The following is a 52,149-nucleotide window of genomic DNA, read 5'->3' as shown; positions in this document are numbered from 1 at the left end:
GGCGGATCTTCCGCAGGTCCCGGTGCAGCCCGAATCGAATGACGTCAATCGCCAAAGCCGTCCTCACCCTGGAGCGGCAACGCTGAAAAGGCTCAATCACTGCCGGATCCGCGGCTTGTGTCCTTCGGGATGCAGATCCGGCGTCTTCGAGAAGAGCGCGGCTACAGCCTGGAGCAGCTCGCTGAACGCAGTGGATTGAGCTTTCGCGGACTGATTTACATCGAACACGGTCGGCGCAATCCGAGTGTGCTGACCATCCTGAGCATCGCGTCCGGCCTGAACGTCGCGCCAGCCCAGTTGTTCGAGGATGGGTTTGAGGCGCCCGACGAGACGAAGAGCGGAGAGTGAACGGCTCCTGCTACGTGGAACCGTCCGCAAGTTACATCCGGCTCTCGTCAACGGCCGACGGCTGTTCGTGGAGTGCCCGTCGTGGTGCACGGAGGTTTGGTTGACGCCACGTTCGGATGGTCCCGGTCGGCGTATGCCCAGGTGATTGCGGACGCCTACGGGAACGGAGAGGTACGTCGGCCTCAGGTGATGGTGGACATCGAGGTGCCCCGTCTTTGTCGATCTGGCTTCTGTTTCAGATGATCTGGTCTGATTGGTCTGTGGTCTCAGGTGACCTGGTTCGCCTGCGTGTCGTGGCTTCTCAGCTGCCCGATCCGCTGGACGAGCTCGCCCGACGCCTCCTCGCGCGGCTCCGCGGGCACACCACCATCGGCACCTGGGCATCTACTCCCGTCCGGACCGGACCTCTCCGCCTTGATGGGGCTCTCCAACCAGCTGCCGGCCGCGGTCCTCATGGATCTGCTGGGGATCAGCCCCGAGACCGCCGCCGCCTGGACTCAGTCCGGAGGCAACTGGGCCCGATACGCGACCGAACTCTCAGGTCCGAACGCACCCCGGGGACAAGCGCCGAAATCCAGGTTTGGCTGTTGTCTCAACAGCCCTATGGTCCACTCCATGCATGCCGAACAGCTCAAGGCCTCGTCGCAGAAGTGGATGACCGCGGCACTCACGGCGTTCGCGGAGGGGCCCGAGTCATACGACTTCGCGGTTCACCACGCTGGGATCGCCGCCGAACACCTCCTCAAGGCCTTCCTCGCAGGCCTCCACCCGGCCCTGATAGTCGAGGCCCGGGACTTCGATTCGCTCCTCCACCCCACCGGCCACGGCGCGCACGCCTCAGCCCCCGCGAGTCGGGCGAAGACGATCGGGCTGGTGGAAGCCCATGCCCGAGTCCACAAGATCCTTCGGAATCAGATCCCGATCAACAAGCAGGCACTGGAGCCCGTCGTGAACGCCCGCAACGGCGTTGCTCACAGCGGCGTTCATGACGTCGCGGAGGTCCAGACGGTCTTCACCACATGCCTGCGGCTGATCGACCCGTTGCTCGCAGAGCTGAAGATCGCTCCGGACGACTATTGGGGCAGCTACGTCCCTCTGCACGACAGGCTGATCTTGGAACGTGTTCAGGCCGCCCGCATCCGCCTGGAAGGCAAACTGGCCAAGGCGCGGGCCATCTTCGAGCAGCGTTACGGGCACTTGGCGTCTAAGGAGCGGGAGATCGTGCTCGCCACGATCACACAATATTCACCCCGCTACATGGAACACGACGTAGAGACGACTTGCCCTGCCTGTGGCTCACAAGGGTGGCTCATGGGCGACACCCACATCGAGGAGACGAACAGCCCCGTCGTGGTCTTCACTCCCTACGTCTTCGCCTGCTCCGCATGCGACCTCGACGTCGAGAACGAGGAGTTCTGGCAGCTGGGAGACCTCGGTGACGAAGTTGAACTCTCCGACTCGCCGGAAGACTTCTACGGGAACTGGCAGCCAGATCCCAAGTTCATCCCGGACGGCCCGGAGGACCCCACGATCGATGCGAACTGGGAGCCGGACGAAGACATCTATCGAGACAGATAACCCACCTCCGGCATCGCATTGCTCAAGTTCTGTTATCCGGAGTTACCAATATTCGAAACAGCGGAGCCGGACCAGATCAACCGAGACAACGTCAGGCAACCACCCGATCGGAACCACATCACCTGAGATTCCCGGCATCTCCACGTCTCAGGTGAGCTAGTCGCCGCAGGCCACGGGCCCGGCTCAAAGCCAGATCTTTGAGGCGGGACACGAAGAGATCACCGGGATTTACTCGGGCGCGGAGAGTGCGGAGAAGTTCACGGACGGCCTGGTGGAGCCTGCGAAGGAAGTACGGATGCTGGCACGTACGGCCTACAGCGAGTAGACGTGGCACTCCGACACAGCGAAAACAGCCGGACGAATCCCCGTCCGGCTGTTTTCGCTGGGCAGCCCCGGTGGTTGAAACGGCTGGGGAGTTGCGCTGCTGAGAAAACTGTGGAAGTCCCACTGTTTACAGGGCCAAAGGCGTCGACGGCTACGAGGACAGGGACAAGGGCGGTGGGCACTCACAGGGCTTCCACACCTCGCTCCTGCAAGGCTTGACCGTACTGCTGCAACACCCACACTTCGTTCTGCACGGCGGTCGAATGGGATGTTCTGATCGCTCTCGCGAGCCAGGACGGCCAGGAGGTCCCGCATCCGCCGGTCAACGGAGCGCCGCCTTACGGTGACGAGTTGGTCACCTGCGTAGGCTTCGTCAACGTTCCTGCGCATGATCGGCTCGGTAGCCAGCTCGGTAATCAGGGCACGGACAGCGTCGTCCGGAGCGGCTTCGCGGACCAAGGACAAGTACTCCCGCAGATCCTGAACACCATACTCTGCGCCGCCCGCGTCCTTGATCGTGCGGCGCACAGCTGCATAGGGCGGAGCGGTGAACTCCTCGATCCCATAGGCATCGAAGGCCGGGGAAACCAAGTCGGGCCGCTGCAGGGCGATCTTGAGTAGCTCGCGCTCCGTTGCATACACCGCGTTACGAAGATTGATCACGGGCTTGGGTGGGGACTCAACGTTCCCGTACGAGGGCGGGCGCTCCACAGCGGAGTGCAGGCCGGCCCTGCCGCGAGCTTCACGAGCCAGGTGCCTGATGTGCCTGACCACGAAGGTCTTGTCCAAGCCGCCGAGCATGCCGGCCAGCCTGAGCGCGACTTCGCGCTGAACCATGCTGTCAGTGATGCGTGCGACAGTCGGAGCGGCCTCTGCCAGGGCAGCATTCTGCCCAACAGCGCTCTCCAAATCGTGTCGAGCGATGATCTGACGCAAGGTGAACTCGAAAAGCGGGGTGCGCGGTTCAGCAAGCTCCGTGACGGCCGCGTCGCCTTTGGCGATGCGCAATGCGCTGGCGCTCATGCCGTCGGGGGCGACGGTGATGTAGGAGCAGGCGGCGAACTCCTGATCGTCCTTGAGTGTGCGCAGCGCAGACTGCTGGGCGTGTCCATCTTGAGTGAAAGCAAAGGTGATCTGGGCGCTTCCGTCGCTTCTGAGGAGGCGCCGCAGGGTCGTGATGTGGTCAGTGCCGAAGGGTGTGCCGCAGGTGGCGACGGCTGTGGGGATACCTGCCAGGTGGCAGGCCATGACGTCGCCGTAGCCCTCGACAACGACGGCACGGTTGGTCTTGGCAATGTTCTTCTTCGCAAGGTCGATGCCAAACAGCACCTGGGATTTCATGTAGATCGGGGTATTGGGGGTGTTGATGTATTTGGGGCCCGTATCGGCCGCGTAGAGCTTGCGGGCGCCGAAGCCGACGACCTCGCCACCGATGTTGCGGATGGGCCACATCAGGCGGCCGCGGAAGCGGTCGATGGGGCTGCGGCGGCCCTCCTGGGCAAGGCCGGAGAGCAGGAGTTCCTTGTCAGTGAATCCCTTGCCGCGTAGGTAGCGGGTGAGGTGGTCCCAGCCTTGGGGGCTGTAGCCGACGGAGAACTGCGCGGCGGCGGCCTGGTCGATACCGCGTTCAGCGAGGAAGGTGCGGCCGATGGCGGCCTCGGTGGTGGTGTTGAGCTGTGTGAAGTAGAACTGCGCGGCCGCTCTGTGTGCTTCGACCAGGCGGATGCGCTCAACGTGCTGGCGGTCACGGTGGCCCGCGTCAGTGCGCAGCGTGATACCGCCGCGTGAAGCCAGCCGGTCCACGGCTTCGCCGAAGGAGAGGTGTTCCATCCTCATGATGAAGTCCAGTGCGTCGCCGCCGACCTGGCACTCGAAGCAGTGGTAGACACCCATATCGCTGTTCACGCTGAACTGCCCGCTGCTTCCTTCGCAGAAAGGGCAACTTCCCCGGAATTCGCGTCCAGACTTGCGCAGCAGCACGTACTCAGTAATCACATCCTTCAGCGGCACTGCGGCCTTGAGCCCTTCAATGTCCCTTCTGCCTATGACAGGTTGTCCCTCAGCACGGGACGACGCTCGGGCCAGCCCCTTCCGGCCTGCCTGGCTTGACGCTTCGTAATGGACAGTGGCAGCTGGTCTGGCGGGTTTCCACGCGTTCCATGCAAAGAGAGCGCTACTGGCACTGTCGTCTACCCGACGGTTCGGCAGCGGCAGGCCGCCGGCCCGCATCCTCTGGCGTAGGGGTTCATACAGATCTCCGAGCGTCAGGGCCGTCGGCCCGTTCGGAATCCCTTCGCGAACAAGGCTGATGAGCTCACCTGTGAAAGAGGTACAGACGTCGGCCTGTTGCTCAAGGGGTACGACATGCGCGGGACCGTCTGCAGCCGTCCACACATATGTTCCGCGGACATCAGCCGCCAGAGTCAGGCTGTCTGCCTGCGCAGAGAGGGTTTGAACCGCTTTGCCTGAATGACAGCAATCAAGGATCGAAATCTTCACACGTGCTGGACTGTCGATCAGAGCGTCTCGAACGTGTGCGTAGGGCATGGCGGTCAGCTCGACGTGATCGGTGTTGGTTTCACTCAGCGGGAAGAACAGCTCACCACGCTCGGAAAGTGTGCCATGGCCGACGAAGTAGAAGAGAAACATGCCGTCGGTGCGCGCCGCAAGTTCGCGCAGCAGGACTGCAACCTCCGGCACGCGAGCCGCGTTATCGATCACGGTCACGTGCTCAGGAAGCCAGCCGCACAGCTTCGAGTCGGTCAGCAGTTGCCGCATTCCCCGAAGACTATTGGCGGCTGCTGGCACAGGGCGCTGCCTCGTATCGCGATAACTGGACATGCCGAGGAGGACAGCGCGTCGATCGAGCCGACCAGTACCGCCCTTACTGCTCATCGAGCGTCTGCCTGATCAGGCGCAGCAGTTCCGCCTCGTCGACGAGATCTGCTCCATTACGGACAATCTGTACGGACTTCCCGTCGACAGTGACACTGACGGTCTGTTCGGTGCGCCTGCTGCTGAGCCAGGATCCGAGCGACGTGACGAAGGCTGTGGCTATGCCACCAGAACCGACAGCCACACTGATCAGCTCGAATGCACTACCGAGTTCTTCCGCTTGTGTTGGCGGGCGCTGAGCCCTCACGAACCCTTGAAGATCTCGCTCGCGGCGCAGCCACTGGAGGAGCGATGTGAATTCTTCGGCGGGCGCCCCGGCCTCCAGGCGTATCTGAAGTTCCACCCGGCTTAAACCCCCTTGGCTTCTTCCGATCTTCCCTGGGTGAGAGCGGTGTGCATCCTCGACTTCGCGACCACGTTATGCGCTCACTTCCCCAGGGTCACTTTAACGTTGACAGCCGAGGCGGGCGGCAGCAGGAACCGTCAGCCGTGATGCCGCCACGCTGGCTGCTGCGGCATGCACACTCGTGTTTGTGACGTCAAGGGTGCACAGTGCCCGAGGCGAACCAGTCGTGGGCTGTCGACAGGGCGTCGTCAGGAATGTCGGTGAGAAAGACGACCGCGAGGCCACGGCGGGCTCGGGAGCACGAGACGTAGAACAGGTTGCGCGACCGCTCCAGTCGCTTCTCGATGTCCTGGCCAGCGAGCATCTTGCCCATGTTGTACTGGGTCCACGACGCGTCGTCGATGATCACGATGACGTTGTCGAACTCATCACCCTTCACCCCGTGCTGTGTGTGGAACGGGGTGCGCTGCTCGCGGTACTCGATGAAGCGTATGACTTCCGCGTAGGGGACCTTGCGCAGCGCGTTGGAGAAGTCGGCCAGCTTCTGGTCGTAGCCTTCGAGATCCTCCGACGTCCGTCGGCGTTCGAGGTCACTGAGCTTGCGGGGCACGGACAGAAGATGCTGCCGAGCCATGTGGTCGAGTACGTCTGCGATAGTTCCGGTCTCCCGTACTGCGGTCAGTTCTCTGATGTCGGCCGCGATCCGTTGTTTGTCGCGGTGGCTCGTGATGGTTGTCCTTCCGGCCACCAGAAGACCGATGAGCTCTGCGTAGTCGCGCGTGTGGAAGGCGCTGCAGAGAGCTTCGACCCTGCTGAGGTACTCGATATACGGCTCGTCGTTGTCCAGGAGTTTGTCGCGGCCCTGCGAGCCGAGAATCTGGTACTGCTGGAGCAGGGTGCCGTAGGAGAGTGCTCCTGCGATGCCCCGGTGGGTGAGCATCAGGTAGCTGGTGGTGTCGTCCGACCAGCCCAGCCCAGCAAGGTGCCGACGAGCTGCGTCCAGGCGTGTCTGTCCGGCGGGCAGGGCGGAGTTGAGGAAGAGATGCACTTCTCCCCCCGTGTTCTCGCCGACCGCCTCCTGCTGCAGTTTCGGACGGATCTTGTTGAGCACCTCGACCACTGGGCGAGAGCAGCGGTAGTTCTCGTGCTTGGTAATGGGCTCCAGCTTGGGGTGAACGACAGCGCCCTGCCCTGAGGTGAAGATCTTCTGCATGGAGTCGCCGAACAGCCCGACGACGCAGGGCTGGCGGCCGGCTCCGGCAAGGTGGTCGAGAAGGAGCCGGATCGTCTTGGGGGAGGTGTCCTGGTACTCGTCGACGAAGATGACCGGGTAGCAGTCGGCGATCAGGCGTGTGAGTTTGGGATATCGGGTTACCATGCGCAGCGCGAGGTCGATGACCTCGTCGTGGGATATCTCGCCACGGTGCAGACGTCGCCGCCGGTCAACGTACTGGATGGGCGCCGGCGGGCTGGCGAGTTCGCTGAGGTCCTCAGGTGTGCGCAGAGCGTCGTTGTACTCGATGATCTGCTGCCACAACTCGCGGCCGAAGCCTTTGATGACCTCCCAGAGAAATTCGTGGATGGTAGCGACGGTCACGAGCGGGTTGTCGTGGATCCGCTCGGTGATCTTGCGTTTGGCGACGTTGGTGAAGGTGATGCAGGCGATTCGGCGGCCCTTGCCGGCCAGCTCTGCTCCGTGGTTCTGGAGGCTGTGTTCCAGAGCTTCGACCAAGGTTGTCGTCTTGCCCGCGCCAGCACCGGCCTCGACCAGGAAGCTGCGCCCGGCTTCGAGCTCGTCGATGACTCGCTCGATGGTCGTCTTCACGGGAGCGTCAGCCACTGCAGGCCCTCGTCGATGTACCGGGGTACCTTCCAGCCGTCCAGGAGCATGGCGTCGAAGGCGAAGTCTGTCTTGTGGTCACGGAGACTCTCCGCAATCTCGTAGGCGTGCGTCTCGATGACCGCCGCGCCGGGGTCTTCGCCCACCGTGCGCTCGAAGTGCCCCTTCAGAGCGAGGCTGGACAGGTTGTCAGCTAATACCGGGGCGTTGGCAATGATGAAGGCGTCCTCGAAGCTACGGCCGAAAGGCCCGGCCGGATGCTCGGGCACCTGGTAGGCAACCCGGACCTTCTTGCTGGCCTTGTCCTTGGTTGCCGCGGCGAGCAGGTCGGTGACGGCTTCCTTGGCCGGAAGCCACTTCTTCAGGGTGGAGTTGGAGGTGCAGGCGCCCGGGGTGGCAGGGTGGCAGCTGATGCGCTTCTTCTGGGATGGGTCGACGGAGTCGAGGTCCGTGATGATGAGGGTCTTGACGTTGAGGAACTCCAGCAGGCTGCGGAAGCGGATCGCGTAGGCGTCACCAACCTCGATGACTGAGACGTACTGGCGCTGGAGACGGGCGGCGCAGCGGGCGATCATTTTGGGCAGGAGGAGCCGTTCGGCTGTCCCTTCAATGAGGATGATCTTGTCCGCGAAGAACATGTCGCATCGATGCAGTTCCATGTACTGCTCCAGGAACCGGAGAGTCTCCCTGCCGTCCTTCGTCTTCTTGACGTCGGCCTGGAAGGTGGACAAGTCCTTGATGGAGATGTGGTGTTCCGTGGAGTCGAAGTAGCGGATCTTCGCGAATCCGCTTCTGGCCACCATGTGTGAGGAGTGAGTAGTGATGACGACCTGCACGTTCCGGTCGGTCTTGCTCTTGATGTACTCCTCGATGTTCTTGATGAACGTCTCCTGCATCTGGGGATGCAAGTGGGCCTCGGGTTCCTCGATGAAAAGGATCTGCAGTGCAGGCTGAGGGCTGGCCTGGCTGCAGCTCTCGATGAAGCCTCGGATCTGCAGGATGGTGAAGATGAGCTTGCTGTATCCGAGGCCGTTGTGCCCTTCGGGCAGCGGGTACTGAGAGTCCCCGGAGGGGTACTGGATCCGGGTGCTCCCGCGCAGCACGGCGGCGCCCTCGATCAACGCAACGATCCGGGGCGGATGCAGTGGAGACATCAACTCCAAGCCGAAGGTGCTCAGGTCGTCGAGGAACGGCTCGAAGAGCTCGTCGTAGTTGGCGTCCAGCTCTTTCGACGCCAGTGCAAGCGCATCTTCGATCCGGTCGACGTTCTGCCCTCGCTTGTCGTCGGTGCTTGAGGCCCGGTAGTAGGCCTCGAACGTCTTCGACAGGGTCCGGGCCTTGTCTGCGGGAGTGTCGTCGAACTTGTTCTGCGCGTAGATGAACCGGACTGCGAGTATCGACCGTGCGGCACTCGGCTTGAGCTCGCGCGTGACCGAGTCATCGACGGGACTCACTGCACGGTACGTCGCCGTGAAGTACTCGTTGAACTTCCTGCGCAGCCACTTGTAGCTGTCGAACTGGCTCCCAGCGCGGCGGGCGGCTTCGCCGAAGTCTGCAAGGAGCTTCCCGGGGTCGCCAGCGGCAAGAGTGGCGACGATCCGGACGCTGTGGCAGGTCTCGTCAAGATCGAGGATCGCTGAACTGATGGGAGCGAGGTTGTCCTTCTCGTCGTACTCGATCGTGATCGCGAGACGGATGGCTGGTACGAGCTCTAGCGCTTTGCTTCGCAGTGCCTCGCCGGCCTCGTTGTCGCCGGCCGCTTCCAGCTGCGCTGCGTCAGTGAACTGTCGGCGAGCGTGCTCCAGGTCGGCAATGCGGCTTGTGGTGAAGTCTTCGAGGACGAACTTGACATCGTCGCTCGGACTGAAAAATTTTTCGAACACATTTACGAGAGAAGTCTTCCCGCTGTTGTTCCGACCCACGATCAGTGTCGTCGACCCATCGATCTGGATCTCCGCGTCGCGTAAGGCGCGGAAGTTGGTCACTTTGGCACGGGTGACGTGCATGATGCTCCCGGATCAGCCTGATGGAACCGCCCATTCGCTCGCGTCACACGAATCTGCGACGCGTGAGGCGACAAGTAGTATCTGATGCGAAAGGTGCTGCCGGGAGGCGTTTGGTCGAAACGCAGGGTTGATCTCGCTCGCCGTAGCCTCGGACATGAGTTCACGCCCAACTGCAGGCCTAAGGCCTGCTGCCTGAGTGCCCCGGTGCTCTCTGTCGTCAGCTGGGAGAGTTCGCTGGGGATCCCGATACGAGCGACCTCCAGGTACTGGTCGTCGTCGCATGACGGCCTTCGAAGGGGCGGCATCCCCCCGAACGCGCTGCTCTGCAACACCCCGCAGTGCCGTCCGATGGGCCATAGCGCAGCAGCCGAAGATCTCCAAAGTGCCCCGAGACGGACGGCGCGGGACCCGGGGTGAATGGCGAAGCAACCAGCCACCATGAAGTACGGGAATCCCGATCGCTTCTACTGTGAGGTGGCAGGTCACACGACTTCCATCCCTGACGGTTTGGGGTGAGGCGGGTAGCCCCTTACGCGGAGCCAGGTGTCGACGGCCAGAGCCACGATGTCTCCATGCGGTACGCCGGTGTCGGCGTGACAGCGGCGGATCCGGCGCTGGAGCTGGAGAACCTCGGGAACGGCGTAGTTGAGTTGTCCGCGTTTCGTGTGCCGGTTGCCGATGACCTCCAGAGTGTCCGGGTGCGGCGTAAGCGCGTCGTCGGTTGCTTGGATCTCAGCGTCGAGCGCGTCGGCGATTTCACGCAGTCGGCGGGCGTAGTGGGAGGGATCAGGCACGAGAGCTGCTCCGGTCGGTTTCGATTAGGCGACTAGTTAGCCGCCTAATGGGCTATTGGAATAGTCAGAAGGGGCGGCCGCGTCCCTGCGGAGGCGGCCGCCTGTGCACTGCCGTTGGGTTCAGAACCCGCGGGCGGTGAGCCACTCGTCCAGTGCGACCGAGACGATGTCGCCGATGGGCAGATGGTCGAGTTCGTTGTCCAGCGCGAAGCGCTTGAGTCGCTTCTTCAGCCTCAGTGCGGCGGGGACCGACGAATCAAGGCTCTCCCGCGCAATGATGCGCTGGTTGAGAACGACGGCGGCCTCGGGAATGTCCTTGGGACGGCCGGGACCATGAGGATACGGCGTTCCTTCACTGGGCGGCTCCTGAGATCGCACGTCCTGTTCCCGGTGAGCCCCTGGAGCATTAGTTCTCACTGGGAACGCCGTACCGCCTGCCGCAGGAGGAACTGTCGGGCGAACCGCAACCTCGCCGGCCGGGGCCGCACCAGAAGCCGTGGACGTTGCGTAGCCCAGATCGTGCTGTGCAACAGGTTCGGCTGACCGCACGGGCTGCACCGCAGGTACTGCAGGCAGTGCGGCCGAGATTGCTGACGGCGCCTGCTGCTCTACGGGCTCGCATGAGGCCGGGCGGGCCAGCGCGAACACTGCGCGGAGGCCTGTGGGACGCGCCGGGCTGCCGCAGTCGAGTCGTCATGAGGGCTCCTTGGGCTGGCGGGCGGGGCCATGACGGTGCTGGGGCCGCATGGGTGTACCGGCCTGACGCAGGAGTCGGTAGACGGTGGCGGTAGAGAAGTTGGAGTCCTTGGCCAGCGCGGGCACTGTCGCCCCGCCCTCGTATCGCACCCGCAACCAATGGGCGAGCTTGTGCTGTTTCGCCCGCGACGCCGCGGAACGGATCTGGATCGTCTGCCGGGTAGTGCGCACCTGCCCGCCTGCCTCGATCAGCAGCCGCCGCGCAGCCGGTTTGGACTTGCCCGCGGCCGCTGCGAGGTCGTCGAGGGTGGCGCCATGTTGGTCGTAGAGGGTGCGCAGCCGGGCAGCCAGACGGGCGCGAGCCTCCACGCCCTCACGCATCCGGCGGGTCTGCCACGACGTCCGCATCACCGTTCCGGCCGCACGCAGCCGGTTCAGGACCGTCCCATAAGGCAGGCCGCTGGTGGCCACGAGCTCCTGCACGGTGGCACCGGCCTCGTACTGCTTCCGCAGCGTCTGAGGGCTGGGCGGCTCACCCTTGGGCATTGTCGGGGGTGGTGGGTTCATGCTGCGGACTCCCATTCACGGAGGGCTTGGGCGTGGGCTGCGGCCAACTCGTCGTAGGTGCGCTGGTCGGCTGGACCGATGAGGATCAATCGGCCGTCCGTGGCCACCCGCCACCCCTCGGCGGGCCGGCCGGTGGCTGGGTCGAGGACGCGTCCGTCAGGGGCGTGCCAGGCCGGGGGTATCTCGTCCGCCCGTACCGCGGGCACCAGGACCTGGCGGCCGTCGTGCACGATCACCACGGCACGGCTGCGGTGCTCGGCCAGGTGTTCCAGCGCCTGGCGATAGGCCGCGCGTTGGTCCGCGTGCAGGGCCTTGCGCCGGGCTGCCGTGCCCGCTGTCCCGCTCTGCTGGGCGATCTCGTCCCAGCTCTGGGCGACCCGCAGGCCTGCAGCGGTCTGGGAGGCGGTAGGCGAGTGGCCGATGCCCGGCAACGCGTGGGGGCTGAGGGTCCAGGTCTCGCCGTGGTGCTGAACGAGACCGTGGCGGGCCAGGCGTTGCAGGGTGCGGTAAGTGGTGGCGCGGGAGACCGAGGAACTGGCGATCAGATCTGTGACGGTCTGGCTGGGACGGGCGCACAGAGCACTGATGATCATCAGTGCGGCGCTGCCGAGAGCGTGGTGGGCGAAGGCGTCGTGGCTCATCAGACGGGCCAGGACGGCGGAGTCGATGTCAGCGGTCGCGCCGGTCTCAGGGGTGGGCCACTCCTCAAGTGCCAGCCCGGGGGGGTACTGAGTGGTACGGGAACGGGACAGCACAGCGGTGCCCGCGTGCCGGTGGGGACTGCCCAGGGCCAGGTACCAGGTGGAGCCTTCACGGCCGTGTCCCACCCGCAGGCGCCGCAGCCAGCCCTGGGGCCTGAGGATGGTCTCGTAGACGGCCCGCAGGGTCGTCCGGGAGATCCCGGCCTCCTCGGCGGCTTGCCGCTCGCTGGCGTGGTGCAGCGGGCCGCCGGCGGTCTCGGCGAAGTTCAGATGTGCTCGCAGAACCCGCAGCGCGGTCCTGGCCCGCTCCCCGCACCACGGCGTGGTCTCGATACGGTCCCGCAGGGCTGCCAGCACCTCGTAGGCGTGATCCCGGGAACCGAGCACCATGCTGGTGCTCACGGTCTGCACAGCGCTGGCCCAGACCCTGTGGATGTAGTCCAGCGCACGCGCCTGCCCGGAGCGCAGGGCAATGTGCCGGGCGTGGCGTCCGCCCTCGTGGTCGGGGTGCAGCAGCAGTCGGGTCAGCTGGTCGACGCTTCCGCCGGCGCGGGCCACGTGGCAGGCGATTGCCGCGGTGATCCGGTGACCGTGCTCCGATATGCCCTGGCGGTCGCCGCGCAGGGTCACTGTGCGGCCGTCGGACCTGAGCCTGCTGTAGCGGCCGGTGAGGTCGCCGAGCAGGACCAGGTCGGCGGCGGGCCTGGGGAGGTGGGCGAGTCCCTGCAGCGTGGTGTGGCTGCCTGCGACTGCCTCTGGTGGGGGAAATTCCGGACGTGAAGCCGACAGAGAGTAGTGCGGGTGAGCTGTGGGGTGTGGCATTCTGGGGTCGTCCCAAGGACATGGACGCCACCAAGGCCCGCTAAAACCAGCGGTGGTGTCCGGAACCGACCTCCAATCGGTGCCAGCGAAGCCTCCAGGATTGCCGTCCTGGGGGCTTTCGTGCGCTCTGGCACCGGTCGGAGGCAGGCGTCCCCATCGCGGCTCGACCGGAGACGACCGAGAGGTCTGCCAGAGTCGCCACGCCGGATCCGAACCCGCCAACTCGGGTCATTCAGGTAGCAGTTCGGGAGGCTGATGCCTCTGACTGCCTCTGAGTGACCCGGGTCGAACCGGGGTCGAATCAGAGCGATTTCCTCTGACTGCCTCCGATCGCCTCTGCAACCCGACCTAGCAGGTCACAGCCGATTCGGCCTCAGTAAGCCCAGGTCAGAGGGGTGCGGCGGAATTACCGCTGGTACGAGGACGACCACTACTACGCGGGCGCGATGGCCATGCCCTGGATGTACGCGGGACGCCGCTGGGTCGCCACGCGCGACCTCCAGCTCCTGCGCTACCCGGAGAAGTCCGCCGTCGCCCAGCCGGTGACGGCGGGGTGCTACATCTCCACGTACTGGATCACCGACGGCCGGTACGCCGACCACATGAAGTGGACGGTCGCCATCAACCGGCGGCTGAACCGGGACGCCCGGGTCTACCAGGACCGGACCCATGTCTTCACGGCGTTCCAGGACCACGAGGCGACCGTGTACCGGGACGGGGCCGCCGGGCCGCGCGACTTCCACGCCCTCGACCATCCCTACGCGGGGCTGGTGGTCGAGATCGTCGACAGCGACTCGGCAGAGCAGCGGGCCGAGCTGGTGGAGTGGTTGCGCGGGCGGCACCTGCCGAGGAGGCTGACGGGTTCGCCGACCGCCATGGTGACCGTCTTCCGGCCGACCCCGCTCCCCGGTGACCGGATGACGTACGTGAAACAGGTGGAGGGCGTCGACACCCGGCTGACCCTGCTGTGGTTCCTGGAGACCGACCCGAGGGAATGCTGGGACGCCCACTTCACCGGCCTGGACACGGCGGTGGCGGAGTCCGGACTGGGCGAGGTGCAGTTCGTGGCGCCGTTCATCCCGACGGTGCCCGGAACGGACCGCTACGTGGACAGGCTGAGGTGAGCCCACCGGGTGCCGCGCCCCGGTGGGCCGGCGTTCAGTTCAGTGCGTCACCCGCCAGGGCGAGGTCCTCGATGGCCGCGAGACCGTACAGCGCCGTGGAGTTGGTGCTGACCCAGGTCGCGTCCGTCCCGGCGTTGAGCACGGTGGGGCCGTCGGTCCTCGTGGTCGTCCACGGGGTGCTCGCGGCCGGGTAGCCGTCGCTCGCGGCGAACTTGCTCCAGGCCCGGGTGGCCAGTGCGGCCTCGCCGGTCAGGCTCGCCGCGTACGCGTCCAGGCGGGAGTGGCCCTGGACCAGGCTCACCTTGAAACTCGCGCCGTAGCGGGCCTTCTGCTCGGCCGAGGTGGCGTTGAAGTAGCGGCAGTAGTCCAGCCAGGCAGCCTTGAAGCCCGGGATGTCGCTCTCGCCGAGGGTGTCGGGCAGCTCGGCGGCGAGTTCGGGCAGGCCGAAGCTCGCGGAGAGGTGGGAGACGGCGACGACCGGGGTGGACGCGAGCACCGGCAAGTACGGCGTCAAGGGCATCCTCCCCGGCACGTACACCCTCACCGTCTACAAGGGCGAGCTCGCCGTGCACACCCAGGACGTCACGGTCACCGCCGGCGCCGTCACCACCGTGCACACCATCACCATCACCGGCGACCCGTCCACGGCCAGCGCCGTCTGGCGCATCGGCGACTGGGACGGCACCCCGGCCGGCTTCCGGAACTCCTCCCTCGTCACCTACGCCCACCCCTCCGACTCCCGGGCCGCCGCGTGGACCACCGGCACCTACGTGATAGGCGCCTCGACCGCCTCCGCCTGGCCCGCCTACCAGTTCAAGGAGATCAACCAGGGACTGCTCGTCTCCTTCACCCGCACCGCCGCCCAGGCGGCCGCCGACCGCACTCTGCGCATCGGCATCACCACCGCCAAGGCGAACGGCCGCCCCCAGATCACCGTCAACGACACCTGGACCTCGGCCGTCCCCGCCGCCGTGACCGAGCCCTCCACCCGGACCCTGACCGTCGGCAGTTACCGCGGCAACAACCACGCCTACGCCTACGTCATCCCCGCCGCCCAGTTGCTGACCGGCACCAACACCCTGCGCATCGACGCGGCCAGCGGCTCGGCGGGCGGCGGCGGCTACCTCAGCCCCAGCTACGGTTTCGACGCCCTGGACCTGCTCTGAGGCCGAGTTCGGACATCCGGGGCCGGGACATCGCGCAGTACCCGCCGGGTTTCCACTGCGTGGCGGTGCCGGGGCGGGGCCGTGCCCCCATACAGGAATGACCGACGCAACCGCAGCGACGACGACCGCTCCCGCCGTTCCGGCGCGTGACCGCACCACCTGGGCGGAGCTCTTCTTCGACCTGGTCCTCGCGTTCGGCGTGGGCCAGGTCGCCCACCCGGTGGCCGTGCACCCGAGCTGGCCGGTGCTCGGCACCTGCCTGCTCGTGCTGGTCCCGCTCTGGTGGGCCTGGGTGGACGTGGTCATGGCGATGAACGCCGTGCACGAGACCAACCTGCAGCGGGTGTTCCTGCTGCTGACCGCGCTCGCCGTCTACGGCATGGCCGTGGCCGCCCCGCTCGCCCTGGAGGACCGGGAGGCGGCACTGCTGTACTCCGGAAGCTACCTCGCCCTGCGCCTGCTGATCGGGGAGGCGATCCGCAAGGAGTGCGCCCTCTACACCATCCACCCCTACCGGGCCGGACTCGGCTTCGCCGTGGTCCTGTTCGCCTGCGCGACCGTACCGGCGCCCTGGCGCGAGGTCTGCTGGACCTGCGCCGTCGTCGCGGAGATCGCCGCACCCGTCGTACTCAGCGGCCACCTGCGCCAGTTGGCGTTCGGCGTCAACCATCTGCCCGAGCGGTTCGGCCTGTTCGTGATGATCGCCCTGGGCGAGAACGTCTTCGCCGTCGGCGCCGGCGCCGCCCACGGCTCGCTCGCCCCGGCCGAACTGACCGCCCTCGTCCTGGCCTTCCTGGTCGGCTGCGCCCTGTGGTGGCTCTACTTCCACCTGGTGGCCTCGGCCGTCGCACACGCCCTGCGCACCCATCCGACCCCGTCCGTCGTCGTCCGCGACGTGCTCAGCTACGGCCATCTCGTCCTGGTCGTCGGCCTGTTGCTGGTCTCCGTCGGCGCGACCCGCACCGTCCGCCATCCCCTGGACACCCCGGACGGCCTGAGCGCCGCCCTGCTGCCGTCCGGTGCCGCCCTCTTCATGCTGGCGTTCTGCTACACCCGGCGCCGCATGTTCGGCGCCGCGTCCGCCACCCGGTTCTACGGCGGTCTCGCCCTGCTCGTCCTCGCGCTGCCGGCGTGGCGGCTGCCGGCCGTGGCCACCCTCGCCGCCACCACCGCGCTGCTCCTGCTGGTCAACGCGGTGGAGCACTGGCTGATCAGCTCCGGGCGGCAGGTGCCGCTGATCCTCCGGAACCGGGCGTTCGGCACGGCCTGACGGCGGCCCCGCGACGGCCCATGACGGCCCCGCGACGACCTGACGTAGTAGGCCGACGGACCTGGGGGAGTGCCGCACGGCCTTCCGGGGCGGGCTCGGCGGGACGCGGAGCGTTCCTAGGTTCGCTGTATGGAACTTTCCGGCTCCCGCCTTTCCGGCACCGATGACGAAGAGGAAGAGGAGGTGGCTTGATGCCGTCCCGCAACGCCTTACCCGCCCTGCTCTCCCTGTCGCTCGGCTACTTCAGCCTCGGGACGATCTCGCTGGCGGTCGTCGGCCTGAACGGCCCGATCGGCGACGACCTGCACGTTCAGCCGGCCACGGTGGGCATCCTGGTCACCGTCTTCGCGCTGACGTTCGCGGTCTGCGCGCCCACCGCCCCCATCCTGCTGCGCCGGTGGAACCGCAAGCGGGTACTGCTCGTCGGCGTCGGCCTGCTCACCGTCGGCGCGGCCCTCGGCGCCGTCGCACCGAACTACGGCTTCCTCACCGTCACCCGGGTGCTCGGCGCGATGGGGGCCGCGGTCTTCGGGCCCGGCGCCTCGGCGGCCGGGGCGCTGATCGTGCCGCCCGAGCGCCGGCAGCGGGCCCTCGCCACGGTGTTCGGCGGCATGACGGCCGCCGCGGTGCTCGGCGTGCCGCTGGCCTCGTTCCTCGGCGGCTCGCTGGGCTGGCGGCCGGCCCTGCTCGGCGTGGCCGCGCTGTCGGCGCTCTCCTTCGTGGCGGTCCTGGTGTTCGTGCCGGAGATCCCGGCCGGCGAACCGCCGACGGTCGGCGCCTACCGCGAGGCGATGCGCACCCCGGCCACGGCCGCCACGGTCACCACGACCCTGCTGTTCATGGCCGCCCAGTTCACCGTCTACGGCATCGCGGGCGCCTACCTGAAGGACCGCTTCGGTGCGTCCAGCGGGCTGATCTCGCTGACCCTGCTCGCCTTCGGCGTCATCGGGGTGGCGGGCAACGCCTGCGCGCCGCGGATCGCCGAGCGGCTGGGCGGCGGGCGCACGGTGAGCGTCGCGGTGCTCGGGCTCGCGCTCGGCTTCGTGCTGCTGCTGGTCGCCCCGCACTCCGCGCCCGGGGTCGTCTTCTTCGCGTTCTGGGCGTTCTTCAGCCAGATGTACCAGGCGCCGCAGCAGGCCCGGCTGGTGGAGCTGGTGCCGTTGCAGCCGGGGCTGATCCTCGCGATGAACGCCGCGGCGCTGTACCTGGGCATGAGCCTGGGCAGTTTCATCGGCAGCAGTCTCCTGCCGGGTCTGGGGGCCGGGCCGATTCCGTGGGCGGCGCTGGGTGTCCTCGTCCTGGCCGGGCTGGCCCACTTGTCCTCGGTTCGGCAGGTCGCCTCGGCGGCGGCCGGTGCGGACCGGTCTGCGACCACTCCCGTGCACACCAGCTGAGCGCACAGCTGAAAAGCCGCGATGCCTCGTCGGTCGGCTGCGGCGCCGTCGTGGCTGGTCGCGCAGTTCCTCCCCCCAGCCTTCGGCCGGGGGTACCCCCAGCGCCCCTTTGGGGCGCGATATTCCCCCGTCAGTCAAGGAGAACCCCATGAGCAGCCACCAGGTGAACTTCGTTCGGGAGTACATCGAGACCGTCTGGAACCAGGGGCGGACCGAACTGGCCGACAAGTACCTGGCCGAGGACCTCATCCAGCACAACCCGAACCTGCCCGACGGGCGGGCCCCGCTGGTCGAGTTCGTGGACGGCTTCCACAAGCAGTACCCGCGGGCCCGGTTCGAGATCCGCCGTGCGGCCGGCTCAGGAGACCTGGTCTTCCTGCACACCCGGTTCCGCGGCGACCCGGACGACCGCGGCATGGTCGTCGTGGAGGTGTTCCGGATCGACGAGGGACTGATCGTCGAGCACTGGGACGTCCGCGACGAGATCCCCGAGACCACCGTCAGCGGACACGAGGTCGTCTGACCGTCGCGTCCGCCGGTTCCCCCGTGCCGCCCGGGAGGCCCCGCGCCTCCCGGGCGGCAGCCGTTTCCCAGCGATTCAGGAGATACCTGTGACACGACAGCCACGACAGCAGCGGCCGGACCGGCGGCCCGCCGCCGGACTCAGCCGGCGCGGACTCCTCGGTTCGGCGGCCGCCGCCGGGGCCGGTGCGGCCCTCCTCCCGGCCCCCGCCCGCGCCGCGGAGCAGACGGCCGGCACCCCCGCCGCGGTCACCGTCGGCGCCTCCGACGCCCGCTATCTCGACCTCACCTCGCGCGGCTACAACGCGAGATTCACCGCCGCCCCCGACTCCGTGCGGCTCGTGCACAGCACCGAGCAGGTGGTGGCCGTCGTCCAGGAGGCCGTGCGCGACGGCAGACGGCTCGGGGTGCGCGGCGGCGGGCACTGCCTGGACGGGCTCGTCGACGACCCGGACGTACGGATACTCGTCGACATGTCCGAGATGGACGCCGTCCGGTACGACCCCGCCCGCCGGGCGTTCCTCGTCGAGGGCGGCGCGACCCTCGGGCACGTCTACCGGACCCTGTACCTGGAGTGGGGCGTGGCCCTGCCGGGCGGCACCTGCCCGACCGTCGGGGTCGGCGGGCACGTCACCGGCGGCGGGTACGGCGCGATGTGCCGGCAGCACGGCGCGGTCGTGGACCACCTGTACGCCGTGGAGGTGGTGACGGTGGACGCGTCCGGCACCGCCCGCGCGGTGGTCGCCACCCGGGAGCCGGACGACCCGCACCGCGAGCTGTGGTGGGCGCACACCGGCGGGGGCGGGGGCACCTTCGGCATCGTGACCCGCTACTGGTTCCGCTCCCCGGACGCCACCGGCGCCGACCCCGCCGGCCTGCTGCCGAGGCCCCCGAAGACGCTCCTGAAGTCCACGGTCACCATCAGGTGGAGCGACCTGACCGAGGCGGCCTTCACCGCGCTCATCGCGGACCACGGGGCCTGGCACGCCCGCAACAGCGTCGCCGGGTCCGCCTACGACAGCCTGCACAGCGTGCTCATCCTCTACAACCGGGTGCAGGGCGCCGTCGTGCTTAACACCCAGATCGACGGCACCCTCCCCGACTCCGCCACGCTGCTGGACGCGTACGTCACGGCGGTGGCCGGCGGCATCGGGGCGCCGTACGCCGAGGTCCGCTCCTCCTGGCCGTGGCTGAAGACCACGCTCAAGGACCCCTACGACACCGGCCTGTACAACCGGACCAAGTCCAAGGGCGCCTACCTGCGCAGGGGCTGGTCCGCCGCGCAGGCCTCGACGCTCTACGGCTACCTCTCCGACGCCGGCTACGACGGTCACGCCGGGATCCTGCTCTACTCCTACGGCGGCAAGGTCAACACCGTCGCGTCCTCGGCCACCGCGCTGGCCCAGCGGGACTCGGTCCTGAAGGCCAACTTCACGACGTACTGGCCCGACGCCGCCTCCGACGACCGGCACGTCACGTGGATGCGGAACCTCTACCGGGACCTGTACGCGGACACCGGCGGGGTGCCGGTGCCGAACGGCACCAATGACGGCTCGTACATCAACTACCCGGACACCGACCTCGCCGACCCGGCCTGGAACACCTCGGGGGTGGCCTGGCAGAGCCTGTACTTCAAGGGAAACCTGGCCCGCCTGCAGGCCGTGAAGGCGGCCTGGGACCCGCACAACGTCTTCCACCACCGTCTCTCCGTCACCGCGCCCTAGCGGCCGGGAAGAGGGACGAAGAGGTACGAAGGGGGACATGGGCGAGCCCCCGCCTCGCTGCGGTGAGGCGGGGGCTCGTCCCGTTCGGGGAGGCGGCGGGCGGGGCTCAGCCGAAGCTGGCCGGGAACGCCACCCCGGTCAGCGACTCGCTCAGCTTCCGCAGCTGGGCGCGGGCGCCCTCGTCGTACGCCTGGGCGCCCGCCCGGGCCCGCGTCGAGCGGTTGAAGTAGACGCCCGACACGTCGTCCAGCGCCGGGTCGGTGATCAGCCGCAGGGTGTTGCGCATGCCGTCCGCGACCGTGCTCTGCGGGGTGAACAGGTTCACCACCATCTTGGTCGGCATGTACGACGCCGGGTGCAGCGCGTTGGCCGTGACCCCGGTGCCGCGCAGCCGTTCGGCCAGGTCGAAGGTGAGCGAGATCTGGGCGAGCTTGGCCTGGCAGTAGGCCTGTACGCCGTCCCAGTTGCGCTCCAGCATCACGTCACGGAAGTCGATCGGCGCCTGGCCCGCGGAGCTCACGTTGATGATGCGGGCCGGGGCCGAGGCCACCAGCAGCGGGGCGAGCCGGCAGCTGAGGATGTACGCGGCCAGGTAGTCGACCTGGAAGGTGAGCTCCAGGCCGTCCTGGCTCTCCTGGCGGGCCAGCTCGACGCCGATGCCCGCGTTGTTCACCAGTACGTCCAGCCGGTCGTACGTGGTGAGGATCCGCTCGGCGAGCTTGCCGATGTCCTCCAGCGAGGAGAAGTCGGCCAGTTCGTAGCTGAGCCGGCCGGTGGCGCCGGCTGCGCGCAGCTCGGCCAGCAGGTCCGCGCCCTTGGACGCACTGCGGCCGTGCAGGATCAGCGAGGCGCCCTGCGCGGCGAGTTCACGGGCGACCGCGCGGCCGAGACCGTCGGTCGCGCCGGTGATGAGAATGGTCTGCTCGGGAACGGCCTTCATGTGGGGAACTCTCCTGTCAGGCGTACGTTGCCAGTTCTTCGGTGGACTGGTCGGTGTATCCCTGGCTGACCTCCACCACGACGCCGTCCGGGTCGGAGACCCAGACCGTCTTCCAGCCGGGGATGAACTCGTCGAACGTCAGCGGCCCGAGCGTCGGCTCCAGCTCGCCCTGGGCGGCGGCGAGGAACGCGTCCACGTCGTCGACCTGGAAGGCGAGGTGGCGGGCGGTGCCGGGGCTGTCCGGGCCGTCCTTCGCGGCGGTCACCAGCGGCTCCGCGTCGGTCGCGAACAGCTCCAGGCAGGCCGGGCCGTTGCGCAGGAAGACCACGCGGGCGCCGTCGGCCTCCACGACCCGGGCGCGGCGGAAGCCGAAGTGCCGGGTGTAGAAGTCCTCGGTGGCCTTCTGGTCACGGCAGTTGAGGCCCACGTGCGCCCAGCGCAGGCCGTTCGGGGCGGCGGTCGTCACGGCCGTCACTTCCCGGTGACCGGGGCGAACGGCACGGTGTCGTGGACGTTCGTCATGTAGGTGATCAGCCCGCCGCGTACCCGGAAGTAGTTGCACACCACGGCCTCGACCGCGATGCCGTCCGGGGTGCGGGCGGTGATGTCGGAGACCACCGCGGCCTGCTCGCCGTCCACGACCACGAGGCGGGGGACGTTGGCGAAGGAGGCGTACATCTGCGGGAAGCCCTTCATCATCTCCCGGAGCGTCTCGCGTCCCTCGACGTGCCCGGCCAGCTGCTCGTCCATGGTCTGGTCGATGGCGAACAGGTCGCACCAGGCGTCCCAGTCCCCCTCGTTGGCCAGCCGGTAGTACGTGTCGACCACTTCTCGGGTGCTCATGCGCCCGTCCTTTCCTGCGTGCCTGTCGTGGGGTCAGGGGAGGTCCACGCCGAGCTGGCGCATCAGGCCCGCGGTGTCGGCCTGGACCCAGCGCTCGACGACCTTGCCGTCCTCCAGGCGGTAGACCTCCAGGCTGGTCCAGGAGACCTCCTTGCCGGTCGGCTCCTTGCCGAAGAAGGGCGCGATGTGCCGGCCGTGGAAGGTGATGTGCATGATCACCTTGTCCGGGGCGGCCGGGTACAGGGCGTCGAGGTGCACGCGCATGTCCAGCGCGTCGTGCGCGCCCTTGATGATCACCTTGAGCTCGTCGAGGCTCTCGACGCTCCAGGCCGGGTTGTTGTCCTTGAACGTGGGCCCGAACAGCTCGTCGAGGTCGTCGTAGCGGCGCTCGTTGACGGCGTCGCTGACCTGCCGGACCACGGTGTAGTTCAGGTCGTCGGAGGACAGCTGGGCGCGCAGGCCGAGCAGGTCGTCCTGGGCCCAGCGCTCGGCGAACAGGCCGTTCTCGGCCCGCCAGATCTCGGTGGTGGACCACTCGACCTTGCGGCCGGTGGCCGGGAGGCCGAGCACGTCGCCGAGGTGGGTGCCGGTGAGCTTGACCCGGGTGACGATCCGGTCGTCGCCGAGCGGCGCGCCCTCCTCCAGCTCGCCCTTGAGGTCGAGCGACTCGTGCGCGCCGCGCACCGCGTCCAGGTAGGAGTCGATGCCGCTGATGTCGAAGCCGGGGTGGTGGTCGGTGAAGTCGGGGCTGAGCACGGCACGGACGCCTTGCAGGTCGCCGGCGTTCAGCGCGTCGAGGAAGCGCCCGTAGAGCTTCTGGATGTCCTGCTGGTCACGGGTGGACATGGTGCATCCCCTCGCTGGGTCGGGCGGCGGTCGGAAGCGGCTGGGAGGTGCCGAGGGCGAACGCCGCCGCGCGCTCGCCGATCATGACGCTGGGTGCGTGGGTGTTGCCGGCCACGATGGACGGCATCACGGAGGCGTCGGCGACCCGGAGGCCCCGGATGCCGTGGACGCGCAGCTCGGGGTCGGTGACGGCGTCCGGGCCGCTGCCCATCCGGCAGGTGCCGGCCGGGTGCCACAGGGTGGTGGCGTTGGCGGCGACGTAGGCGCGCAGCTCGGCCGGGGTGGTGACGTCCTTGCCGGGGCCGAGTTCGTCGCCGCGGAAGGCGTCGAAGGCCCGGGTGGCGGCGAGTTCGCGGGCCAGCTCGACCCCGTACGCCAGGACGTCCAGGTCGGCCGCCGAGGTGAGGTAGCCGGCGCTGATCACCGCGTTGGACTCGGGGTCGGCGTCGCGCAGCCGGACCCGGCCGCGGCTGTGCGGGAGCACGGCGATCGGGGCGAAGGTGAGGCCGGGGCCCTCCCACTGGTCGGCGGGCGCGCCGGCCGGCAGGAACTTGACCGGGCCGAAGGTGAACTGCAGGTCGGGCGGGCCGTCCGGGTCGGCGGCCGGGGTGTGGGTGAACAGCCCGGCCTCGGAGAGCAGCGCGCCGGGCGGGTGTTCCTGGAGGGACTGGTAGCAGACCGGGGTGAAGAGGTGGTCCTGGAGCCCGGCGCCCACGCCCGGCAGGTCCCGCACGCAGTGGATGCCGTGCTCCCTGAGGTGGTCGGCGGGGCCGATGCCGGACAGCATCAGGAGCTTCGGCGACTCGAACGCCCCGGCGGACACGATGACCTCGCGCTCGGCGCGGATCCGGGCCGGGGCGCCGCCCAGGACGTACTCGACGCCGGTGACCCGGTCCCCGTCGAGGAGCAGCCGGGTGGTGCGGGCGCCGGTCACCACGGTCAGGTTGGGCCGGTCCAGGGCCGGGCGCAGATAGGCGTCGGCGGCGCTGCACCGCCCGCCCGCGTCGTCGCGGTTGGTCTGGTACAGGAAGCCGAACCCGTCCTGCCGGGCGCCGTTGTAGTCGCCGTCGCTCGCGGCGTCGTGGCCGAGCTCACCGGCCGCCGCCACGAAGGCGGACGCCAGCGGGGACGGATTGTCCAACTGCCGTACCCGGACCGGGCCGTCGGCCCCGCGCAGCTCGGAGCCGCCGCCGGAGTAGCTCTCGGCGGCACGGAAGTACGGCAGGACCTCGTCGTAGGACCAGCCGGTCGCGCCCTCGGTGACCCAGCGGTCGTAGTCGTGGCGGCTGCCGCGCACCCACATCAGGGCGTTGACGGAACTGCACCCGCCGAGGACCTTGCCGCGGGCCACCGGGACGCGGCGGCCGTCCATGCCGGCCTCGGGTTCGGTGACGTAGCCCCAGTCGATCTCGCCGCGCCAGTCGGCGGTGAGCAGGGAGAGGACCGAGGCGGCGTCGGCGTGGTGGATCTCCGGGCGTACGTCCGGGCCGCCGGCCTCCAGCAGGATCACGGTCACGGACGGGTCCGCGCTGAGCCGGGCGGCGACGGCGCAGCCGGCGGAACCCGCGCCGACCACCACGTAGTCGGCGCCCTGTGGCACCGGGGGAGTCGGATTCGACGGCATGACAGCCTCCAAACGGTGACGGGGTCAGAGGGCGGCCGGCTCGCCGACCTGGTAGTCGACGATCACCGGGGCGGCGCCCTGCGCGGGGCGTTCGAGCCGCCACTGCTGGTTGATCCGGAACGAGGACACGGTGCCGTCGGCGGTGGACTTCGCCGTCCAGACGACGGTCAGGTCGATGCCGATCCGCGGGCCGTCCTCCTGGTGGACGAGCTTCTCCACGGTGTGGTCCTGCTCGCTGTAGGCCTCACCGACGGCCGCGTACCAGTCGAGGAAGTCCGCGTGGCTGTGCAGGGTGCGTTCCGGGAAGGCCATCTCCAGGCCCTCGTCGGCGACGAAGGGCAGCAGCTCCGCGACCGGGGCGTGCACGTTGAGCAGGCCGAACCAGCGCTGCACGAACTCCTCGATCTCCCGGTCGGAGCCGGTCTGTTCGGTGGACATGGATGTCTCCGCTCATCGGGGTCCCGCCCCCGGGAACCGGGAGCGATACGCGTCCGATGACCCCACAGCCGGGGCGCCCCGCGCGCTCCGCGCCAGGACACGGGGGCGCACTGTGCGAAGTCGCGGCTCCGGCTCGGGCAACTCGCCTGCCGGGACGGCCGTACCGTCCGGTAGCGACCGGCCCGCAGGCGTTGGCCACAACATGCCGTAGTGCATTCGGCCACTTGGGCATGTGCCGTGAGCACGGGTGGCGGCGATGGTCCGGACGAAGTGCCCCGCCGTAGACAGGAATCCGCCACTTGGCACCGTCCCGCCGAAACCGGGAGGAATCCCATGAGCAGGCGCATCCTCGTCGTTCTCTCCGAACACGGCTACTGGGGCGAGGAGTTGATCGGCCCCCTGGAGACCTTCGACCAGGCCGGCTACCACGTCACCTTCGCCACCCCCACCGGCAAGCGGCCCCAGGCGCTGCCGCCGAGCATGGACCCCGAGTACGTCGACCCGCCGCTCGGCCGGTCCGTCACCACGCCCGAGATGGCGGCCAAGGTACGGGCCGTCGAGGAGTCGGACCGGCTCGACAACCCCCTCGACCTCGCGTCCTGGCTGCCCGACCGGCCCTACCGCTCCCGGCCGTACTTCCTGCGCGACTGGGAGGGCTACCACAGCCGCCTGGAGCAGATCCGCCGGCAGATCGCCGACCGCTACGACGCGCTGCTGATCGTCGGCGGCAGCGGACCCATCGTCGACCTCGCCAACAACTGGCGGGTGCACGACCTGATCCTCGCCTTCCGCGAGCTGGACCGGCCGATCGCCGCCGAGTGCTACGGCGTCGCCTGCCTGGCTTTCGCCCGCGACCAGGAGACCCGGACGTCCATCATCCGGGGCAAGCACGTCACCGGGCACTGCATCGAGTACGACTACAAGGACGGCACCGGGTTCCTCGGCACCGACTTCGTGATGGGCCCGCCGCCGTACCCGCTGGAGTACATCCTGCGCGACGCCACCGCGCCCGGCGGCGCCTACCACGGCAACTTCGGCAAGGAGACCTCGGTCATCGTCGACTACCCGTTCATCACGGGCCGTTCGACCCCGGACTCCTACCTGACCGGCCAGAAGACCGTCGAGGTCCTCGAACAGGGCCTGCGTCAGTGGGGGTTCAGGACCTCCTGACGTCCTGACATCCGTCCCGCGAAAGGTCCGAGAGGTGACCAGCATGGACAGCAGGCCCGCGCGCGTCGCGCTCCTGGAGCAACTGGAGGCCGAAGGCGTCCGGTACATGTTCGGCAACCCCGGCACGGTCGAGCAGGGGTTCCTCGACGAACTGCGCTCCTTCCCCTCGATCCAGTACGTCCTGGCCCTGCAGGAGGCCACCGCCGTCGGCATGGCGGACGGCCACGCCCGCGCCACCCGCACCCCGGCGGTCCTGCAGCTGCACTCCGGGGTCGGCCTCGGCAACGGCATCGGCATGCTCTACCAGGCCATGCGCGGCCACGCCCCGATCGTCACCCTGGTCGGCGAGGCCGGGCTGCGGTACGCCGGACTGGACGCCCAGATGGCGGCCGACCTGGTCGGTATGGCGGAGCCGGTCACCAAGTGGGCGACCCGGGTGCTCGACCCCGACTCCACGCTGCGCGTGCTGCGCCGCGCCTTCAAAGTGGCTGGAACCCCGCCGTACGGGCCGGTCCTGGTGGTGCTGCCGGCCGACGTGATGGACGCCGGCACCCGGGAGGCGGTCGTTCCGGTCAGTTACCCGGACACCCGCAGCCTCCCCGCCCCGGACACCGTCGCCCGGGCCGCCGCGCTGCTCGCCGGGGCCCGCCGCCCGCTGATCGTGGCGGGCGACGGCGTGCACTTCGCGGGCGCACAGGCCGAACTGGCCCGCCTCGCCGAGGTGTGGGGCGCCGACGTGTACGGCGCCGACTGGGCCGAGGTCAACCTCTCCGTCCAGCACCCGGCGTACGCGGGCCAGTTGGGGCACATGTTCGGCGAACAGAGCCGGCGGATCACCGGCGCGGCCGACGGCGTCCTGATCGTCGGCACCTACGCGCTGCCCGAGGTGTTCCCGGCCCTGTACGACGTCTTCGCCGAGGGCACCCCGGTGGTCCACGTGGACCTCGACACCGACGCCATCGCGAAGAACTTCCCGGTCGACCTCGGGATCGTGGCCGACCCGAAGGCCACCCTCGGGCTGCTCGCCGACGCGCTGCACGGGGAGATGGGCGACGAACGGCGGGCCGAGGCGACCGAGCGGCTGCGGGTGCGGGCCGCCGAGCGGGCCGACGCCCTGGCCGGCGCCCGGGAGCGGGACCTGTCCGAGGGCGAGGCGCAGTCCGTGCCCACCGCCGCCTTCGCACGCGAACTCGCCCGGCAACTCCCGTCGGACGCCCTGCTGTTCGACGAGGCGCTGACCGCGTCCCCGGTGCTCTTCCGCCACCTGCCGCCCACCGTGCCCGGCCGGTGGATGCAGACCCGGGGCGGCTCCCTCGGCGTCGGCCTGCCCGGCGCGCTCGGCGCCCAGCTCGCCCACCCCGACCGCACGGTGGTCGGCTTCACCGGCGACGGCGGCAGCATGTACACCTTCCAGGCGCTGTGGACGGCCGCCCGGCACGGCCTGCCCACCAAGTTCGTGATCTGCAACAACGGCAGCTACCGGCTGCTGGAGGACAACATCGAGGAGTACTGGCGGGAGACCGGCATACCGGCCCACGAACAGCCCGGCATGTTCGACCTCTCCCACCCGCCCATCGACTTCACGGGCCTCGCCCGCTCCCTCGGCGTGGCCGCCGTACGGGTGGAGAAGCCCGGCCAGGCCGAGGGCGCGGTGGCCCAGGCCCTCGCCCACCACGGGCCGTTCCTCGTCGACCTGGTGACGGCCAAGGGAAAGGGGTGACCGCCGTGCGACTGAACGGACACAAGATCGCCGTCCTGATGGAGAGCGACTTCTACGAGCCCGAGATCCTCTACTACCGCTACCGCTTCCCCGAGGAGGGCGCCGAGGTCCACTTCCTGACCCGGCTCTGGGGCAACGAGGGCATGACCTTCCAGGGGCACGAGCACCGCATGCCCTTCGAGGTCACCGAGTCCTTCGAGGACCTCGACGAGTTCGCACTGAAGGAGTACTCGGCGGTGATCGTCCCCTCCGGGATGGTCTCCGACCGCCTCCGCTACACCGAGGACCCCGACCGGCTGCCGCCCGCCTCGCAGTTCCTGCGCCGCGCGTTCGCCGACCCGGCGATCGTCAAGGGCATCATCTGCCACGGCATGTGGCTCGCCGCGCCCGTCCCGAACCTGATGCGCGGGCGGCGCGCGGTGGTGCACAACAACCTGCTGGGGGACCTGCGGAACATGGGCGGCGAGTACGTCGACCAGGACGTCGTCGTCCACGACGACCTGGTCACCGGCCGTACCGGCAACCACTGCCACGTCTTCGCCCGCACCATCATCGACCTGCTCGCCGACCGTCAGCCCGCCGAGCCCGTCCCGACCGCCCGGGCCGGCCAGGCCGGGCAGGGCTGACGGGACGGGAACGGGGAGAGGAGCGATCATCATGACACCGGTGACCGGGCGCATCCCCGTCCTCGACGTCCGCCCCCGGGTGCGGGACGGGGAACTGCCCGCCAAGGCCGTGACCGGCGAGCACCTCGACATCACGGCCACCGTCTTCCGCGAGGGCCACGGCGTGATCGCCGCGGACGTGGTCCTGCGCGGCCCCGGGGGAGCCCCGGCCCGGCGGGTGCCGATGACCCTCGTCGACGCGGACGCCGACCGCTGGAGCGCCACCGTGGTCCCCGACGCCGAGGGCCTGTGGACCTTCCGGGTCGAGGCCTGGGCCGACCCCCTGGCCACCTGGCGCCGGGACGCCGCGCTGAAGACCGCGGCCGGCGTCGACACCGAACTCACCCTGCGCGAGGGCGTGCTGCTGCACGAACGGGCGGCACACGGGGACAACGACATCACCGACTGGGGCCGGCGGGAGGAGGTCCGGGCCGCGGTCGCCGCGCTCCGCGACACCCTTGGCCCGGCCTCGGCCCGGCTGGCGGCCGTCACCAACCCCCGGGTGACGGCGGCCCTGGGCCGCTACGCACTGCGCGAACTGGTCACCGCCTCCCGGCCGTTGCCGCTGCGCGTGGAGCGGCGGCGGGCCCTGGTGGGGTCCTGGTACGAGCTGTTCCCGCGCTCGGAGGGCGCGGTCGTGACGGCGGACGGGCGGACGGTGAGCGGCACCCTGCGGACCGCCGCCGCCCGGCTGCCCGCCGTCGCCGCGATGGGCTTCGACGTGGTGTACCTGCCGCCCGTCCACCCGATCGGCGCCACCCATCGCAAGGGCCGGGACAACACGCTCGTCGCGGGCCCCGACGACGTCGGCTCGCCCTGGGCCATCGGCTCCTGGCAGGGCGGCCACGACGCGATCCACCCCGACCTCGGCACCCTGGAGGACTTCCGGTACTTCGTCACCGCAGCCCGGGGCCTCGGCCTGGAGGTGGCGATCGACTTCGCCCTCCAATGCTCCCCGGACCACCCGTGGGTGACCGCGCATCCCGAGTGGTTCCACCACCGGGTGGACGGCTCGGTCGCCTACGCCGAGAACCCGCCCAAGACCTACGAGGACATCCACCCCCTCGACTTCGACACCGACTTCGAGGGCCTGTACGCCGAGGCGCTGCGCGTCCTGCGGCACTGGACGGCACAGGGCGTCCGGATCTTCCGCGTCGACAACCCGCACACCAAACCGGTGCACTTCTGGGAGCGGCTGATCGCCGAGGTCAACGCCGGCGACCCGGACGTGGTCTTCCTGGCCGAGGCGTTCACCCGGCGGGCCATGGTGCACGCCCTGGCCCAGGCCGGCTTCCAGCAGTCGTACACCTACTTCACCTGGAAGAACACCAAGCGGGAACTGACCGAGTACCTGCCCGAACTCTCCCGGGACAGCGCCGACTTCCTGCGGCCCAACCTGTTCGTGAACACCCCGGACATCCTGCACGCCTACCTTCAGCACGGCGGCCGGGCCGCCTTCGAGGTCCGGGCCGTGCTGGCGGCGACCGCCGCGCCCAGCTGGGGGGTGTACGCCGGGTACGAGCTGTGCGAGAACACCCCGCTGGCCGAGGGCACCGAGGACTACCTCGCCTCGGAGAAGTACCAGTTGCGGCCGCGCGACTGGGCGGCCGCCGAGGCCGGGGGGCGGACCATCGCCCCGCTGATCACCCTGCTCAACCGGCTCCGCCGGACCCGTCCGGCCCTCCAGGAACTGCGCAACCTGCGGCTCCAGCACACCGACAACGACCAGATCCTCGCCTACTCCAAGCACGTGGAGCTGCCCCAGGGCGGCACCGACGTGGTGCTGGTCGTCGTCAACCTGGATCCGCACCGGACCCAGGAGGCCACCGTGACCTGCGACCTGGCGGCCCTCGGCCTGCCCGTCGACGGCACGCTCAAGCTCCGCGACGAACTCACCGGAGCCGCCTACGCCTGGGGCGAGTCCACCTACGTGCGCCTCGACCCGGCCCACCAGGTCGCGCACGTACTGACGACCGAGGAGGCGTCATGAGGACGGGCACGAGGACGGAGACGAGTACGGCGGCGAGTACGGCGGCGAGGGCGGAGATCCTGCAGCCGCTGCTGCCCGCGCTCGGGCCGTGGATGGCGGGCCGCCGCTGGTTCGACACCCGCTACGCCGGGGCCCCGCTGACCGCCGAGGCGGCCTCGGTGGTCGGCGACGAACCCCCGCTGCTGCTGCACGCCGTGGTCTCGGCGGACGGCGCCGCCGGACCGCTGCGCGTCCAGCTCCTGCTGGGCCTGCGTCCGGACCTGCCCGACCGGCTGGCCCCCGCCGCGATCGCCACCGTGCCGGCCGGCCCCTGGCGGGGCTGGCGGGTCTACGACGCGCTGGCCGACGGCACCGTGCTCGCCCTGCTGCTGCGCACCCTGGCGGGCGGCGGCGCCGAGCACGGGCCGCGCCTGGAGCGCAGCTCCCGCTATCCGCTGCCCGTCGGCCTGGTGCCCCGCCCGCTCCAGGTGGAGCAGAGCAACACCTCCGTGGCCTACGGCGACCGGGTCCTGCTGAAGATCTTCCGCCGCCCGGAGCCGGGACCGCACACCGAGGTCGAGGCCCTGCGGGCGCTCACCGGCCAGGACTGCGCCCGCACCCCCCACCTCTACGGAGCGGTGCACAGCGACGCCCCCGGCGCGGAGGGCCTGGTGCTGGGCCTCGTCGAGGAGTTCCTGCCGGACGCCCGGGAGGGCTGGGCGGAGGCGGTACGGCAGGCCACCGGCTCCGTGGCCGGCACCGGCCGCGGCGGACCGGCCGGCGGCGGCTTCACCGCGGACGCGGCCGCCCTGGGCCGGGCCGTCGCCGACGTGCACGGCGCGCTGGCCGAGGCGTTCGGGCGGACCCGGCTGACCGCGGCGGACGTGGCCGAGGAGACGGCCCGGATGACCATGCGTCTCAAGGAGGCCGCCGAGGAGGTCCCGGCCCTCGCCCGGTACACCGCACGGCTCGGCGCCCTCTTCGACGACTGCGCCCGGGTGGCCGGGCGCGGCTGCCCGCTCTACGTCCAGCGCACCCACGGCGACCTGCACCTGGGGCAGGCGCTCCGGGCCCACGACGGCTGGCGGATCGTGGACTTCGAGGGCGAGCCGGCCCAGCCCGCCGCAGAACGGGCCCGCCCGCAGCCGGTGCTGAAGGACGTCGCCGGCATGCTCCGCTCCTTCGACTACGCGGCCCGTACCGGGCTCGCCGCCGTCGAGGACGGCGACCCGGCGGAGACCTCGCCGGCGGCCCGGCTGCGGCGGCGCCGGCGCGCCTCCGCGTGGGCGGTGCGCAACCGGCGCGCGTTCGTCGCCGGGTACGCGGCCGCCGGCCACGAGGACCCGGACTGCCACCCCGTACTCCTGCGCGCCTTCGAGGCGGACAAGGCCGTCTACGAGGCCGTGTACGAGTCCCGGCTGCGCCCCGACCGGCTGCCGGTCCCGCTCGCCGCGATCCACCGGCTGGCCGCCGCTCCACACTGACGGCCGGCCACCCGCGAGCCGTCGCACCGGCCCAGGCTCCCGGGCCGGCACCGAACCCGACATCCGGCCCGCACGTCCGGCCCGGTGCCGGCGCGGGTGCCCGACCGGGCGTGCGGCCCGGCCTCCGACCGGGCGTGCGGCTCGTCGTCCGGCCCGGGTGCGCGACCGGTTGCCCGGCCCGGAGTCCGACCGGGCGGCCGGCTCGGTGTCCGGCCCGGTGCCGGTCCGGGCGTGTGGCCCGGGGGCGGACCCGGCTCGACCCGGCGTCGGACCCGCGTCGAATCCGGCGGCGAAAGGACCGAACCGGAACAGGGAAATCGGTGCTCGACGGACTTTCAATTCTCTTAGCCGTGCGGGTATTTCACGGCGGTTCCGGAAGGGGAATTCAGGTGGCGCGCGGAACGGGGCGGAGCGGGTCAGGAACGGCCCTGCTCGGTGAAGGACGTGCTCGGGTCGCGGTTCGGGGCCAGACCGGCCGACGACAGCGCCTGGTCGTACGCCTGCAGGGCCGCCGTGCTGTTGCCCTGGCGGCGCCACAGGTCTCCCACGTACCGCCAGTTGAGCGCGGTCTGGTGGGACGGCGGGAACTGGCGCAGCTGCCGGGTCGCGGCCTGCAGGCACTGGCCCGCCTGCTCGTGGTCGCCGCGCAGCAGATGGATCTCGGCGAGCGTGGCGCGCGCGCCGACCGCCTGGATGCGGGACTCCGGGCCGGTGAGGCCGAGGGCCCGCTCCGCGTGGGCCGCGGCCTCGTCCCAGTTGCCGAGCATCGCGTCCGCGTCGGCCAGACCGATCTCGCACTGGGCCAGCTCGGGCGCGTTGCCGACCTCTGCCAGCAACTGCTGGGCCTCCTCCAGGAGTTGCTTGGCGCGTGCCGGTTCGGGCTGGTCGACCTGGAGGAGCAGCGAGCCGCAGTTCATCTTGAGCATGGCGACGTGGCGGATGTTGTCGTCCTCGGACATCAGCGCCAGCGCCCGCTCCACCAGGGCCAGCGCCTCGTTCAGCTGGCCGCGGGAGCGGGCCACGAGCCCCGCGTTCCAGAAGACGGCACCCCGTGCGGCCCGCGCCCCCTGCTTCTCGGCGGCGTCGAGGAGCCGGACGCCGAGCAGCTGGGCCCGGGTGAGGTCACCGCGCATGTGGTACGACGCCATGAGCGTGGCGCCGAGCTGGACGTGGTCGACCGTGACGTCCAGGCCGAGGGCGTCGAGGCGGGACATGGCCCGCTCGGCGATCTCGATGCTCGTCGTGATGTCGCCGGCGTTGCGGTAGCAGCGGCACAGGGCGACCGACACCGTGCACCAGTCGGCGGAGCCGGGCGGCAGTTCGGGGTCGCGCTGGAGGTCTTCCAGGATCGTGATGGCGGCCTCGATCCGGTCGAGCTTCTCCAGGGCGGAGGCCTGCGCGATGCGGGCGCGCCGGGTCATCGACGGGTCCAGCAGGGACGGCTTGGCCAGGAGGTCGCTCAGGGTCTGGAGGGCCTCGCCGTTGCTGCCGTTGCGCAGGGCCATCTCGCCGAAGGCCAGCCGCAGCCGGGTCTCCTCCAGTTCGTGGTCGTCGCGTCCGGTGCGCAGGTACTCCACGGAGCACCCCAGGCGCTCGGCGAGCGCGGCGAGCACCGAGTCCGACGGCGCGCCGCGCTTCCCCGACTCGATCAGGGAGATGTAGCTCGCCGAAATCTCACCGGACGCGAGGTCCTGCTGCTTGAGTCCACGTTTGCCGCGCAACACCCTGATGCGCTCGCCCAGTCCTGCGGCCGTCGCGTTGCCGAGTGGATCCATGCCAACTCCTCGGTGCAGTACTTGACTGTGGGGATGACAGATCGATGTTACCAGTAAGTTGATATCCACCCAATGGGCTTCCGGTGATCTTTTAGTGGCTCTCCACCGCATTTGCAGCGCACTTCCCCGGTCGCATTAGGGGGCTCCTTATGTGGTGTGCGGTATTCCGTTTGTTTATGACTAATTTTACAAAGAACTACTTGACTATATTAGTCATTCAATGTTGACTATAAGTGTCAAGGCGCAACCTTCTATTGTTCAGGGGAGGGGATTTTCGTGAGCAATAAAATAATCGCGCTCGTTGCAATCGTCGTCCTGATCAGTGGTCTTGTGTCGGGGGGACTGTGGCTGAGCGATTCCGGCCCGGGTAGCCGTCCGCAGCACGAGGGCATGGCCGCGTCCAGCGGCGGGAGTGGTGGTTGCTGCTGATCACACCCGTACGTCGCACGGGACCGGGTCCGGTCCGGCGGTCGCCCTAAGGCCGCCGGACCGGGCCCGGTCCCTCGTCGTGCGGGAAATGACAGGAGACGGTGTGGCGGGCGGCCGGTCCTGCCGCCCGCCCGCGCGGTGCCTCCTCCGCGCAGCGCCGCCGCTCGGCGGCGGAGAGCGCGGCCTGGACGGGGCAGCGGGCCCGGAAACCGCACCCGGCGGCAGCGCGGGGGCCCGGCCCGGGGTCGGCGGGGAGCACGATCCGGCGCCGGAAGCGCTCGGCGACCGGATCCGGCAGCGGGACGGCCGAGAGCAGCGCCCGGGTGTAGGGATGGCGCGGCCGCCCGAACACCTCGGCCACGCCGCCCGTCTCCACCGTGCGGCCCGCGTACATGACCGACACCCGGTCGGCGAGCTGCCGGACCACCGCGAGGTCGTGCGAGACCAGCAGGTACGCCGGGCCCAGCTCCCGCTTCAGCCGCAGCAGCAGGTCCAGGATCCCGGCCTGCACCGACACGTCCAGCGCGGACACCGGTTCGTCGAGCAGCAGCAGCGCGGGCCCGACCGCCAGGGCCCGCGCGATGGCGACGCGCTGCCGCTGTCCCCCGGAGAACTGGTGCGGGTAGCCGGCGGCGTCCGCCGGGCGCAGCCCCACCTGGGACAGCAGCCGCGGCACCCGCGCCGCGACGACGGCCGGCGGCACCCGCGCGGCGTGCAGCGGCTCGGCGACGATGTCACCCACCGGCATTCGCGGATCGAGGCTCGACACCGGATCCTGCGGCACCAGCTGCACCGCCGTCCGCAGCTCGCGCGCCGCCCGCCGGGAGAGCAGCGCGGTGTCCCGCCCGAGCACCTCCACCCGCCCGGCCTGCGGAGCCGCCAGCGCGGCGATCTCCCGCAGCGTCGTGCTCTTCCCGGCCCCGGACTCCCCGACCAGCGCCAGCGTCTCCCCGCGCCGCACCTCCAGATCGACCCACTCGACGGCCCGCACGGCGGGGGCACGGCGGTGCCGGAACCCCGGCACCCGGTACGACCGGCCGAGCCCGGAGACCGACAGCACGAGGTCGGCGGGGGTGCCCGCGGCCGCGTCTGCGCCGTCCGGCGTGGCCGCCGAAGGCGAAGGCGGCTGAGAGGGCGGGCGTGCGGACGGCGTGACCGCCGTACCGCCCCGATCCGGTGTTCCCGGCGGCCGCCCGAACAACTCCGCCGCGCTCAGCCGGCGGACCTCCGGGATCCTCCGGCAGGCCGCCGTGTGGGCGTCGGGGGCCGAGGTGTCGGCGCGGGAGGGGCTGTCCACTCCCGTGAGCGGGGGTTCGGCCGTGCGGCAGTCCGGTGCCGCCAGGGGGCAGCGGGGGGCGAAGGGGCAGCCCGGGCCGGTGGTGCCCGGGGCGGGGGCGGTACCCGGGACCGGGGTGGGCGGGACGCGGGCGTCGAGGCGGGGTACGGAACCGACGAGGCCGAGGGTGTACGGCATCCGGGGGCGGCGGAGCACCGCCTCCGCCGGGCCCGTCTCCACCACCCGCCCCGCGTACAGGACCGCGACCCGGTCCGCGGCGCCCGCGACCACGCCGAGGTCGTGGGTGACGAGGAGCAGCGCCGCCCCCGTCTCCCGCCGGGCGGCCGCGAGCGCCTCGAGGACCTGGGCCTGCACAGTGACGTCCAGCGCGCTGGTCGGCTCGTCCGCGACGAGGACCGCGGGACGGTTCGCCACCGCCATCGCGATCATGGCCCGTTGGAGCATCCCGCCGGAGAGCTGGTGGGGGAGGGCGCGGGCGGCCCGGGACGGCTGCGGCACCCCCACGAAGTCCAGGAGCTCCACGGCCCGCCGCAACGCCGTCTCGCGCCGCGGACGCGGGCGTTCGTGGATGCGCAGGGCCTCCGCGATCTGGTCGCCGACGCGCAGTACGGGGGTGAAGGCGTGCAGCGGATCCTGGAAGACCATCGCGATCCGGCGGCCCCGGAGGCCGGCCAGCTCCCGCTCCGGACGGCCCAGCAGCTCCTCGCCCAGCAGCCGTACCGAACCGCCCACCCGGGCGCCGGGCGGGGCCAGGCCGAGCAGGGACAGCGCGGTGAGCGACTTGCCGGCGCCGGATTCGCCCACCAGGCCCAGTACTTCACCGGGGCGCAGCACCAGGTCCACGCCGCGCACCACGGGAACGGGCGGCCGCCGCCGTCCGCCCCCGAAGGCGACCGTCAGACCGCGCACGTCAAGGACCGGGCCCGCCGGTCCGTGCGCCGCCGGACCCGCGCTCGTCACGCGAGCCCCGACACGGCACCGCGGGGCGGCCCGGCGGGCCGTACCGTCGTGGGGTCCAGGGCGTCGCGCAGGGCGTTGCCCAGGAGGCTGACGGCCAGGACGAACGCGATGAGCAGGCCCGCCGGGAAGAAGAACATCCACGGATACACCAGGGCCACGTCGGACGCGTCCGCGATCAGCGTGCCCAGGGAGACGTCGGGCGGCTGGACGCCGAAGCCGAAGTAGGACAGCCCGGCCTCGCTGACCACCGCCCCGGCCACGGTGACCGTCGCGTCGGTGATCAGGAACGACGCCAGGTGCGGCAGCACGTGCCGCCAGATGATCCGCACCGGCCCGACCCCCATCAGCCCCGCCACCACGACGAACTGCCGCTCCTTCAGGGAGCGGGTCATGCCGCGCACCGCCCGCGCGGTGACCATCCAGCCCAGCAGGGCGAGCAGCCCGGCCAGCGCGAGCCAGCCCCACCGCCGCAGCCGCGGCGCGAGCACCACGAGGACGAGGAAGCCGGGGAGCACGAGCAGCAGGTCCGCCGCGAACATCAGCAACCGGTCGGTCCAGCCCCCGAAGTAGCCCGCGCAGGCGCCCACCGCCGCCGCCAGCCCGGTGGCGGCCGCGGCCACCAGCGCCCCGATCAGCAGCGACTTCCGCAGCCCGTGCGCGGCCTGGGCGAACACGTCCTGCCCGATCCGGTTCGTGCCCATCCAGTGCCGCGCGTCCGGCGGCCGCCGCAGCGCGGTGTAGTCGACGTCCGTGGCGGACCACCGGCACACGTACGGACCCGCGACCGCGAGCACCACCAGGGCCAGCAGCAGCGCGAGCCCGCACAGCGCCCCCGGGTGCCGGGCCAGCCGGCCGAGCACGGCCCGCCCCCGCCGCCCCGCTCTCACGGCTCCCGCACCCGGGGATCGAGCAGCGCGTGCAGGACGTCCGCGACCAGCCCCGCCAGCAGGACGACGGCCGCGGCGAAGCCGTCGACCGCCACCACCGAGTTCACGTCGCCCTTCTCCACCGAGTCGATCAGCCAGCTGCCCATGCCGGGCCAGCCGAAGACCCGCTCGGTGAACACGGCCCCGGTGACCAGGGTGAGGACGCCGAAGGAGAAGAAGACCGTCATCGGCACCAGCGAGATCCGCAGCCCGTGCCGCAGCAGCGCGCGGCCCGGGGTGAGCCCCTTGGCGCGGGCGGTGCGCAAGTGGTCCGCGCCGAGCACGTCCAGGGTGGCGGCACGCTGGTAGCGGCTGTACAGGGCGACCGCGGCGAGCGCCACGCAGAGGGCCGGGAGCACCAGATGGGCCGCCGTGTCCCGCAGGTGGACGCTCCAGTCGCCCTGCAGCCCGGGGGTGTGCTCGCCGGTGTACCTGACGACGGTGCCGCCCGCGGCCCGGTTGACCGCGAGCGCCCCGGTCTTCAGCAGCAGCGCCAGCACGAAGGTGGGCACGCACAGCACCGCGAAGGAGAACCCGGCCAGCGCCCGGTCGCCGAGCCCGCCGCGCCGGACCGCCGCCCACACCCCGGCCAGGGTGCCGACGGCCGTACCGGCCACCGTGCCCACCAGCAGCAGCCGTACCGAGACGCCGATCCGGCGGCCGAACTCGGCGCTCACCGGATCGCCGTCGATGGTGCGGCCCAGGTCGCCGTGGACGGCGCGGTCCGCCCAGTGCGCGAAGCGCTCCGGCAGCGGGGCGCGGTCGTCCATGCCGAGCCGGGACAGCTCGCGGTCGACGACCCGGGCCGGCGGCGGGGGCCTGCGGTCCTCGAAGTACGCGCGGGGATCCAGCGCGGTCGAGGCGAGGGCGTAGGAGAGGACCAGGGAGACGAGGAACAGGACGACGCAGCGGACCAGGCGCCTGGCGACCAGGAAGAACATGGCACTCCTGACGGAGGGGAGTCTGCCTTCTCTTCATTTGAGGGAAACATCGTGATGTTAAGCTCCGGCGTCGCAATTCCCATGACAATCAGGGCAGTTGACGGCTCCGTGACGCCGGAGAGGCTGACAGGTGGAGCGATTACGGGGATGGCCCGCGTGGGTGGCCGTCTGGGCGCTCACCGTCCTCACGGCGACCGGATGCACCGCGTCCGGCGGGCACGACGGTTCCCGGCACCAGGCGCTGCCGACCTACGGCACCTACGACATCAACGCCCTGCCGTCCGGGGACCTCCGCTCCGGCGGGACCCTGACCGTGCCGATCACACAGATGATCACGCAGTTCAACTTCAACCACGTCGACGGCGCCCTGGACGACGTGTGGACCGTCGACACGATGACGGAGCCGCGGCTCTTCACCCGCGACGCCGAGGGCGTCCCCCGGATCGTCACGGACTACCTGACCTCCGCCACCGTCTCCACCGCCGGCTCGCACCAGGTCGTCACCTACCGGCTCAACCCGAAGGCCCGCTGGTCCGACGGCAGGGCCCTGGGCTGGCGGGACTTCGCCGCCCAGTGGCACGCGGTCGGCGGCGGCGACGACCGGTACCTGGTCGCCGACCCGAGCGGCTACGACCGTATCGCCGACGTCCGCCAGGGGGCCGACGCGCACGAGGTCGAGGTCACCTTCAAGAAGCCGTACGCCGACTGGCGCAGGCTCTTCACGCCGCTCTTCCCGGCGGTCGCCTACGACAGCCCGCAGCACTTCGACTCCGACTGGCAGGGGCGGCTCCCGGTCACCGCGGGCCCCTTCAGGCTGGCCTCCGTCGACCGCACCGCACAGACCCTCACCCTCGTCCCGGACGCCGCCTGGTGGGGCACCCGGCCCCGGCTCGACCGGATCGTCTTCCGCGTCCTCGACCCCGACGCCGCCCTGCAGGCCTTCCTCAACGGCGAGGTCGACGTCGTCAACGCCGCCACCAGCGAGGCCTACGCCCAGCTCGCCAAGGCGAAGGACACCGCCATCCGGGTCGGCTCCGCCTGGGACGAGGTGCACATCACGCTGAACGGCGCGAGCGGGCCGCTGGCCGACCGGGCGGTGCGCAACGCCCTCCAGCAGGCCGTGGACCGCCCGGCGCTCGCCCAGGTCGCGGCCTCGGGCCTGCCGGTGAAGGTGCCGTTGCTCGGCAACCACTTCTACATGACCAACCAGCCCGGCTACGCCGACGACTCCGGCCCGTACGGCCGCTTCGACCTCGAGGCCGCCGAGCGCGCCCTCGACCGCGCGGGCTGGCGCAGCCGGGGCGCCGGGCAGCCGAGGGTCAAGGACGGCCGCAGCCTCACCCTGCGCCTGGTGCTGAGCGAGGGCACCAACCGGCTCGGCGAGGACCTCGCCCAGCTCGTCCAGCAGATGCTCGCCAAGGCCGGCGTCCGCGTCGACATCGAGAAGGTGCCCGCCACCGCCTACGGCCCGCAGTACCTCGACAAGGGCAACTTCGACCTCGCCATCTTCCGGTTCACCGGGCTGACGTACCCGAGCTCCGCCTACGCCGTCTACCGGCGCCCGGCCGGCGGGCAGGTCTTCGAGAACTACGGCCGGGTCGGCTCCGCGCAGGTGGACGAGCTGCTGGACCGCGCCGCCGGCACCCTCGACGAACGGGCCGCGCAGCGCCTCTACAACGAGGCGGACGCGCAGATCTGGCGGCTCGGCCACGACATCGAGCTCTACCAGCGCCCCCAGATCCTCGCCGTCCGCAAGGGCCTCGCCAACTACGGCGTCCCGGGCCTCGGCGACATCGACTTCACGAAGGTCGGCTGGGAGAAGTGAGCGCACGGCGGCCCCGTGCGGAGGTGTCCGCACGGGGCCGTCTTGGCTGTTCCGGTGGCGCTGTTCAGGCATGCGGTGTGCTCAGGGCTCTCTCGTCGGCCTGCTGGCGCACCATGTCGAAGCCGAGCGCGGCCGAGGCCAGCGTCACGTGGTGGTGCCAGCCCCGGAAGGAGCGGCCCTCGAAGTCGCCGAGGCCGAACTCGTCGTGCATCCGGCCCAGCGCCTCACCGGCGAACCTGCGCAGCCGGGCCAGCAGCACGATCTCCGCGAGCCGCCGGACCGGCAGGTTGGTCAGCCAGTACGCCCGCGGCTGCGGCCGGCCGTAGGGCCAGTCCGCGAGGAGCATCCGCGCCCGGGGTGCGGCACTCGGGCAGCCCTCCGGGGAGCGCTCGGCCCGCAGCAGCACGGGAACGGTCAGGAACTCCGAGTGCCACATGCGTTCGGTCACCGGGTCGTGCCAGGTCACCGACGTCCGCTCGGTGTGCCGGACGGCGTGCGCGGCGAGGTCGGCCAGGGTGCCGCCGGTGCCCTGGGCCCGGCCGCGGGGGAGGAGCACCGGGGTGTGCGGCGATGCCTGGACCACATAGCCGAGACCCCGGGCCTCCAGCCCCCGTAGCAGGGGGTCGGGGTCCCCGTCGCCGCGCCAGTCGGCCAGCACCGGCAGCGGTTCCAGGGACCACTCGTCGAGCATCTCGTCGAGCGCCTCCAGCACGTAGCTCCACCGCGGACGGCAGCGCTCGTGCTCCGGCAGGTGGGCCTGGCCGCGCAGCCCCTCGTCCCGGTCCCACCGGGTCGGCAGCACCAGCCGCCAGTTCACCGGGACCCCGCCGGCGTGTCCCACCAGCGAGGTCGCCAGCGCCAGCTGGCAGTTGACGGTGCGTTCCTGGGAGGCCGCGTACTGGCGGGCCACGCCGACCGAGCGGTCGCCGTTCTTGGCGAAGACGACCTCGTCGACCGACCAGGCCTCGGCCCGGAAGGCCCGGACCATCCGCCCGGCCAGGCGGCCGCGCACCGGCGCGGACGCCCAGGGGCTCTGGTTCACGAACTGCTGGATCTGCTGCACCGCCCGCCGCCCCAGCACCTGTTCGGTGATCCGGGCCGGTGTCTTGCGGCCGGGCACGGCCAGCAGGCCGCGCAGGTAGACCTCCCCCCAGCGCCGTTGGTCGGCCCGGGTGAACTGGTCGAACAGCTCGCCGCAGTAATCCGGCAGGTCGCGGGCACCGGGCGGGGCACCCGGGGTACGCACGGACGGTAACGGGAGTGCGATGGTGGCGAGATCACTCATGGTTGCAGTCGTCACCACCCTCCAGCAGGAAGGCGTCCGTGGCGAGCAGTGCGTCGGCGACCTCGGGCAGGGCGCAGCCCACGATCACGAAGTCGACGTCGAGCCCCGCCTTGGTGCGCTGGAACAGCAGCTCGTTGATGGCGGACCGGCACATCTCGCCGGTCTCGCACAGGTGGAACTCCACCCGCTGCGGGGTGGCCGCCATGACCTCGCCGAGGATCCGGCGGAACTTGCCCAGTTCGGCGGCGTCGATCACGCCGCGGCAGCTGATGTGGGCGGTGCCGCCGTCGAACTCGCTGCGCATCCGCAGCCGCATCTGGGCGGGCTCCAGCTCCACCCGCACCCGCACCGGCTCCGTGCCCTCGGGCAGCCGTACGGTGAGGTCCTTGGCGTCGAAGTTCTGGTACGGCTGCCCGTCCACCCACACCCGGGTCAGCTCCGCCGAGCCGGCCGGCAGCAGGTCAGGCGCCACCCGCAGCAGCCGCTCCGGGAGGTCGTCGGGGCGCGGCCGGAAGTGCAGGGTCACCGGGTCGTTGCCGAGCAGCAGGCCGGTGTAGGTGGCCGACAGGTAGCAGAGCTCCAGCGCGTGGTAGCCCGCCATCGCGTGGCTGCCCTTGAGCCGTTCGGTGCCCAGCAGGTACGGGATGCCGTTGGCGAGGACGTTGAAGTAGACGCCGCCGTCCTCGTAGTCGAGGAAGTACGCGTTGTAGAACGACGCCGCCTCGCGGGCCAGCCGCAGGTGCTCGGGGTCGTCGGTGGTGCCGGCCAGGATGAGGTAGGCGAGGATCGCCTGCTCCTGCTGCCACCAGGCCTTGCGGTCGTGCCAGACCATGCGGTGGATGCCGCTGTCCGGGTCGGGCTGCCGCTCCACCACGTCGTACCAGCCGCTGCGCAGCCCGTCGCTGCCCACCGCGGGCATCAGCTCGGCGATCCGCTCGGCCGTGGTGCCGTACTCGGGCTTGTCGTGCAGGGCCTTGATGCGGGTCAGGTTCCAGGTGATCTTGAGGTTGTGGCCGACCACCGCGCGGTCCTGCTGCCAGCCCCAGGTGCGGTCCGGGCTCCAGTCGGCGTGGAACCGTTCCTGCACGAACGGGGAGTTGGGCTCGTCCGGGAACCGCTTGACGATCGTGTCCGCGGTCTCCTCCAGGAGGGCGGCGAAGTCGGAACGCCCGGTCGCCAGGTAGGCGTTGATCAGGTACGCCGGGGCGTGGTCGCCGACGGAGTTCCAGTTCTTGCGGGACCGGTTGCGGCCCAGCGAGTCGGCGCCCGGGTCCAGGGCGATCGGGTCCAGGTGCGAGAAGAACCCGCCCTCGACCGGGTCGCGGAAGTACTTCTGGAACAGGGCGACCGTGCGGTCGATGTCGTTCAGGATCTTCGGGTCGCCGGTGATCCGGAAGGTCTGGGTGGGGCCGGCCAGCGCGTAGATCTGCTCGTACATCGGGATCGCGTCGTAGTCGTCCCCGAACTCCGAGGCGAAGACCGGCCGGTGGCCGCCCGGCGTGATGTCGATGCCGTGGTACCAGTAGGTGATCCCGTCCGCCTGGTCGTCCACCCGCATGTGCTCGCGCAGGTACTCGGTGCCGGACTCGGCCGCCTCCAGGAAGCGGTCCTCGCCGGTCAGCAGGTAGGCCGTGGCCAGCCCGTAGACCAGCCGGGAGATGGTGTCGGTCTCCTGCCGCACGTCCTGCCCGTGGAAGTCCGGTAAGTGGGTGCCGCTGAGGGTGAGGTGGGTGCGGAAGTCGCGCCAGTCGTAGTTCCCGTCGGGGAACTGGCCGCGCAGGTAGAAGTCGGCGATGGCGGCGGCCTGCTGCACCCACCAGTTCGGGTGCTCGAAGACGTACTGACCGCGGCTCTCCTCCGGGAAGGTGATCTCCTTGGCGTCGAAGCGGGAGCCGCCCTCCCACTCGTAGAGGATCCCGTACGCGAACAGGAACCGGCCCTCGGCCAGCATGTCGACGGTCTGGGCCGTGGTGTCGCGGTAGGAGTCGCCGAGGTTGCGGACGATGCGGGAGACGGCGTTGTGGGTCAGGTGGACCGTGAACTCCCGCCCGTCCGGGCTGCGCAGGCCGAACATGCGCCTTGTGGGGCTGTAGTGGGTGACGTACCCCGCCAGGGTGTCGGAGGTGATGCGTCGTTGGGAGAGTGCGCTCATCGTCGCGTGCCCTTCTCGTCGGGCAGGGCCGCCAGCAGCACGACGCTGCGGCCCTGGGCGTGATAGGTGGGACCGTCGACCGGCTCCTCCGCTCCGGGCGGGAGGATCTCGTACGGGGCAGGCCGGGCCGTGTCCAGGACGCGGTGCCAGCGGTGGCCGGGGAGTTCGGGCAGCTCGAATTCGAGGCCCAGGTGGTACATGTTGAGGATCAGGTGCAGGTCCGGGTCACCGTCGAAACCGCCGTAGGTGCAGGCCAGCACGTGGGCGTCGGGGTTCTCCCAGCCCGGCTGGTGCAGTCGCGTGCCGTGCCAGGTGATGTCCGGCAGGAGACGCGGGTTGAGCCGCTCGGAGAAGAACTGCGGCTCACGGAAGGTGCGGTAGCGCTTGCGCAGTCCGATGACGTCCCGGGTGAACCCGAGCGTCTCCCGCTCCTTGCCGGCCTGGTCCCAGTCGAGCCAGGAGAGCGGGCCGTCCTGGCAGTAGCCGTTGTTGTTGCCGACCTGGCTGTTGCGGAACTCGTCCCCGGCCAGGAGCATCGGGACGCCGCGGCTGAGCATGAGGACCGACAGCAGGTTCTTGATCTGCCGCACCCGCAGCCCCTCGACCTCCGGGTCGTCCGAGGGGCCCTCGGAGCCGCAGTTCCAGCTGTAGTTCTCGTTCGTCCCGTCGGCGTCCGCCTCACCGTTGGCGTGGTTGTGCTTGGTGTTGTAGCTGACCAGGTCGTTGAGGGTGAAGCCGTCGTGGCAGGTCACGAAGTTGATGCTGTTGGTGGGCAGTTCCTCCTGCGGCGCGAACAGGTCGGCCGAGCCGCCGAGCCGGGAGGCGACCTCGCCGGCGATGCCCGCGTCACCGCGCACGAACCGCCGTACGTCGTCCCGGAAGGGGCCGTTCCACTGCGCCCAGCGCTTCCCGGGGAAGCGGCCCACCTGGTAGAGCCCGCCGCCGTCCCAGGGCTCCGCGATGATCTTCGTCTCGGCCAGGACCTGCGACAGCTCGATCGCCCACAGCGCGGGCGGCACCGCCATCTCGTAGCCCATCGGGCCGCGGGACAGCTCCGAGGCGAGGTCGAAGCGGAAGCCGTCGACGTGGTGCTCGGAGACCCAGTACTCCAGGGACTCCAGGATGAACTTGGTGACGATGGGGTGGTTGGCGTTGATCGCGTTGCCGCACCCGGTGAAGTCCATGTAGTGGGAGCGGTCCTGCGGCCACAGGTGGTAGTAGGCCTCGTTCGCCGCGCCCCGGAAGCTGATCGTCGGCCCGAACTCGTTGCCCTCGCTGGTGTGGTTGAAGACCACGTCGAGGATGACCTCGATGCCCGCCTTGTGGAACGCCTTCACCATGTCGCGGAACTCGGTGATGTGGGTGGCGAGATGGGGGCTGGAGCAGTAGCCGGTGTGCGGGGCGAAGAACCCGTACGGGTCGTAGCCCCAGTAGTTGCGCAGCGGTGTCCCGTCCGGTCCGGTGCGCAGGACCTGGGTCTCGTCGAAGTCGAAGACCGGCAGCAACTCCACCGCCGTGACGCCGAGTTCCTGCAGGTGCGGGATCTTGTCGATGACGGCCGAGAAGGTGCCCGGGCGGTCCGCACCGGAGGTCGGCGAGGCGGTGAAGCCGCGGACGTGCATCTCGTAGACGACGGTGTCCGCCATGGGGGTGCGCAGCGGGGTGTCGCCCTCCCAGTCGTAGTCGTCCAGGTCGACCACCAGGCTGCGCATGGAGTGCTCGACGTTGTCCCCGGGGCCGATCGCGCGGGTCCGCTCCCAGCGGCTGTTGACGTTGGCGCGGGCGTAGGGGTCCACCAGCACCTTGCGGTGGTCGAAGCGGCTGCCCCCGGCGACCGGGTCGCGCGGCCCGTCGATGCGGTAGGCGTAGACCTGACCGGCGCCGAGCCCCTGCACATGGCAGTGCCAGAAGTGGAAGCTGCGGTGCCGTTCGGGGCGCAGCCGGACGGTCCGGTAGGGCTGCGGGCTGTCGCAGTGCTCGAAGAGCAGCAGGTCGACCCGGGTGGCGTGCTCGGAGAAGATCGAGAAGTTGACCCCCTCGGCGTCGACGGTGCTGCCCAGCGGCTGCGGGTGGCCCGGGGTGACCCCCGGCTGGACGAGGTCGAGGGTGTCGGGGGCCTGGTCGGCGGGCAGCGTCATGTACTCGTTCGCGGGATCCGTGGTCGGGGTGTCGGCCGGCTGGCCCTGGGCCTCGGTCGGGGCGCTCATGCGAACACCGCCCTGGTCCCGGCCGGGGCGTCGGCGCGCAGCCCGGCGAAGAGCTCGTCCCAGGGCACGGGACCGGACGACGGCCCGGCCTCGCTGCGCATCTCGAACGTCACGCCGTGCGCGGCGGGCGAGCCGATCGCCCGGACGCACGCCTCGGCGACATGCGCGCGGGCCACGTACCCGTCGCCGACGTCGCCCTGCTCCAGGTGCAGCACGCCGTGGCCGGGGTCGTCGGTCAGCCAGCCCGGCCGGATCACCGTGTAGGGCAGGCCCGAGGAGCGGACCGCGTCCTCGCCGGCCAGCCGCCAGTCCAGCATCCTGCCGTAGGCGTTCATGGGGTGGTCGCGGCGGGTGACGTGCCGCTGGCTGACGAGCACGAAGTGCCGGCCGGCCGGGGCGGCCGCGCCCAGGGCGTCGAGGACGTGGCGGACGCCGCCGTGCAGGGTCGACTCCGGGCTGTCCGGGCCGGCCGCGTCGGTGCCCGGCTCCACGGCGTAGACGACCGCTCCGCACCCGTGCAGGGGGGTACGGAGCGTGCCGGGGTCGCGTACGTCGGCCGTGAAGTACTGCGCCTGCGCGGGCATGTGCCGCCGGGCGCGCTGGGTGCTGCGGCCGATGACCCGGACGGTCTCGCCGCGGGCCAGCAACCGGCGGGTGACGAGCCGGCCGACCCGGCCGGTCCCTCCTATGACTGCGATCGGGCTGTCCATCGAGAAAACTCCCCAGGCTGTAGACGAGCCGGACGATTGGGGTGCGGGAAGGAGCAGGTGGATGCGTCGGGGATGCGTCGGGACGGGGCCGGATCCGGTCAGATCCAGCGCAGGATGTCGTCGGAGCTGGTCAGGTGGGTGCCGGTGGGCAGTCCGGTGACGGCGGGGACCCGCAGCCGCGGGTAGACGCTCACCCCCGAGAGCCGGGTGCCGGGACGCAGGTCGGCGGCCTCGCCGATCGCCGAGTGGACGAGCCGGACGGGGTCGTCGCGCAGGGAGTGCACCTGCGCCATGGGCCCCACGTACGAGTCGGTGACGCGGGCGTACGGCCCGACGACGGCGCCGTCGCCGATCGCCGACCGGCTGAGCCGGGCCCCTTCGTCGATGTCGACGTCGTCGCCGACGTCCGTGTACCGCAGCTTCACGCCGGGGCCGATCTCGGCGTTCCGCCCGATGCGCACGGCGGGGCCGAGCACCACGCTGCCCTCGGAGATCTTCTGGGCGAGGGTCGTGCCGTGCACGCTGTCCTTGGTGCGCAGGCTCGACTCGTGGATCCAGTACGGCGGGTCGGTGCTCACCGGCGCGCCCATGGCCCGGCTCATCCACGGGTAGCGGCCGCGCAGCACGTCGCCGAGGGTGGCCAGGTAGTCCGGGATGCTGCCCAGGTCGCCGAGCCGGTCGATGCGTGCGGCCGTGACCGGCAGCCCCCGCCGGACCAGCCAGGGCAGCAGGTCGCCGCCCCAGTCGAGGCGCTGCTGGGCGAGCCGGATCATCTCGGGGGTGCGGGCGGCCAGCCGCAGGCGCCCGCAGTCGACGAGGTACATGCCCGCGTTGGTGGGCAGGGTGAAGCGGGCCCCTGGCAACGATGTCTCGGGGAACAGGCGGTGGATGCGGTCGAGGTCGGGTTTCTCCAGGAAGCCCGAGACGGTGCCGTCCGCGGACGTCTGCATGACGCCGTACTTGCCGGCGATCTCCTCGGCAGTGCGGGCGACGGAGGCGACGGTCACGACGGCGTCGGCGGCGTCGTGCGCGTCGGTCAGCAGGGGGAGTGAGAACTCGAAGACGGAGTCGACGGGCATGACCAGGGCCCGGCCGGTCAGGTCCCACCGTTCGAGGTTGTGCAGGGTGGCGGCGCCCGAGCCGACGTTGTAGCGGTCGAGCCGGGCCCGGGAGTAGTGGATCTCGACGCCGAACCGCTCGCCGCGGCCCAGCAAGAGCTTGATCTGGCTGTGGTTCTCGGCGCCCTGGGCGACCACGTGGAAACGGCGGATGCCCTGGTCCCGGCAGTTCTCGACGAGCCACTCGACGACGGGCCGGCCGGCGAACGGGATGAGGGCCTTGCTGCGGATGTAGTCCGAGGAGGCGAGGGTGAGCGGCTTGGCGCGTTCGCCCCGGCCTCCCGCCAGGATTATCCCTAACGTCTCGTCCCCCATGACTGCGCTGCCTCCTCGGCCGACGAATCAACGCCATTCAGTCAACTGAGCCCGTCATTGAGAGTCAAGTAAAAAGTAAAGAAAATGCCCGAACGGGAGTCGCGTCAGGCCTCGATGGCCTCGTGGATCGCTGCTCCGAGCTGGCTGTATAAAGAGTCGGGGTGGGTTGACTCAGAGAGTCAACCCACCCCGAACCATCTGTCAATCAGACCGTCATGTCGGTACGCGGACCGGTCACTTCAGCTCGTCCGGGCAGGGCGTGCCCCGCGGCAGCTGGTACGGCGCGGCCAGCCGGTAGGTCCCGGCCTTCGGCGCCAGCAGCATCGTCCACTTGTCCCCCGTGGCGTCCTCCGGCGTCTCCATCAGGCAGCCGTTGACGTTGGCGTACGTCTTCGGCTCGCCGTCGGCCCGGTGCTTGGAGGCCTTGGTCTCCTGGGGCGCCTTGAGGCTCTTGCCGTCCGCGTCGACGATGCTCAGCCAGGGCGAGTACGGGATCCGGATCAGGATCCGCCCGGCCTTGCGGACCTCGATGGTCAGCTCGCCCTGCTCCGCGCTGTCCACCACCGCGTCGGGCTCGGCCAGCGGCACCGGGTCGGTCACCCGGAACAGCTGCCAGTTGGCGTCGCCCCAGACCTGCTTCAGGTACGGCATCCCGCGCTGCACCAGCGCCCGCTCCCGCTCCCCGCCGCCGTCGCCGTCGGGCTGGTCCTTCGGTACGACGACGAAGTGCACGGCCCAGCGCTGCAGCCACTCGTGGTAGTTCGCGGAGTTGAGGGTGTCGTCGTAGAAGAGCGGGTTGCGCTCCATGTCGGCCTGGCGGTTCCAGCCGCGGGCCAGGTTGACGTACGGCGCGAGCGCGGAGGCCTCGCGGTGCGAGCGGGCCGGGACCACCTCGACGCGGCCCTTCTCGGCGCCGACCTGCTGGAGCTGGTGGACGAGCGGGGCGAGCTCGCGGGCCCAGGACGCGGCCGGGGTCGTGTGGACGATGTCGTCGACCGACTTGAAGCTGATCCAGCCGCAGGCGCCCAGGAAGGCGAGGACGACCGTGTAGTACTTGCGCGAGCGCGGGACCGTGTACGGGAGGGCCGCGATCAGCGCCACGCCCGCGAACAGCATCGGCAGCCGCGAGATGTTGGAGCCGATCTGCGAGCTGACCAGCCACACCAGCACCACGCCGAGGCTGTACACGGCCGCCGTCAGCCGGACCGTCTTCCACTCCTTCGGCACCAGGAAGAGGCAGAGCAACCCGTACGTGAGCGGCATGATCACCGAGCCGAAGCCCATCGGCTGGGTGCCGGAGAACGGGAACAGCCAGGCGGAGACCGCCACCACGGCCGCGGGCGCCAGGCCCAGCGCCCAGGCGCCCGGCCGCCGCTTCTGCAGGAACAGCGCGACCGCCACCAGGCCGACGAAGAGCCCGGCCACGGGCGAGGACATGGTGGCGAGCGCGGCGAGCGGCGCGGCGACGAGCGCCTTCGCCCACCGTTTGTACCGCCAGCGGTACGGCCAGCAGAACACCGCCCCGACCGAGGCCAGCGCGAACATCGTGCCGAGCCCGAAGGTGACCCGCCCGGACAGCGCGTTGCAGATCAGCGCGAACACCCCGGCGAGCGCCGCCCACAGGGGGTTCTTCACCGCACGGCTGCGGATGAGGAGCAGGGTCAGCAGCCCGGCCGAGACGGTGCCGGCGAGCATCATCGTCGTACGGACGCCGATCAGCGACATCAGGTACGGCGAGACCACGCTGTACGACACCGGGTGCATGCCGCCGTACCAGGCGAGGTTGTACGCCGAGTCCGGGTGCCGGCCGACGAACTCGGCCCAGGCGTCCTGTGCCGCGAGATCCCCCCCGCTGTTCGCGAACGTGAAGAACCAGATGATGTGCAGGATGCCGGAGAGGGCGGTGACCGACAGCACCGGGTGGCGCAGCAGCCGTCCGCGCAGCGGCTCGGCGGCCCGCAGCAGCCTGTTGCCTGTCTTACGCTCCGTGTCGTCCGCGCCTGCCGTCGGCAGGGCTATTCGCGGGCCGGCTACCGGGCCCGGATCGGCGTCGTCGGCGCGTGTCGGCTCCGCTGTGGCCACCTGAAGGCACTCCCCGTGTCCCGTCTTCTGTTACCGGCCGTGTTCCACGGTGTTGGCGGCCGCTTTCCGTCCAGTTCGCGGCCGTGTCCCGGCGACCGGCGACCTGCCCCGATTCGTGACGCTAGCACGCACCCCGCCGCGGGGCCCTGGGGTGGGCCGCCATCGGCGGGGTGCGGTGACGGAATGCCGGTTATGGGTCAGCCGAGACGGGTCAGCTTGCTCGCGAACCCGGGCTCGGCCAGGTCCTTCTCCAGGGCGACCGGCACCTGGACGGCGGAGCCGGAGCCGTCACCCACGGTGAGGGTGCCGACCTTGGTGCCGGCCTTCGCGGTGTGCGGCACGTCGTCCGGGGCGAACGACAGCTTCACCTTCAGCCCCGACCAGCCGACGGCCGTCACGTCCTCGGTCGCCACGACCGGGGTACGGCCGCCGAGCCCGTCGTCCACGTACCCGACGACGTCGCCCTTCTTGTAGATCGTCGCCCCCTTCAGCGCGCCCTGGGCCGCCCGGATCAGTGCGTCGCCGGCGTTGAGGGCGGCCTTGAGGATGCTGTTGTCGTTGCTGGCGTTGGCCGGCTGCCGGATCACCGCGCCGATGACCGTGCGGGTCTCGCCGCCGACCGTCTTCTTCGCGGCGAAGACCAGGTTGCCGAGGGCGGAGGTGGTGGTGCCGGTCTTGATGCCGACGACGTCGTTGTGGCCGACCAGCTGGTTCCAGTTGGAGTGGTTGACACCCTTGTAGTCGTCGTACGACATCATCGCGGCGACCTCGCGGAAGGACGGCTCGCTCGCCATCGCGGCCTTCGCCAGCTTCACCTGGTCCACGGCGGTGGACACGGTGGAGTTCGTGAGCCCCGACGGGTCCGTGTACGTCGTGTTGGTCATGCCGAGCTTCTTGGCGGTGGCGTTCATCTTCGCCACGAACGACTTCTCGGAGCCGGCGTCCCAACGGGCCAGCAGACGGGCCACGTTGTTGGCCGAGGCGATCAGGATGGACTCCAGGGCCTCGCGCTGGGTGATCGAGTCGCCGGCCGTCACGTCGACGGTCGACTCCTGGCCGGCGTTCGCCTGGTCCTGGGCCGCCTGGTCGATCTTTATCTTCGGGCCGGCGGCGCCGCTCTTCAGGGGGTGGTCGCGCAGGATGATGTACGCGGTCATCACCTTGGCGACGCTCGCGATCGGCACCGGCTTCTGGGCGCCGGAGGAGCCGAACGTGCCGATGCCCTGGACGTCGAGGGCGGCCTGGCCGTCGGCCGGCCACGGCATGTCCGTCGTGCCGCCGGCGAAGGTGTACGTGTCCTTCGCGGTGAGGTCGAGGGTGGGCTGCGGGAGCGGGCGCAGCGTCTGTACGACCGCAAAGACGATCAGCAGGACGATGACGAGCGGCGTCCAGATCTTGACCCGGCGGAAGAGGGTCCGGGCCGGGGTCTCCGGCGGCGGAGGGGTGTTGGTCAGCTCGGCCAGCAGGTCCAGCGGGGGCTTCGGGGGAAGCGGCTGCTGGGTGGTGCGCTCGGGGCCGACCTGGGGCAGGACGGTGGTGCGGGTGGTCGAGGCGGGCTCGGGCCCGGCCTCCGGCTTCGGGCCCTGCTTTATGTCCGACTTGAGGGCGACGAACTTGCTGGTGCGTTCGGCGTCGGCCTCGGGGGACTTGGGCTTGGGCGCGGTGCCGCCGCCCAGCTTGAGCGTGGTGGTGGGCTGGTCGACCTGCGGGGGGCGGGGGGCCTTGAGCATGGTCGTGGGCTGGTCGACGGCGGGCTTGGCCCTGCCGTCGCCGCCGTCCGATTTCCCGTCCGCACCACCCGTGCGGCCATCGTTGTCAGACGCGGGCGGCCCCTTCGGGGTCTCCTCGCCCTCGGCGTCCGCGCCGTCGTCGTCGGAGCCGGCGCCCCTGTCCGCCGACCCGGCCTCGGCATCCCGGTCCTCGACCGCCCACTTCGGCTTGCCGGCGGGCTTGGCGTCCTCGGGTTCGGCGTCCTGAGGTTCGCCGGTGGTGGCCGTCCTGCCCTCGGGCGCGGCGTCCTGGGGGGCGTCGGTTGCGTCGGGCTCGGCGTCCTCCGGCTCGTCGGCGGTCGCCGACTCGCCCTGGGGGGCGGTGTCCTGGGGTTCGGCGGCGGTCTTCGGCTTGTCGGCGGGCTTGGCGTCCTCGGGCTCGGCCGCGGCTTTCGGCTTGGCGTCGTCCGGTTCGGCGTCCTGAGGTTCGTCGGTGGTCGCCGACTTGCCCTGGGGGGCGGTGTCCTGGGGTTCGGCGGCGGTCTTCGGCTTGTCGGCGGGCTTGGCGTCCTCGGGCTCGGCCGCGGCTTTCGGCTTGGCGT

38 protein-coding genes and 4 pseudogenes are annotated in these 52,149 nt (G+C 70.4%); 15 read left to right on the top strand and 27 right to left on the bottom strand.

The window, feature by feature from the left end:
- The 3 genes and pseudogenes from ACFY6U_RS48895 to ACFY6U_RS48885 form a co-directional block, all read left to right on the top strand.
- Positions 1 to 86: pseudogene (locus ACFY6U_RS48895) on the top strand (IS5/IS1182 family transposase); the annotation flags it as partial.
- A 43-nt stretch (positions 87 to 129) separates the two neighbouring features.
- The gene (locus tag ACFY6U_RS48890; protein ID WP_390049144.1) at positions 130 to 348 is read left to right on the top strand and encodes a helix-turn-helix domain-containing protein; all 219 of its coding nucleotides are present in this window, start codon (positions 130 to 132) and stop codon (positions 346 to 348) included.
- A 615-nt stretch (positions 349 to 963) separates the two neighbouring features.
- A complete protein-coding gene (locus ACFY6U_RS48885; protein ID WP_390049143.1) occupies positions 964 to 1,926 on the top strand; it encodes a hypothetical protein in 963 nt (320 codons plus the stop codon).
- A 506-nt stretch (positions 1,927 to 2,432) separates the two neighbouring features.
- Here ACFY6U_RS48885 and dnaG read toward each other — a convergent pair.
- The 9 genes and pseudogenes from dnaG to ACFY6U_RS48840 form a co-directional block, all read right to left on the bottom strand.
- A pseudogene (gene dnaG / locus ACFY6U_RS48880) lies at positions 2,433 to 4,296 on the bottom strand (DNA primase).
- Between the two features lie 261 nt (positions 4,297 to 4,557).
- A pseudogene (locus tag ACFY6U_RS48875) lies at positions 4,558 to 5,145 on the bottom strand (caspase domain-containing protein); the annotation flags it as partial.
- Complete coding sequence (locus tag ACFY6U_RS48870; protein WP_390049141.1) at positions 5,135 to 5,488, bottom strand: hypothetical protein; 354 nt, start codon at positions 5,486 to 5,488, stop codon at positions 5,135 to 5,137. The pseudogene ACFY6U_RS48875 and the gene ACFY6U_RS48870, both read right to left, overlap by 11 nt.
- Before the next feature lie 196 nt (positions 5,489 to 5,684).
- The gene (locus ACFY6U_RS48865) at positions 5,685 to 7,316 is read right to left on the bottom strand and encodes a UvrD-helicase domain-containing protein (protein ID WP_390049140.1); all 1,632 of its coding nucleotides are present in this window, start codon (positions 7,314 to 7,316) and stop codon (positions 5,685 to 5,687) included.
- Positions 7,313 to 9,337 carry an ATP-dependent endonuclease gene (locus tag ACFY6U_RS48860; RefSeq protein ID WP_390049138.1) on the bottom strand — a complete coding sequence of 675 codons (2,025 nt, stop codon included), beginning with the start codon at positions 9,335 to 9,337 and terminating at the stop codon, positions 7,313 to 7,315. Before ACFY6U_RS48860 ends, ACFY6U_RS48865 begins: the two co-directional genes overlap by 4 nt.
- Before the next feature lie 482 nt (positions 9,338 to 9,819).
- A complete protein-coding gene (locus ACFY6U_RS48855; RefSeq protein WP_390049137.1) occupies positions 9,820 to 10,131 on the bottom strand; it encodes a hypothetical protein in 312 nt (103 codons plus the stop codon).
- 120 nt (positions 10,132 to 10,251) lie between these two features.
- Positions 10,252 to 10,509 (bottom strand): hypothetical protein, encoded by a 258-nt coding sequence (locus ACFY6U_RS48850; RefSeq protein ID WP_390049135.1) that lies wholly within the window; start codon positions 10,507 to 10,509, stop codon positions 10,252 to 10,254.
- Positions 10,510 to 10,824: 315 nt separating this feature from the next.
- Positions 10,825 to 11,373, bottom strand: coding sequence for a helix-turn-helix domain containing protein (locus ACFY6U_RS48845; RefSeq protein WP_390049133.1), 549 nt, complete (start codon positions 11,371 to 11,373; stop codon positions 10,825 to 10,827).
- Positions 11,374 to 11,390: 17 nt separating this feature from the next.
- Positions 11,391 to 12,917, bottom strand: coding sequence for a helix-turn-helix domain-containing protein (locus tag ACFY6U_RS48840; RefSeq protein ID WP_390049131.1), 1,527 nt, complete (start codon positions 12,915 to 12,917; stop codon positions 11,391 to 11,393).
- Between the two features lie 446 nt (positions 12,918 to 13,363).
- Here ACFY6U_RS48840 and ACFY6U_RS48835 point away from each other — a divergent pair, with 446 nt between their 5' ends.
- The gene (locus ACFY6U_RS48835) at positions 13,364 to 14,041 is read left to right on the top strand and encodes a hypothetical protein (protein WP_390049148.1); all 678 of its coding nucleotides are present in this window, start codon (positions 13,364 to 13,366) and stop codon (positions 14,039 to 14,041) included.
- Positions 14,042 to 14,075: 34 nt separating this feature from the next.
- On the opposite strand, the pseudogene ACFY6U_RS48830 reads toward ACFY6U_RS48835, so the two are convergent.
- Positions 14,076 to 14,534: pseudogene (locus tag ACFY6U_RS48830) on the bottom strand (Tat pathway signal sequence domain protein); the annotation flags it as partial.
- On the opposite strand from ACFY6U_RS48830, the gene ACFY6U_RS48825 reads away from it, so the two are divergent.
- The 5 genes from ACFY6U_RS48825 (at position 14,434) to ACFY6U_RS48805 (ending at position 20,117) form a co-directional block, all read left to right on the top strand.
- Positions 14,434 to 15,207: a polysaccharide lyase family protein gene (locus ACFY6U_RS48825; RefSeq protein WP_390049129.1), complete on the top strand. Its 774-nt coding sequence runs from the start codon at positions 14,434 to 14,436 to the stop codon at positions 15,205 to 15,207. The pseudogene ACFY6U_RS48830 and the gene ACFY6U_RS48825 overlap by 101 nt on opposite strands.
- 97 nt (positions 15,208 to 15,304) lie before the next feature.
- Positions 15,305 to 16,477, top strand: a complete 1,173-nt coding sequence (locus ACFY6U_RS48820; RefSeq protein WP_390049127.1) for a low temperature requirement protein A — start codon at positions 15,305 to 15,307, stop codon at positions 16,475 to 16,477.
- A gap of 191 nt (positions 16,478 to 16,668) precedes the next feature.
- Complete coding sequence (locus ACFY6U_RS48815; RefSeq protein ID WP_390049125.1) at positions 16,669 to 17,871, top strand: MFS transporter; 1,203 nt, start codon at positions 16,669 to 16,671, stop codon at positions 17,869 to 17,871.
- Positions 17,872 to 18,019: 148 nt separating this feature from the next.
- The gene (locus tag ACFY6U_RS48810) at positions 18,020 to 18,394 is read left to right on the top strand and encodes a nuclear transport factor 2 family protein (protein ID WP_089102071.1); all 375 of its coding nucleotides are present in this window, start codon (positions 18,020 to 18,022) and stop codon (positions 18,392 to 18,394) included.
- Positions 18,395 to 18,482: 88 nt separating this feature from the next.
- Entirely contained in the window at positions 18,483 to 20,117 is a 1,635-nt protein-coding gene (locus ACFY6U_RS48805; RefSeq protein ID WP_390049122.1) for an FAD-binding protein, read from the top strand.
- Positions 20,118 to 20,223: 106 nt separating this feature from the next.
- On the opposite strand, the gene ACFY6U_RS48800 is transcribed toward ACFY6U_RS48805, so the two are convergent.
- From ACFY6U_RS48800 to ACFY6U_RS48775, 6 genes are read right to left on the bottom strand one after another with little or no spacing between them, the layout of a single operon-like run.
- Positions 20,224 to 21,057 carry an SDR family NAD(P)-dependent oxidoreductase gene (locus ACFY6U_RS48800; protein ID WP_390049120.1) on the bottom strand — a complete coding sequence of 278 codons (834 nt, stop codon included), beginning with the start codon at positions 21,055 to 21,057 and terminating at the stop codon, positions 20,224 to 20,226.
- Between the two features lie 16 nt (positions 21,058 to 21,073).
- Positions 21,074 to 21,523, bottom strand: coding sequence for a VOC family protein (locus ACFY6U_RS48795; RefSeq protein ID WP_390049118.1), 450 nt, complete (start codon positions 21,521 to 21,523; stop codon positions 21,074 to 21,076).
- 5 nt (positions 21,524 to 21,528) lie between these two features.
- Positions 21,529 to 21,900: a nuclear transport factor 2 family protein gene (locus tag ACFY6U_RS48790; protein ID WP_351484728.1), complete on the bottom strand. Its 372-nt coding sequence runs from the start codon at positions 21,898 to 21,900 to the stop codon at positions 21,529 to 21,531.
- A gap of 33 nt (positions 21,901 to 21,933) precedes the next feature.
- Positions 21,934 to 22,746: an ester cyclase gene (locus tag ACFY6U_RS48785; protein WP_390049116.1), complete on the bottom strand. Its 813-nt coding sequence runs from the start codon at positions 22,744 to 22,746 to the stop codon at positions 21,934 to 21,936.
- The gene (locus ACFY6U_RS48780; protein WP_390049114.1) at positions 22,733 to 24,370 is read right to left on the bottom strand and encodes a GMC family oxidoreductase; all 1,638 of its coding nucleotides are present in this window, start codon (positions 24,368 to 24,370) and stop codon (positions 22,733 to 22,735) included. The genes ACFY6U_RS48785 and ACFY6U_RS48780 overlap by 14 nt, the downstream gene beginning before the upstream one ends.
- A 24-nt stretch (positions 24,371 to 24,394) precedes the next feature.
- A complete protein-coding gene (locus tag ACFY6U_RS48775) occupies positions 24,395 to 24,808 on the bottom strand; it encodes a hypothetical protein (protein ID WP_390049112.1) in 414 nt (137 codons plus the stop codon).
- 333 nt (positions 24,809 to 25,141) lie between these two features.
- Here ACFY6U_RS48775 and ACFY6U_RS48770 point away from each other — a divergent pair, with 333 nt between their 5' ends.
- The 5 genes from ACFY6U_RS48770 to ACFY6U_RS48750 are packed head-to-tail and all read left to right on the top strand — an operon-like array spanning position 25,142 to position 31,816.
- Entirely contained in the window at positions 25,142 to 25,978 is an 837-nt protein-coding gene (locus ACFY6U_RS48770; RefSeq protein ID WP_390049110.1) for a type 1 glutamine amidotransferase domain-containing protein, read from the top strand.
- Positions 25,979 to 26,021: 43 nt separating this feature from the next.
- Complete coding sequence (locus ACFY6U_RS48765) at positions 26,022 to 27,698, top strand: thiamine pyrophosphate-binding protein (protein ID WP_390049108.1); 1,677 nt, start codon at positions 26,022 to 26,024, stop codon at positions 27,696 to 27,698.
- 5 nt (positions 27,699 to 27,703) lie between these two features.
- Complete coding sequence (locus ACFY6U_RS48760) at positions 27,704 to 28,324, top strand: DJ-1/PfpI family protein (protein ID WP_390049106.1); 621 nt, start codon at positions 27,704 to 27,706, stop codon at positions 28,322 to 28,324.
- Between the two features lie 31 nt (positions 28,325 to 28,355).
- The gene (locus ACFY6U_RS48755; RefSeq protein WP_390049104.1) at positions 28,356 to 30,353 is read left to right on the top strand and encodes an alpha-1,4-glucan--maltose-1-phosphate maltosyltransferase; all 1,998 of its coding nucleotides are present in this window, start codon (positions 28,356 to 28,358) and stop codon (positions 30,351 to 30,353) included.
- Positions 30,350 to 31,816: a hypothetical protein gene (locus ACFY6U_RS48750; protein WP_390049102.1), complete on the top strand. Its 1,467-nt coding sequence runs from the start codon at positions 30,350 to 30,352 to the stop codon at positions 31,814 to 31,816. The genes ACFY6U_RS48755 and ACFY6U_RS48750 overlap by 4 nt, the downstream gene beginning before the upstream one ends.
- Positions 31,817 to 32,232: 416 nt before the next feature.
- Here the strand turns inward: ACFY6U_RS48750 and ACFY6U_RS48745 are convergent, their stop codons facing one another.
- The 4 genes from ACFY6U_RS48745 to ACFY6U_RS48730 all read right to left on the bottom strand — a co-directional run bounded on the left by ACFY6U_RS48745 (position 32,233) and on the right by ACFY6U_RS48730 (position 38,144).
- A complete protein-coding gene (locus ACFY6U_RS48745; protein ID WP_390049100.1) occupies positions 32,233 to 33,591 on the bottom strand; it encodes a helix-turn-helix domain-containing protein in 1,359 nt (452 codons plus the stop codon).
- A 475-nt stretch (positions 33,592 to 34,066) separates the two neighbouring features.
- The gene (locus tag ACFY6U_RS48740; RefSeq protein ID WP_390049098.1) at positions 34,067 to 36,226 is read right to left on the bottom strand and encodes a dipeptide ABC transporter ATP-binding protein; all 2,160 of its coding nucleotides are present in this window, start codon (positions 36,224 to 36,226) and stop codon (positions 34,067 to 34,069) included.
- 47 nt (positions 36,227 to 36,273) lie between these two features.
- Positions 36,274 to 37,164: an ABC transporter permease gene (locus ACFY6U_RS48735; RefSeq protein WP_390049096.1), complete on the bottom strand. Its 891-nt coding sequence runs from the start codon at positions 37,162 to 37,164 to the stop codon at positions 36,274 to 36,276.
- A complete protein-coding gene (locus tag ACFY6U_RS48730; RefSeq protein WP_390049094.1) occupies positions 37,161 to 38,144 on the bottom strand; it encodes an ABC transporter permease in 984 nt (327 codons plus the stop codon). Before ACFY6U_RS48730 ends, ACFY6U_RS48735 begins: the two co-directional genes overlap by 4 nt.
- Before the next feature lie 160 nt (positions 38,145 to 38,304).
- Between ACFY6U_RS48730 and ACFY6U_RS48725 the strand changes: the two genes are divergently transcribed.
- On the top strand, positions 38,305 to 39,969 hold the full coding sequence (locus ACFY6U_RS48725) for an ABC transporter family substrate-binding protein (RefSeq protein ID WP_390049092.1): 1,665 nt from the start codon (positions 38,305 to 38,307) through the stop codon (positions 39,967 to 39,969).
- A gap of 64 nt (positions 39,970 to 40,033) precedes the next feature.
- On the opposite strand, the gene ACFY6U_RS48720 is transcribed toward ACFY6U_RS48725, so the two are convergent.
- The 7 genes from ACFY6U_RS48720 to ACFY6U_RS48690 form a co-directional block, all read right to left on the bottom strand.
- Positions 40,034 to 41,215, bottom strand: a complete 1,182-nt coding sequence (locus ACFY6U_RS48720; RefSeq protein WP_390049090.1) for an IS701 family transposase — start codon at positions 41,213 to 41,215, stop codon at positions 40,034 to 40,036.
- A 31-nt stretch (positions 41,216 to 41,246) separates the two neighbouring features.
- The gene (locus tag ACFY6U_RS48715; RefSeq protein ID WP_390049088.1) at positions 41,247 to 43,406 is read right to left on the bottom strand and encodes an AGE family epimerase/isomerase; all 2,160 of its coding nucleotides are present in this window, start codon (positions 43,404 to 43,406) and stop codon (positions 41,247 to 41,249) included.
- Positions 43,403 to 45,613, bottom strand: a complete 2,211-nt coding sequence (gene glgX, locus ACFY6U_RS48710; RefSeq protein WP_390049086.1) for a glycogen debranching protein GlgX — start codon at positions 45,611 to 45,613, stop codon at positions 43,403 to 43,405. The genes ACFY6U_RS48715 and glgX overlap by 4 nt, the downstream gene beginning before the upstream one ends.
- Positions 45,610 to 46,323 (bottom strand): SDR family oxidoreductase, encoded by a 714-nt coding sequence (locus ACFY6U_RS48705; protein ID WP_390049084.1) that lies wholly within the window; start codon positions 46,321 to 46,323, stop codon positions 45,610 to 45,612. Before ACFY6U_RS48705 ends, glgX begins: the two co-directional genes overlap by 4 nt.
- A gap of 98 nt (positions 46,324 to 46,421) precedes the next feature.
- Positions 46,422 to 47,756, bottom strand: a complete 1,335-nt coding sequence (locus ACFY6U_RS48700; RefSeq protein ID WP_390049082.1) for a sugar phosphate nucleotidyltransferase — start codon at positions 47,754 to 47,756, stop codon at positions 46,422 to 46,424.
- Positions 47,757 to 47,990: 234 nt separating this feature from the next.
- Positions 47,991 to 49,838: an MFS transporter gene (locus ACFY6U_RS48695; protein WP_390049081.1), complete on the bottom strand. Its 1,848-nt coding sequence runs from the start codon at positions 49,836 to 49,838 to the stop codon at positions 47,991 to 47,993.
- Between the two features lie 197 nt (positions 49,839 to 50,035).
- Positions 50,036 to 52,149 (bottom strand): serine hydrolase (locus ACFY6U_RS48690; RefSeq protein WP_390049080.1); only part of this gene is annotated, 2,114 nt, incomplete at its 5' end.

Origin of the sequence: Streptomyces sp. NPDC013157 (genome assembly GCF_042899865.1) — a bacterium.
Taxonomy (GTDB): Bacteria; Actinomycetota; Actinomycetes; order Streptomycetales; family Streptomycetaceae; genus Streptomyces.
This window is presented reverse-complemented; position numbering and strand designations above follow the sequence as displayed.

What these genes read in the sequence shown, in the direction of transcription:
- ACFY6U_RS48890 (WP_390049144.1), top strand. Translation starts at nt 130, where the DNA reads ATGCAGATCCGGCGTCTTCGAGAAGAGCGCGGCTACAGCCTGGAGCAG.
- ACFY6U_RS48885 (WP_390049143.1), top strand. Translation starts at nt 964, where the DNA reads ATGCATGCCGAACAGCTCAAGGCCTCGTCGCAGAAGTGGATGACCGCG.
- ACFY6U_RS48860 (WP_390049138.1), bottom strand. Translation starts at nt 9,337, where the DNA reads ATGCACGTCACCCGTGCCAAAGTGACCAACTTCCGCGCCTTACGCGAC.
- ACFY6U_RS48845 (WP_390049133.1), bottom strand. Translation starts at nt 11,373, where the DNA reads ATGCCCAAGGGTGAGCCGCCCAGCCCTCAGACGCTGCGGAAGCAGTAC.
- ACFY6U_RS48840 (WP_390049131.1), bottom strand. Translation starts at nt 12,917, where the DNA reads ATGCCACACCCCACAGCTCACCCGCACTACTCTCTGTCGGCTTCACGT.
- ACFY6U_RS48835 (WP_390049148.1), top strand. Translation starts at nt 13,364, where the DNA reads ATGGCCATGCCCTGGATGTACGCGGGACGCCGCTGGGTCGCCACGCGC.
- ACFY6U_RS48825 (WP_390049129.1), top strand. Translation starts at nt 14,434, where the DNA reads ATGTCGCTCTCGCCGAGGGTGTCGGGCAGCTCGGCGGCGAGTTCGGGC.
- ACFY6U_RS48820 (WP_390049127.1), top strand. Translation starts at nt 15,305, where the DNA reads ATGACCGACGCAACCGCAGCGACGACGACCGCTCCCGCCGTTCCGGCG.
- ACFY6U_RS48815 (WP_390049125.1), top strand. Translation starts at nt 16,669, where the DNA reads ATGCCGTCCCGCAACGCCTTACCCGCCCTGCTCTCCCTGTCGCTCGGC.
- ACFY6U_RS48810 (WP_089102071.1), top strand. Translation starts at nt 18,020, where the DNA reads ATGAGCAGCCACCAGGTGAACTTCGTTCGGGAGTACATCGAGACCGTC.
- ACFY6U_RS48800 (WP_390049120.1), bottom strand. Translation starts at nt 21,057, where the DNA reads ATGAAGGCCGTTCCCGAGCAGACCATTCTCATCACCGGCGCGACCGAC.
- ACFY6U_RS48790 (WP_351484728.1), bottom strand. Translation starts at nt 21,900, where the DNA reads ATGAGCACCCGAGAAGTGGTCGACACGTACTACCGGCTGGCCAACGAG.
- ACFY6U_RS48785 (WP_390049116.1), bottom strand. Translation starts at nt 22,746, where the DNA reads ATGTCCACCCGTGACCAGCAGGACATCCAGAAGCTCTACGGGCGCTTC.
- ACFY6U_RS48780 (WP_390049114.1), bottom strand. Translation starts at nt 24,370, where the DNA reads ATGCCGTCGAATCCGACTCCCCCGGTGCCACAGGGCGCCGACTACGTG.
- ACFY6U_RS48775 (WP_390049112.1), bottom strand. Translation starts at nt 24,808, where the DNA reads ATGTCCACCGAACAGACCGGCTCCGACCGGGAGATCGAGGAGTTCGTG.
- ACFY6U_RS48770 (WP_390049110.1), top strand. Translation starts at nt 25,142, where the DNA reads ATGAGCAGGCGCATCCTCGTCGTTCTCTCCGAACACGGCTACTGGGGC.
- ACFY6U_RS48765 (WP_390049108.1), top strand. Translation starts at nt 26,022, where the DNA reads ATGGACAGCAGGCCCGCGCGCGTCGCGCTCCTGGAGCAACTGGAGGCC.
- ACFY6U_RS48755 (WP_390049104.1), top strand. Translation starts at nt 28,356, where the DNA reads ATGACACCGGTGACCGGGCGCATCCCCGTCCTCGACGTCCGCCCCCGG.
- ACFY6U_RS48750 (WP_390049102.1), top strand. Translation starts at nt 30,350, where the DNA reads ATGAGGACGGGCACGAGGACGGAGACGAGTACGGCGGCGAGTACGGCG.
- ACFY6U_RS48745 (WP_390049100.1), bottom strand. Translation starts at nt 33,591, where the DNA reads ATGGATCCACTCGGCAACGCGACGGCCGCAGGACTGGGCGAGCGCATC.
- ACFY6U_RS48730 (WP_390049094.1), bottom strand. Translation starts at nt 38,144, where the DNA reads ATGTTCTTCCTGGTCGCCAGGCGCCTGGTCCGCTGCGTCGTCCTGTTC.
- ACFY6U_RS48715 (WP_390049088.1), bottom strand. Translation starts at nt 43,406, where the DNA reads ATGAGCGCACTCTCCCAACGACGCATCACCTCCGACACCCTGGCGGGG.
- glgX (WP_390049086.1), bottom strand. Translation starts at nt 45,613, where the DNA reads ATGAGCGCCCCGACCGAGGCCCAGGGCCAGCCGGCCGACACCCCGACC.
- ACFY6U_RS48705 (WP_390049084.1), bottom strand. Translation starts at nt 46,323, where the DNA reads ATGGACAGCCCGATCGCAGTCATAGGAGGGACCGGCCGGGTCGGCCGG.
- ACFY6U_RS48700 (WP_390049082.1), bottom strand. Translation starts at nt 47,756, where the DNA reads ATGGGGGACGAGACGTTAGGGATAATCCTGGCGGGAGGCCGGGGCGAA.